Origin of the sequence: Actinomadura syzygii, from assembly GCF_008085905.1 — a bacterium.
In the GTDB taxonomy this organism is placed as follows: domain Bacteria; phylum Actinomycetota; class Actinomycetes; order Streptosporangiales; family Streptosporangiaceae; genus Spirillospora; species Spirillospora syzygii.
Genome location: NZ_VSFF01000010.1, coordinates 56,771 through 112,240, shown reverse-complemented (window position 1 = coordinate 112,240; position 55,470 = coordinate 56,771). Strand labels below are relative to the sequence as shown.

The window sequence follows — 55,470 nt, the reverse complement described above, 5'->3', positions numbered from 1 at the left end:
GGTCGTGCGCCGCGTCGGCGAGGAGTGTCTCCTGCTGCTCCAATGCCGTGACGACGGGCCGCATCGCCGGACGCGCGAGGGCGTGCCCGGCCAGCCCGGCGAGGGCGAGCAGGGCCGCGCAGCCGAGGCCGGTCAGCAGGACGGTCCGCCGGTGCGCCGCCTCCAGGTCCGCCGTGCCGGCGACGGCGATGACCGCGCCGCCCCAGGCGTCGGCGTCGTCGTCCCAGATCAGCTCCATGGAGACGCGCAGCCGGGCGCCGTCGGGCGTGCTGATCGTCCGCGGCCGCGAGTACTCGGTCTCGTGCCGCATGGCCTCGGCGGCCTCGCGGTTCAGCCGCCGCTCCAGCGCCGGGCGGTCGAGCGGGTCGCACGCGCGGCGGCTCCAGTGCGCGGGGAACGGCGCGGCGGAGCCCGGCACCACCACGAACCCCGGGCAGCGGGTGTGCAGGTCGTCGGCCTCGATCTCGTCGAACGCGATCCGGCCGCGGTCGAAGTAGGCGAGCCGGGTCTCGGACGCGCTGACGCGGCGCAGCCCGTCGTCGAGGCGCTGGCGGCGGGACGACCCGTCCGCCCAGGCGATGGTGACCGCGAGCACCGCCAGTGCCGGGACGAACATCGCCGTGAAGATCAGGGTGAGCCGCCGCCGCAGCCGCCGCAGCCGGGCGCTCGCGGTGGGCGGGGCCGCCGCGCGGCTCACGTCAGCCGGTACCCGGCGCCGCGGACCGTCGCGATCGGCGGCGGGGCGCCGAGCTTGCGCCGCAGGCCCGCGACCGCCACGTCGACGACGTTGGACATGGGCTCGGCCATCGCGTCCCAGCAGTGCTCGATGAGGACGTCGCGGCCGACGACCGCGCCCTCGTGGACCATGAGCTGTTCGAGGACGGAGTACTCCTTGCCCGTCAGCGTCAGCAGCACCCCGGCGCGCCGGGCCTCGCGGCGCGCGGTGTCGAGCTCGATGTCGGCGTGCCGCAGGACCGGCGGCCGGACGACCCGTCCGCGCCTGCACAGGTTCCGGACGCGGGCGATCAGCTCGGCGATCGCGAACGGCTTCACCAGGTAGTCGTCGCCGCCGTGCTCGAAGCCGGCGACCCGGTCGGCCGTGGAGTCGCGCGCGGTCAGGAACAGGACCGCGAGCGTCCATCCGGCGTCGCGGCGCCGCCGGACGTAGCCGAGCGCGTCACCGGCGGGCAGGATCCGGTCGAACACCGCGCAGTCGTAGTCGTTGACGGCCAGCGCCTCGTCGGCTTCGGGCAGGTCGGGGGCGGTGTCGACGGCGAACCCGGCCGAGCGGAGCGCGCCCTCCACGCCGCGGCGGAGGTCGGCGTCGTCCTCGACGACAAGCACACGCATCGCGGTAACGTAATGGCGCAGGTCAACGGGCGCAAGCCATAGTCCGGACGCGGTCGCTTCATCAAGCCCTCATGGTGGTCCTCCTAGCGTCTCCCGCATGAAGGGGAACATTCTCAAAGCGGCGGCGGGCGTGTCGCTTCTCGCAATAGGCGTCGCGACGGCGTTGACCGTCACACTGGACGCGAAGAGTCCCGAGCCTGGAGAGGCTCGCCCGGCAGGTTGTGAACGAGTCGGAAACACTTTCTACGAGGAAAACCCGGTCTATCGCGATCCCCGGCCGACGGAATGGCGTCGCGGCAGTCCGGAAGACCAAGGTCTGAACCCTCTCCGACTGAACCAGGGTGCCGCCGAGGTCTCGCGGAACGACTCCGCGCTCAGCCTCCTCGTGGTCCGCCACGGCGAACTGGTCATGGAACGCTATTTCCACGGGGTCGGACGCCAGGACTCGGCCAACATCCATTCCGCGTCGAAGAGCATCCTGCGCATCCTGCTGGGAATCGCCATCGACGCCGGTTACCGGGTGCACGGACGGCCGCTCACCCTCGACACTCGGGTGGCCGAGGTCCTGCCGGAATACTTCTCCGACGACGAGCCGGGCAAGCGGGACATCACACTTCGCCACCTGGTGGAGATGTCAGCCGGACTGGAATGGAGCGAGGACGAGACCGAAGAACAGATCCAGACCAGACCCGACTGGACGGCCGCCATCCTCGACCGCGAGTTGGAGACCGAACGGCCCGGCCAGAGGTTCCTCTACAGCACGGGGCTGACGCACGTGCTGGCGACCGTCCTCACCCGTGTCACCGGACAGAGCCTGTGGGACTTCGCCCGCGCCCGCCTCTTCGGGCCGCTGGGGATAACGCCCGAACATTGGGGACGAGACCCTCAGGGAATCTGTTCGGGCGGCTACAACCTGTATCTCACTCCGCGCGAAATGGCACGGTTCGGCCAACTGCTGCTGCGCGATGGCGTGTGGAACGGTCGGCGAATCGTTTCCGCATCGACAATCGCGGAAGCGCGACGCAAGGTCTGGCGGGATCCGGAGGAGGCCAACTGGTACGGGCAATTGTTCCGCGTCAACACCATCAAGGGCGTCGAGGTGTTCTACGCCGAGGGCCACGGCGGCCAGTTCATCTACCTCCTGCCCGACATGGACACCGTCCTCGTGCTCACGGCCGCCACTGCGGCACCATATGGAGACGACTACTACGACGCGAACCTCTACGCCAGAAGGTGGCTCATCCCCGCGATCACAGACCGAACCTGACCGCCAGTTTGTTGGGGGTTGTTAGGGCGGTGACGTTGAGGAGGAGGTTTGGAGAGCCTGGGCCCGGGTCGGGGATGGCGTTGGGCTGGGCTGCGTTAACGAGCGCGTTGCGTGCTTCTTGGGGCGTTGCCTTCGGGTGGGTCTCTAGGTAGAGCGCCAGTGCCCCGGCTGCGTGGGGTGTGGCCATCGAGGTGCCGCCCAGGACTGTTGAGCCGGTGTCGGATTGGTAGTCCGCTGAGGTGATTTCGCCGCCTGGTGCGAACAGGTCTAGGCACGGGCCGAAGTTGGAGAAGGCGGATACCCAGTCGTCTTCGTCCGTTGAGCCGAGTGTGACCGCTTCGGGGACGTCGCTGGGGGCGTCGCAGCCGTTTCGGGAATCGTTTCCGGCGGCTATTGCGAACTGGATGCCCGCGCGGATGGCGCCTCTGGTTGCCTCTCGGAAGGCTTGCGGCTCGGGGTTGGGTGGATCGGAGCCGATGCTCATGTTGCCGACGGCCGGTTTCTGGGCGTTCTTCGCCACCCATTCCAGGCCCTGGATGGCGTAGCGGTCGGGGGAGTAGCCGTCGCAGTCGAGGACGCGTACCGCGACGATTCTCACGTTCTTGGCCACGCCGTATTCCTTGCCGCCTACCGTGCCCGCGACGTGGGTTCCGTGGCCGTGGCAGTCCTGGGCGGTGGTGTCCTTGTCGACGAAGTCGTAGCCGTTGACCGCCCTGCCCTCGAACGTGTGGTGGCTGATCCGGACTCCGGTGTCCAGGACGTAGACGCTGACGCCGGTTCCGGTGCCCGGGTAGTTGTAGGCGTGGTCTTGTTTGCCGTCTACGCGGTCCGTTCCCCAGGACGGGGGATTGGGCTGCGTGCCGCCCTCCTCTGTATGGACCATGACTGATTTTTGTACGTATCGCACTGTCGGGTCTGCGGCCAGGCGCCGGGCCTGGTGTGCGGTCATGTCGGCGGCGTAGCCGCGGAGTACGGCGCTGAAGACGGCCTGGACGGAGCCGCCGTAGCGGTGAGCCAGGTCGGCTGCCTTGGCCGCCACTGGGGCGTCGGCTCCGGGGGCGAGGGACGTCCCGCCCTTCAGGGCCACGATGTACTGGCCGTCGACCGCGGCGGGCGAGTCCGCGTTGATGACGTTGCCCTCGGCGGCGGCGTGCGCTGGAGCGCCGAGGACGCCGACGCTCAGGAGTGCGGCGACCGCGAACAGGGCCGGGTGCTGACGTCTTCGGATCGTTCGCGGCATGGCTGCCTCCGTGTCCGCGGCGCGGACGGCGGGGAGCCGCGCCGCCGGGCCACCACGGTAGGGTTCCGGCGCACATCGAACAATCCGACATAACTGACTAAAAGGGATGTCGGGTCCGGCAGGTTCTTGTGCTTCCCGTGCTTGGACGGCATCGGCCCCTAGCTGACCAGCAGCACGAGCTTTCCGCGGATGCCGCCGTGCTCGCCCACGCGTTGCGCCTCCGCGACCTCGGCGAGAGGGAACGTCCGGGTGTCCGGCGGCGTGAAGCGTCCAGACTCGATCAGGGCGCCTATCTCGCTGATCGCGTGGACGGCGCGCCCCGCGTCGCCGCTGCTGAATCTCACCCCGTGCTCGCGGGCGCCGCCGAAGTCGGCGAGCGTGACGACGTGGTCGGCACCGCCCGTCAGGGCGATGAGCTCGGGCAACACTCCGCGTCCGGCGACGTCCAGCGCCAGGTCGACTCCGTCGGGCGCCAGCGCGCGCACCCGGTCGGTCAGGCCCTCGCCGTAGGCGACAGGGTCCGCGCCCAGCGAACGGAGGTAGTCGTGGTTCGACGGGCTCGCCGTGCCGATCACGCGGGCGCCGCGTGCCACGGCGAGTTGGACGGCCGCCCCGCCCACACTCCCGGACGCGCCGTTCACGAGCAGGCGGGTGTCGGGCCCCACGCTGAGCTGGTCCAGCGCGCGGGTCGCCGTCTCGACGGCCGCCGGAAGTGCGGCGGCGGTGGCGAAGTCGAGCGATGGCGGGATCGGCGCGTAGTGGGACAGCACCGCCAGCTCGGCCTGCGCCGCACCTTGTGAGGAGAGACCGAATACGCGGTCGCCGACGGCGACGTCCGCGACGCCCTCGCCCAGCTCGTCCACGATCCCGGCGGCCTCGTAGCCCAGGGTTTGCGGGAGTTCGTCGTCCATCAGCCCCTGGCGCTTCTTCCAGTCGCTCGGGTTGACCCCGGCCGCGCGCACCGCGATGCGGACCTCCCCGGGACCCGGACGCGGATCGGGCAGATCGACGATCTCCAGAACCTCCGCACCTCCGAACCGGCTGAAACCGACCGCCTTCATCCTTCGCTCCGATCCTGGCCCCGACACCCGCGCACCAGCACATCATGTCCCGCTGGAACGCGCCTGATGCGAGCGTTTGCGATGGACGTTGCGCAGTGATGTGATTTCTTCCGGTCCGGGCCCGCCGAGTGAGGGGACAGGCATGGAATCCGGAGCTCTGCTCGACGGCAGGTACCGGCTCACCGCGCGGCTCGGCGAGGGCGGCATGGGCGAGGTGTGGGCCGCCGACGACGTCCAGCTCCGGCGGCGGGTCGCGGTGAAGATCGTGCTGGCCGGACGGGGCGCGCCCGCGCTGACCGAGCGGTTACGCCGGGAGGCGGAGAACGCGGCGCGGCTCCAGCATCCGGGAATCACGGTCGTCCACGACATCGGGCAGCACGACGGCCACCCGTACTTCGTGATGGAGCTGCTCGACGGCACCGACTTCGCCGCGATCCTCGCCGCCGGTCCGGGCGGCCTGCCCGTCGAGCGGGTGCTGGAGACGGGCGCCGCGGTCGCCGAGGCGCTCGCCTACGCGCACGGCCGGGGCGTCGTGCACCGCGACGTCAAGCCCGCCAACCTGATGGCGACCGCGGGCGGCGTGAAGATCTGCGACTTCGGGATCTCCCGGTCAGCGGAGGCGGCGGGCGACCTCACCGTGCCGGGCAGCATGCTCGGCACGCCGGACTACATGGCGCCCGAGCAGTACGAGGGACGCCCCGCCGACGCCCGCACCGACCTTTACGCCTTCGGCTGCACCCTCTACGCGCTGCTGGCCGGACGTCCGCCGTTCGAAGGCCCGACGATGCCCGCGCTGATGCGGCAGCACCTCACCGTCGCTCCGCCGCCGCCGTCCGCGATCAGGCCGGGGATTCCCGTCGAGCTGGACCGGCTCGTCCTGTGGCTGATGGCGAAGAACCCGGCCGACCGTCCCGCGTCCGCCGAGGACGTTGCCGGGCGGCTCCGCACCCTCGCCTCCGGGGCCCCGGCCCCCGTCGGTTCCCCGGCTCCCGCTGGTGCCGGGTCTCCGGCTGGGCCTGCGCCCTTCCCGGCTCCCGTGCCCTTCCCGCCGCCAGTCCCCGCCGGGCCCGGGGCCGCTCCCGGCTTCTCGCCCGGGATGCATTCTCCACCGGTCGCCGCGATGCAGCCGCCCACACGTCCGCCCGCGCCGCGGAATTCGGGACGGCGCGCCTTCCTGGTCGGCGGGCTGGTCCTCGTGGGCGGCGCGGCCGTCGCGGGCGGCGTGCTGGTGGCGATGGACCCGTTCGGGTCCGAGTCCACGAAAGTGCTCGAAGGCCACACCAAGGACGTCGAGGCCGTCGCGTTCAGCCCGGACGGCAAGACGCTCGCATCAGGCGGCGAGGACCACACGGTCCGGCTGTGGGACGTGGCCGCCGAACGTCCCGTCGCCGTCCTCGACGACTACCCCGACCGGGTTGACGCGGTCGCGTTCAGTCCGGACGGACGGCTCCTCGCGGCCGGAGGCTCCGGCGGCACGGTGGTGCTCTGGGACATGGGCACGAGGCGCGCGGTCGCGACGCTCAGGAACGGTGGCGTGCAGGTCGGGGCGCTCGCCTTCGCCCCGAACGGCAAGGCCCTCGCGGTCGGCGGCGACGGCGGCGCCACCGTGAAACTGTGGAGCACGGCGACCCGGCGCCTCATCGCCGGGTACGGCAACTCGGCCTACGCGGGCGAGTCGGTGGCGTTCAGTCCGGACGGCCGGACGCTCGCGGCAGGCGGCCACGACGCCCCGACCATCCTGTGGGACGTGGCGACCCGCCGCCGCATCACCGACTTCGGCGGTGAGGACGCGACCGCGTTCGCCGTGGCGTTCAGCCGCGACGGCAAGACCCTCGCCATCGGCGGGACCGACAACAAGGTGCGGCTCCGCAGCGTCGCCACCAAGCAGGTGACCGGCACGTTCGACGACCCCGGCAACTGGGTCAAGTCGCTCGCCTACAGCCCGGACGGGAAGTACCTCGCGGCTGGTGACGCCGACGGCACGACCTGGATGTGGGACCTCGCCACCAACGAGGCGAAGACGTTCAAGGTCCGCGTGATGACGGTCGAGTCGGTGGCGTTCAGCCCGGACGGCCGGGCGCTCGCCACCGGGCACGTCGATCACAAGGTCCGCCTCTGGAAGGTGCGCTGATAGGGGGCGGCGCCTCCGCTCCAATGGTCCGCAGGGGTGGAGCGCCGCGAACCCGGACGGGTCTCCTGTTGGCACACTAGGGTGCTCCCCGCCCGATCACAGGAGTGTTCGTTGCCCGCTGCTCCCGACCCGTCCGCCGTGTCCGAACCCCCGCCGCCGCCCGCTCCCGAGGACGCGGCCACATGGGCGGAGTTCACCGGCAGGCTCCGCGCCTTGTACGACTGGTGCGGACGTCCGAAGTACCGGGCGCTCTGCTCGCGCTGCCCCGGACTGTCGCCCGCGACGGTGTCCAACCTCATCGGCAGGAACCCGCTCACCACGCCGTCCGAGACGGCGACGGCCCGCTTCGTCGAAGCCTGCCTCCGCTACCGCGACCGGCCCGACCCGGAAGCGGAGGTCGCGCGCTGGACCGCGCACCGGACGCTGATCGCCGCTGCCGCCGACACCCTGGCGCCCGGCACCGCGATGCCCGGCACCGCGCCGCCCGACGACGAGACGCCCGACGACGAGACGGCCGACACCGCGACGGCCGAGGACGCGGCGACCGAAGAAACGGGTGGGCGCGGACGCCTGTACGCGGCGGCCGCCGCCGTGCTGGCCGCCGGTGCGCTGGCGTCCGGGGTGGCGGTGTTCGTCGTCGCGGGCGGCGACGACGGGGAGGCCGCCGAGGGCTGCCGTCCTCTTCGCGGCACCATCGAGGACTCCCGGACAAACCAGACCTGGCCGGACCTCTTCCAGTGCCCGAACCGTCCGCGCGTCGACGTGTACGAGAAGGCCGCGTTCGGGACCAAGGTCGCGGTCCTGGAGACGGACCCGAGCTGGTTCATCTGCTGGACGCGCGGCGAGCGCCACTCCGGCGGAAACGACGTCTGGTACTACACGCAGGGCGACCGGGCGACGGGGAAGCCGGAGCTGAACGGATGGGGGTACGTGCCCGCGTCCACGCTCCGGACGGCCCGAGCGCCCGACCCCGCGATCACCCGTCGATGCGCCTGACCTGTGCGTTCGCTGTTCTGAACGGTTTGGAACGGATTTTGCCCGGCGAAGCGAACCCGGCTCGGCGGGCCGCCCGTCTACCGTGCCGGGGTACCCCGCACGCCGGGCCCACGGCGTTCACCCCGCGATCGTCCACGCAATGACCGCCACGGAAGGGGTGACGCGACGGGTGACGGACCGCGTGCAATTTCGGATCTTGGGCCCGCTACGCGCCGGGGTGCGGGGGCGCCCGGTCGACCTCGGCGGCGGCCGGTCCCGGCTGGTGCTGGCCGCGCTGCTCCTCGAACCCGACCGGCCGGTCCCGGTCGAACGGCTGGTGGACGCGGTGTGGCCGGACGGCCCTCCGGCGTCCGCCCGCACCCAGGTGGCCATCGCCGTGTCGGGGCTGCGGCGCGCGTTCCGTGACGCGGGCGCCGGTGCCGGGGGCTGCGCGGGGCACGTGATCGAGACGGTCCGGCCGGGGTACCGCGTCCCGGCCGAGGCGGGGACGATCGACGCGCTCGCCGCCGCCGACGAGATCGCCGCGGCGCGCCGGGACGCGGCGGCCGGACGTCTCGCGGACGCCGCCGGACGGTTCCGCGCCGCGCTCGCCCGCTGGGACGGCCCCGCCCTCGCCGGGCTCACCGGCACGCACATCGAGGCGGGCGCGGCCCGCTGGGACGAGCTGCGCCTGACCGGCACAGAAGAGGCCGCGCAGGTGGACTTGGCGCTCGGCCGGCACCACGAGCTGGTCGGCGACCTCATCGGCCCGGTGGGGGAGCACCCGTACCGGGAGCGGCTGCGCGTCCTGCTGATGCTGGCGCTCGCGCGGGCGGGACGGCAGAGCGAGGCCCTCGACGTGTACCGGGAGGGGCGCCGCAAGCTCACCGAGGAGCTGGGCCTGGAGCCCGGACGCGAGCTGCGGGACGTCCACGCCGCCATCCTGCGGGACGACCCGTCGACGCATCCGCTGCCGCCGGTCGTCCCGGCGCCGGTGTCCTGCGGGACGCCGCGCGAGCGGGCGCTGCGCTGGCGGCGGACGGCGGGCCCGTCGCGTGCCGCGCGCGGCTGCTGACAGCGGGCGCGTCGCGCGCCCGGCGGCCGCGGACGGCGGAAGGCCGCCGAGGGCGCGGCTCTCGGCGGCCTTCCGGGGTCGAACCGGGATCGATGAGTCCCTAGTTCACCCATTTGTGGGAGCGCATGAGCTGGCCCTCCCAGAAGCTGCCCCGCTGACCCGCGGAGATCGTTCCCCAGTACGCCTCATAGTTGGCGAACTCGTAGACCTTGACCTTGCTGTAGGAGCCCGTGTAGCCGTTGTTCCAGTAGGAGCTGACGAGGAACGTCGGCCTGCACTGGACGCTCCCTCCCCACCAGTCGGGGTCGTCGCCGTTCCACGCGCATCTGGTGCCGGTGCCGTCCTTGCCGCTCCAGACGCAGAAGTCGCCCTTCGCGCAGGAGCCCTGCCAGGCGGCGACGCCCGCACCGGCCTTCGCCGTACCGACATGCGCCGTACCGACATGCGCCGTACCGACATGCGCCGTACCGACACGCGCCGTACCGACACGCGCCGTACCGACACGCGCCGTGTCGGCCTGCGCGGCGGCGGGCGTCAGGAGGGCGGCTAGCCCGGCGGCGGCGGCGAGGCCCGTCACGGCGATCCGCATCGTTCGCACGCCGACCCCTACCGCGACCACTGGTGCGAGCGGATCGACAGGTTCGCCGCGTTCACCGGCTGGGAGGTGACCGGCAGCGGGTCGGAGATCTGCCCCGAGTAGTTCGCGTTCCGGTAGAACCTGACCTTGTTGTACGGGTCGCTCGTGTACCCGTTGTTCCAGACGCTGTTGACCCTGAAGCCGTACGGCTTGCACTGCACGGCGCCGCCCTGCCAGTCAGGGTCGTTGCCGTCCCAGTTGCAGCGTGTGCCGGTGGCGTTCGGACCGCTCCACACGCACACGTCGCCCTTCGGGCAGCTGCCCGCGGTGGCGGTGGTCGTGGCCGCCAGGGCGGCCGACGGCGCGGCGGCGACGACGGCCCCCGCCGCCACCGCCCCGGCCAGCAGCCCGATTCGGATCCTGCTCATCTCGTTCCCCGTTCGTCGTGGCGCGGCCCGGTGGGCGGGCGGCGCCTTCGGTGACGCGAACGACGCTACGGACGGGCGTTATCGAAGCCTTATCGGCCGCGCGGGGCCGCGCCCCGGCCGCCGTCCCGGGGCGGGGCGGGGCACCGTTTCGGGGGCGCTGGCCGGGTAGATCATCCAGCGACATGCCAGGCGGAGGGGGGCTGCGGCGGCATGCTGACGCTGGTTCTCGCCCATGCCGTCGCGGCCGTCGCCGTGCCCTGGGCCCTCGGCCGCCACCGCCGCGCGATGGGATGCGCCGCCGCCGTCCTCCCGGCGGCGACCGCCGCGTGGGCGGTGAGCCGGGCGGGCGGCGGCGACGTCACGTCCAGCCTCGAATGGGCGCCCGACCTCGGGCTCGCCGTGGACTTCCGGCTCGATGCCCTCGCCGTCGTCATGCTGGTGCTGGTCGGCGGGGTCGGGGCCGTCGTCCTCTGCTACTCGGCCTGGTACTTCGAGCGGCCCGAGCGGCTGCTCACCGGGACGCTGATCGCGTTCGCGGGCGCGATGACGGGGCTGGTGCTGGCCGACAACCTCCTCGTCCTCTACGTGTTCTGGGAGCTGACCACGGTCAGCTCCTTCATCCTGATCGGCGCGGCCCGCCCCGACCGGGCGGCGGACCGGCGGGCCGCCGTCGAGGCGCTGCTCACCACCACCGCGTTCGGCCTCGTGATGCTCGCCGGGTTCGTGCTGGTCGGGCAGTCCGCCGGGACGTACCGGATCTCCGCCCTGCTCGCCGACCCGCCCGGCGGCGGCGCGGCGCGGGCGGGCGCGGTGCTGGTGCTGCTCGGCGCGTTCGCCAAGTCCGCGCAGGTGCCGCTGCACGGCTGGCTGCCCGCCGCGATGGTCGCGCCGACGCCGGTCAGCGCCTACCTGCACGCGGCGGCGATGGTGAAGGCGGGCGTCTACCTGGTGGCGCGGCTCGCGCCCGCGTTCGCCGGCGACGGCGTGTGGCGTCCGATGACGGTCGCGGCCGGGCTCGTCAGCCTGCTCGTCGGCGGGGTCATCGCGCTGCGCCAGGACGACCTGAAACGCCTCCTCGCCTACGGGACGGTCAGCCAGCTCGGCCTGCTCATGCTCCTCCTCGGCGACGGCACCCGGACGGCCGCGCTCGCGGGCGCCGCGCTGCTGCTCGCGCACGGCCTGTTCAAGGCCCCGCTGTTCCTCGCGGTCGGCGTCGTCGAGCACGAGACGGGGACGCGCCGCGCCGACCGCCTGTCCGGGACGGGACGGCGGCTGCCCGTCCTAGCCGCCGCCGGGACGGCCGCCGTCGCGTCCATGGTCGGGCTCCCGCCGTTCCTCGGGTTCGTGGCGAAGGAGGCGGCGGTGAAGGCGTTCGCGCACGGCGGGCTGGACGCCGCTGTCCTCGCCGGGGTGGTCGCCGGGTCGGCGCTGACCGTCGCCTACGGCCTGCGGTTCCTGCACGGCGCGTTCGGCGGCGCGGCGGACGAGGCGGCTGACGGGGGCCGTGCGAGCGAGCCGTGGGGGCTGGTCGTGCCGGTCGCGGTGCTCGCGGCGGCCGGGTTCGCGCTGGGCGCCTACCCGGCGCCGGTGCAGAGCCTCGTCGGGCCGTACGCCGCCGCGCTCGGCCCGGACACCGGGTTCGATCTGACGCTGTGGCACGGCTTCGGCCTGCCGATCGCGCTCTCCCTCGTCGCGCTCGCCGCGGGCGCCGCCGTGTACGGCGCGGTCGGCCGGACGTTCCCGGCACGGGCCGTCCGGTGGCGGGTCCCGGACGCGCAGCGCGCCTACGACGGCGCGGTCGAGTCCGTCCTCGCGGGCGCGCACGCGGTGACGCGGCGCGTGCAGATCGGGTCGCTGCCGGTCTACCTCGGCGTCATCGGCGGCATGGTGCTCCTCCTCCCGGGGACGGCGCTGGTCATGGCCCTGGCCAGGGGCGACGGCACGGCCGCCTCGGCCGGGGAGCTGCGCGGCTGGGACGAGCCCGCGCAGCTCGTCCTGTCCCTCGTGGTGGCCGGGTGCGCGCTGGCCGCGCTGCGGTCGCGGCGCAGGCTGTCGTCCGCGCTGCTGCTCGCGGGCGTCGGCTACGGGACGGGCGGCCTGTTCGTCGTGCAGGGCGCCCCCGACCTCGCGCTCACGCTCCTCGTCGTGGAGACCCTCTCGCTGATCATGCTCGTGCTGGTGCTGCGGCGGCTGCCGGACCGGTTCCCGCCGCGCCGCCGCGGCGTCCCCGGCCGGATCGCGACCGCGGCGACCAGCCTCGCCCTCGGCGGGTTCGTCGCGGCGTTCCTGCTGGTCGCGGCGCTCAGCCGGACCACGAGCCCGGTCGGTCCGCGTTATGCCCGGCTCGCGGCAGAGGAGGGCGGGAAGAACGTGGTGAACGTGATCCTGGACGACCTCCGCGCGCTCGACACGCTCGGCGAGATCGCGGTGCTGGCGGTGGCGGCGATCGGCGTCGTCGGCCTGGTCATGGCCGGGCCGCCGCCTCCTCCCGACGGTGCGGCCGCGGGCTCGCCCGCGAAGGAGCGGTGGCTCGCGGCGCCGGGGCGTCCGCCGCTCGCCGGGTCGTCGGTGGTGCTGGAGGCGACGGCCCGGCTGCTCGGCCCGACGATCCTGCTGTTCTCGATATACCTGCTGGTCGCGGGGCACGGCCGACCCGGCGGCGGGTTCGTCGGGGGGCTCGTCGCCGGGATGGCGTTCGTCCTGCGGTACCTGCCGGGCGGGCGGCGGGAGCTCGCGACCGCGCTGCCGGGGCGGCCGAGCGTCCTCGTCGGCGGCGGGCTGGCGCTGGCGGTCGCGGCGGGCGCGTCCGGCTGGGCGTCCGGCGGCGCGTTCCTGCACCCGGAGACGCTGCGCGTGTCGGCGCCCTGGATCGGGGACGTCAAGGCGTCCACCAGCCTGCTCTTCGACCTCGGCGTGTACCTGCTGGTGCTCGGGCTCGTCGCGACGATCCTCACCACGCTCGGCGCTGCCCTGGAGGAACCGGACGCCGCCGGCACGGAGGAGTGGCCGTGAGCGGGCCCGCGCTCGTCCTCGTGGCGGTGGTCGCGGTGCTGTTCGCGGCCGGGTTCGAGCTGCTGATGCAGCGGTCGCTGATCCGCGTCGTCGTCGGGTTCATGCTGCTCGGCCACGGCGCGAACCTCCTGCTGCTGATCGCGGGCGGCGCGGCGGGCGCGCCGCCGCTGCTCGGCGGCCCGCACCGCGGCCGCCGGATGGCGGACCCGCTGCCGCAGGCGATGGCGCTGACCGCCATCGTGATCACGTTCGGCGTGACGGCGTTCCTGCTGGCCCTCGCCTACCGGAGCCAGCTCCTGCTCGGGGAGGACGAGGTCCAGGACGATATCGAGGACCGCCGCGTCCGCGCCGAGCGCCGCCGCAGGGACGAGCTGCGCGCCGAGGACGCCGACCCCGTGGAAGAGGGAGAAGCCGAGGGCGGTGGCGGGTGAACGTCCTCGTTCCGCTGCCGTTCGCGCTGCCGCTGCTCGGCGCGGCGCTGGCGATGGTCAGCCGCCGCCGCAGCACGTGGCTGCGCGTCCTCGCGCCGCTCGTCGCGGCGGGCGTGGTCGCGGCCGCCGCCGGGCTGGTCGCGGCCGTCGCGCGGGACGGGACGATCGCCGTCCAGCTCGGCGGCCATCCCGCGCCGCTCGGCATCACGCTCGTCGCGGACCGGCTGTCGGCGCTGCTCGTGGCGGTGTCCGCCGCCGTGCTGCTGGCGATCATGCTGCACGCGGTCGCGGAGGGCGCGGCCGGGCTGGACGGCCGGGAGCCGGGCGTGTTCTACCCCGCCTACCTCGCCCTGACCGCCGGGGTGTGCCTGCTGTTCCTGGCCGGGGACCTGTTCAACCTGTTCGTCGCGTTCGAGATCATGCTCGCGTCGAGCTACGTGCTGATGACGCTCGTCCCGACCGCCGAGCGGATGCGGGCCGGGATGACGTACACGGTGGTCAGCCTCACGTCCTCGATCCTGTTCCTCACCGCGCTCGGGCTGACCTACGCGGCGACCGGGACGGTGAACCTCGCCGACCTGTCCGGCCGCGTCGCGGACCTGCCCGCCGGGACGCGGACCGCGCTCGGCCTGCTGTTCCTCCTCGTGTTCGGGATCAAGGGCGCGATCGTCCCGATGCACCTCTGGCTGCCGGACAGCTACCCGGTCGCCGTCACCAAGGTCACCGCCGTGTTCGCCGCGCTGCTGACGAAGGCCGCCGTGTACGCGCTGATCCGCGTCCAGACGCTGCTGTTCCCGCGCGCGCACGAGTCGTGGGTCATGCTGGGGCTGGCCGCCGCGACGATGATCGTCGGGACGCTCGGCGCGCTGGCCCACGACGACATCCACCGCGTGTTCTCGTTCACGCTCGTCGGGCACATCGGGTACATGCTGTTCGGGCTCGGGCTGTTCAGCGTCGCGGGGCTCACCGGGGCGATCCTGTACCTCGTCCACCACATCGTGGTGCAGGCGACGCTGTTCCTGGTCGCCGACCTCATGCAGGGGCGCGCCGGGTCGACGTCGCTGCGGCGGCTCGGCGGGCTCGCGAAGCTGTCGTCGTTCATCGCGGTGCTGTTCCTCGTCCCGGCGCTGAGCGTCAGCGGGGTGCCGCCGTCGTCGGGGTTCGTCGCGAAGCTGGCGCTGTTCCAGGCCGGGCTCGGCGCGGGCGGAGCGCTCGCCTACGCCGTCACCGGTGTCGCGATCGTGGCGAGCCTGCTCACGCTGATGGCGATGACGCGGATCTGGACGCTCGGCTTCTGGCGCCCCCGGCCGGACGACGCCGCCGAGCCGCCCGCGCCCGAGTCGTACACGCGGGGCGGCGTGCGGGTGATGCAGTCGGTCACCGCCGTGCTGGTCGCGGCGGGGCTGCTCATCGCGGTGTTCGCCGGTCCGCTGTCGGCGTGGAGCCGAGGCGCCGCGACCGACCTGCTGGACCCGGCGGCCTACCGGCACGCCGTCCTGGACGGGGCGCGGCGGTGAACCGCCACGTCGGGTCGCGGCTGGCGATGGGCGGGTGGCTGCTCGCGGTGTGGCTGCTGCTGTGGGGCCGCGTCGACGGCGCGACGCTCGTCGGCGGGATCGCGGCCGTCCTCGTCGCGTACCGGGTGACGCGGCTTCCGGCCGTCCCGATCGTCACGCGGGTGCGGCCGGTGCGGCTCGCCGAGTCCGTGCTGGAGTTCGCCCGGGATCTGGTGGTGTCGAGCGCCGTCATCGGCTGGCACGCGCTGCGCGCCCCCGGACGGATCCGCGGCGCGATCGTCGAGGTCGCCGCGCGGTCGCGGTCGCAGATCGTGCTGATGACGGTGATGACGAGCACGTCGCTGCGCCCCGGCACGCTCCTCGTCGGCGTGGACTGGGACCGGGCGGTGCTGCTCGTCCACGGCATGCCCGTCCGGGACCGGGCGGAGGCGGACGCCGTGCGCGACGGCGTCCTGCACACCGAGCGGGGACTGATGCGCGCCCTCGTCGTCCCGGACGACCCACCGACGGAGAACCGATGAGCATTGTCTACGACGTGACGCTGGCGCTGCTGGGCGCCGCGATCCTGCTGACCGCCGCGCGGCTGGTGCGCGGCCCGACGCCGTTCGACCGGATCATGGCGCTGGACGTCCTGGCCGTGCTGCTGGTCAGCGGCATCGCGGTGCGCGCCACCGCCCGGGACGAACCGGCCGGCGCGACCATCCTCGTGGTGATCGCGCTGCTCGGCTTCGTCGGCTCGGTGTCGGCGGCCGGTCTCGCCGCCGAGCGGGAGGACCGGACATGACCGCCGCCGACGTCGTCACCGCCGTGCTGATGCCCGCCGGGGCGGCGTTCTCCGCGGTCGGCGCGCTCGGCGTGGTGCGGTTCCCCGACCTGCTGAGCCGCCTGCACGCCGCGACGAAGCCGCACACGATCGGGCTGCTGCTGATCCTCGCGGGCGCCGGGGCGCAGGTGAGCACCGGCCCGGCCGCCGCGTCGCTGCTGCTGGTCGCGATCTTCCAGTTGATCACCGCGCCGGTCGCGGCGCAGACGATCGGCGCCGCCGCCCACCGCGCCGGTGCCGTCGACCGCACCGCCCTCGTCCTCGACGAGACCCGTGACCCGGAAACCTGAGCGCGGAGCGATCCACAATCCGATTCCTTTCGGTATTCGCTTCACAACTCCCTGTAATCACCCTAAGCTCGGGAAGTGCAAGACGGACATGTGAAAAAGGCCGTCCTGCGCAATCGAAACCGAAGTCGGTTTCCAACCCCCTGGAGGCAATGGTGCCCCGTCGTCCCCGTGACCTGGAGGTCCCGAAGACGCCCGTCGAATACTTCGGTGCCGAACTCCGCGCATGCCGTGAAGGGGCGAATCTCGGACGCCCGCAGCTCGCCGCGAAGCTCGGCTACACGCCCCAATGGGTCGGCCAGATAGAGCGCGGCGAAAGCGCCCCGTCCGAGGACTTCGCGAAGGACTGCGACACGCTTTTCGAGACGAAAGGGGTGTTTGTTCGTATCTGGGAGTGGATTCAGCGCCTCGGGCACCTCCAAATCCTCCCGCCCGGCTTCCCCGAGTTCATCCGGCGCGAGGCCGAGGCGTCGGTGATTCACAGTTTCGAGGCCATGGCGGTGACCGGCCTCTTCCAGACGCCGGAGTACGCCTACGAGCAACTGAAGACCAGTCGGACCCCGGAGGAGGCCGAGAAACTCGTGGAGACGAGGCTCTCCCGCCAGGCGATCCTCAGCGGGGAAGACCCGTGCCACGTCGTCGTGGTCTTCGACGAGTACGCCGTCAGGCGGCCGGTCGGAGGACCGGAGGTCATGCGCGGCCAGGTGCAGCACCTGATCGATCTGGCCGACCCGCTGAACGTCACGATGCAGATCGTCCCGAGCGCCAAGGGCAGCTATCCAGGAGTCATGGGAGCGTTCACGATCCTGCGCTTCGACGAGGAGCCGGATGCCGCCTACGTCGAAGGCCACGTGGGCGGCCAGTTGATCGAGCGGAGAAGCACGGTTCGGGCGTATGCGCTACGTTTCGACCTGATCAGGGGCGCGGCGCTTTCCACCGACGAATCCCTGAAGCTACTTGAGGCGATCTTGGAGAGTCTATGAGCATCCGCGAGACGTCGAAGATCCAGTGGCGGAAGAGCAGCCGCAGCGGTGACACCGGCGGTCAGTGCGTGGAGGTGGCGGGGCTCGCCGCTGGCATCGGGGTGCGGGATTCCAAAGACCCGGACGGGCCCAAGCTCTTCTTCGCGTCCGCCGAGTGGCGCGCGTTCGCGCGGCGGGTGCGGAGCGGCGGGCTCGACCTGGGCTGATCCGCCGTCCTCGCGCGCCGGGCCGCCGCCCGGCGCGCGATCGGCGTCCGGTCAGGAGGCGGTCGGGCAGCGCCCCGGACGGCCGGGCGTCACTCCTCGGTGGCGGGGCTGCCGCCCGCGACGACCTCGGCGAGGAGGTCCTCCTCGGTGGCGCCGCGCCGCCAGTAGCCGGTGAACGTGACGGCGCGCCGGTCCAGCCCGCGCTCCTTCACGAGGTGGCGGCGCAGCGCCTTGACCACGGCGGACTCGCCCGCGATCCAGGCGTAGGCGCCGTCCGGGATCGCGGCGGCGCGGACCGCGTCGACCAGGCCGCCGGGGGACGTCCACGTGATGTCGGCGTCGGCGGCGGTCGGCAAATCCTGCCGGTCCGCCGGGTCGGGGACGTCCACCCAGGCCCGGACGGGCGTCCCGGCGGGCAGCGAGGCGAGGTTCCCGGCGATCGCGGGCAGCGCGGTCAGGTCGCCCGCGATCACCACCGGGACGCCGGGCGGCGGGCGGAAGTCGTAGCCGCCGTTGTCCGGCCCGGTGGGGCCGAGCACGGTGATCCGGTCGCCCTTCACGGCGGCCGCCGCCCAGGTCGCGGCCGGACCGGACGCGCCGTGGCCGTGCAGCGCGAAGTCGACGTCCAGCGCGCCGTCCCGCCGGTCGCGGACGGTGTAGGAGCGCATGATGCCGCGCTCGGCCGGGTCCAGCGCCCGCCAGTCGGCGAACCAGGTGTCGCCGCCGGTGCTGTCCGGCATGACCGGCGCGTCCTGGTGCGGGTGCGGCAGGAAGATCTTGAAACGCTGGTCGCGCCCGGCGGAGACGAAGCGGCCGCCGCCGGGGTCGGCGCCGTCCAGGGCCGTCCCGCCGAAGGTGATCCGGACCATGGACGGGCCGAGCCGCTCGGACCGGAGGACGTGCAGGTCGAAGAACGCGTACGGGTGTGCGGGGGTGGGCATCGCGTAGCCTTTCAGCCGGTCTTCTTCGCGGACGTGACGGTGGCGGCGAGGGCTTCGAGGATCGGGGCGCAGCCCTCGTAGGAGAAGCGGGGCTCGGGCTGCCAGGGGACGACCTGTCCCGCCGCCACCGCGGGCAGCTCGCGCCAGGACGGCCTGGACCCGAGGTCCTTCGGCTGGAGCGCCTGCGTCCGGGCGTCGAGCAGGATGACGTCGGCCTTGTACTTGCCGGCGTTCTCCCAGCTCAGCTCCTCGTAGTAGCCGTCCCGTCCGGGCTTGTCCGGGACGATCAGGTCGACGCCCAGCTCCTTGAAGTAGATGAGGTCGGTGTTCTTGGCCGGGCTCGACGCGTAGAACAGGTCGGGGCTCGCGGACGCGGCCAGCACCTTCAGCCCGGCGTTGGCCTTCGCCGCCGCGCGCAGCGCCTCGGCCGCCTTCTCGAACCGCGCCTTCGCGGCGGTCACCTTGGGCGCGTTCAGGTCGGCGCCGAGCGCGGCGGCGAGCGCGGCGGTCCGTTCGAGGGGCTTCGGCAGCGCGACGGCGCCGGTCGAGATCGCGACGCTCGGCGCGAGCGCGAAGATCTTCTCCTTGCTCTCCGCGGGGACGTAGAAGAGGTCGCCCGGCACGAACATGTTGTCCACGAGCAGTTCGGGACGGAGCGCGGCGTACTTCTCGATGTTGAACTCGCCGTAGGCGTTGCCGATGACCTCCAGCCGGTCGATCGGCAGGTTCCCGGCCTGCGGGTCGGGCTTGCCGTCCTTGAGCTTCGTCGGGCCGAACACGCCGACGAGCTGCTTGTCGACGCCGAAGTCGTACAGGGCGGCGGCGGTGCCGACGTAGCCGACGACGCGCTCCGGCCGCCGCTTGAGGCCGGCCTTCGTGCCCCGGTCGTCGGTGAACGACCACGCGCCGCCGGACGGGGACGCCGTGCCGTCCCCGTCGCCGCCGCCGCACGCGGCCGCGAACGCGCCGAGGGCGAGCGCGCCGCCCGCGCCGAGCAGGCCCCGCCTCGTGAGCCCGCTCGTGCGCGCGCCGCGGACGGTCTGCCGGACACCGGTATTCGACATTTCGGACGATCTCCATAAATCAACTGCGACGGCCATATATCGACCTGGACGGCGTTAGGTTAACCTAACCTAAGTTCTTGTCCAGTGGCAGGGGCCGTCCCGGTCGCCGGGACGGCGGTCCCGGCCCGTCCCCCCGGAGCCCGCCAGGTGTTGCTGACCAAGCCCCCGCCCGAGGCGCCTCCCGCACCGCGCGCCGCGGGCGGACGGCGCGCCGCCGGGCTCGCCGCCGCGACGCTGTTCCTGCTGGTCGCGGTCGTGCTGAGCCTCGCGGTCGGCGCGCGGCCGCTGTCCCTCGGCGAGGCGTGGGACGGGCTGTTCCACGCCGACTCGGCCGCGTACGCGGTCGTCCACGAGATGCGTCTCCCGCGCACCCTGCTCGGGCTCCTCGCGGGCGTCGCGCTCGGCCTCGCCGGGGCGGTGATGCAGGCGCTCACCCGCAACCCCCTCGCCGACCCCGGGCTGCTCGGCGTCAACGCGGGCGCGTCCGCCGCCGTCGTGTCCGCGATCTCGTTCCTCGGCGTCGCCTCGTTCACCGGGTTCGTGTGGTTCGCGTTCGCGGGCGCCGGGGCGGTCGCCGTGCTGCTGTACGCGGTCGGCGGCGGGCGCGGCGCCACCCCGGCGCGGCTCGCGCTCGCCGGGTCCGCGCTGAACGCCGCGCTGTTCTCCTACGTCAGCGCCGTGCAGTTGCTCGACACCGCGTCCCTGGACCGCATGCGCTTCTGGACGGTCGGCTCCCTCGCCTCCGCGCAGAACTACACGATCGTGCGCGTCGCGCCGTTCGTCGTCGCCGGGCTCGTGCTGGCGCTGCTGCTGGCCCGTCCGCTGAACGCGCTGGCGATGGGCGAGGACGCGGCCCGCGCGCTCGGCGCGAACCCCGGCCGTGCCCGGATCGCCGCGATCCTCGCCGTGACGCTGCTGTGCGGGGCGGCGACGGCGGCGTGCGGGCCGATCGTGTTCGTGGGGCTGATGGTGCCGCACCTCGTCCGCGCGCTGACCGGGCCCGACCTGCGCTGGCTGTTCCCGTACTGCGCCGTCCTCGCCCCGGCGCTGCTGCTGGCGGCGGACGTCCTCGGGCGCGTCGCGGTGCGGCCGTCCGAGCTCCAGGTCGGGGTCGTGATGGTCGTGGCGGGCGGGCCGGTGTTCCTGTACTTCGTCCGGCGGCCGCGCGGGGCGGTGGCGGCGTGACCGTCCTGCGGACGCCGGGCGGGCTGTCGTTCCGGTTCCGGGTCCGCGCGCTCGCCGTCGCGGCGGCCTGCCTCGCCGTCGCGCTCGGGACAGGCGTGCTCCTCATCGGCAGCGGCGACTTCCCGATGAGCCCGGCCGGCGTGGTCCGGACGCTGCTCGGCCGGGGCTCGGCGGCCGACGACCTCATCGTGAACCAGCTCAGGCTGCCGCGCGTCGCGACCGGGCTCGCCGCCGGGGCCGCGCTCGGGCTGGCCGGGGCGATCTTCCAGTCGCTCGTCCGGAACCCGCTCGGCAGCCCGGACGTGCTCGGCTTCAGCCAGGGCGCGGCCACCGGCGTGCTCGCCGTCATCGTGCTGACCGGCGGCGGCACCGCCGCCGTCGCGGCGGGCGCGGCGGGCGGCGGCCTCGCGACCGGGCTCGCCGTCCTCGCGGTGGCGGGACGGCGCGGCGCGCACGGGCAGCGGCTCGTCCTCGTCGGGATCGGCGTCGCCGCGATCCTCACCGGCGTGAACGGCTACCTGCTCACCCAGGCGCGGATCGTCGACGCGGCCCGCGCCGTGCTGTGGCTGACCGGCAGCCTCGACGGCCGCGACTGGGCGGACGCGGCGCCCGTGCTCGGCGCGCTCGCCGTCCTCGGACCGCTCGTCCTCGTCGGCTGCGGCCGGGCGCTGCGCATGCTGGAGATGGGCGACGACGCCGCGCACGGCCTCGGCGTGCCGATCGAGCGCGTCCGCCTCGTCATGCTGGTCGCGGCGGTGCTGCTCACCTCGCTCGCCGCGGCGGCGGCCGGTCCGGTCGCGTTCGTCGCGCTGACCGCGCCGCAGCTCGCCGGGCGGCTGACCCGCGCGCCCGGCCCGAACCTGCTGCCCGCGGCCTGCATGGGCGCGGCGCTGCTGGTCGCCGCCGACTTCGCGGCGCAGCGCGCCTTCCCCGGCCACCAGCTCCCGGTCGGCGTGGTGACCGGGCTGCTCGGCGGCGGATACCTGGTCTGGCTCCTCGTGGCGCAACGCAAGACGGGACGCATCTGATGGAACACGCCTCGGAACACGCGCGGCTCACCGGTACCGGTCTGACCCTCGCCTACGACAAGCGCGTCATCGCCGAAGACCTGGACGTCACCGTCCCGGACGGCTCGTTCACGGTGATCGTCGGCCCGAACGCGTGCGGCAAGTCGACGCTGCTGCGGGCGCTCGCGCGGATCCTGAGACCGTCCGCCGGGACGGTCGTCCTGGACGGCCGCCCCATCGCGGACTGGCCCGCGAAGAAGCTCGCCCGGACGCTCGGCCTGCTCCCGCAGTCGTCGATCGCGCCGGAGGGCATCACGGTCGCCGACCTGGTGTCACGCGGCCGGTACCCGCACCAGAGCCTGCTCCGCCAGTGGTCGCGCGAGGACGAGCGGGTCGTCGCCGAGTCGATGGCGGCGACCGGCGTCCAGGACCTCGCGGGACGGCACGTGGACGAGCTGTCCGGCGGGCAGCGCCAGCGCGTCTGGATCGCGATGGCGCTCGCCCAGCAGACGCCGCTGCTGCTCCTCGACGAGCCGACGACCTACCTCGACATCGCCCACCAGATCGAGGTGCTCGACCTGTGCGCCGGGCTGCACGAGGAGGGGCGCACGGTCGTCGCCGTCCTGCATGATCTCAACCACGCCGCCCGATACGCCACGCACATCATCGCCATGCGGGATGGCCGGATCGTCGCGGCGGGCGAGCCGTCCGAGGTCGTCACGGCGGACCTGGTCGAGCGGGTGTTCGGGCTGCCGTGCCGTGTGATCGACTGCCCGGAGACCGGAACGCCGCTGGTCGTCCCGGCGGCGCGCGGACGGGTCCCGGCGCTGCGCTGACCCCGCCGGGAATGGTTACGACCGTCCAATGGTTGTATGCCTACAACGATTGGAGGTCGCATGCCGGAGCTCAGCCAGCGGCGCAGGATGGCAGTGCTGGCCATCTGTTGTATGAGCCTGCTCATCGTCAGCCTCGACAACACCATCCTGAACGTCGCGCTCCCCACCTTGCAGGACGACTTCCACAGCTCCGTCTCCGGGCTCCAGTGGACGATCGACGCCTACCTGATCGTCCTCGCGTCGCTGCTGATCCTGTCCGGCTCGACGGGCGACCGGATCGGCCGCCGCCGGGTGTTCCAGACGGGGCTCGCGCTGTTCACCCTCGGGTCCGTGCTGTGCAGCCTCGCGCCGTCCCTCGGGCTGCTCGTCGCCGCCCGCGTCGTGCAGGCGGTCGGCGGGTCGATGCTCAACCCGGTCGCGATGGGGATCATCACGAACGTGTTCACCGAGCCGCGCGAGCGGGCCCGCGCCATCGGCGTCTGGGGCGGCGTCGTCGGGCTGAGCATGGCGATGGGGCCGCTCGTCGGCGGGGTCCTCGTCGACTCGGTCGGCTGGCGGGCGATCTTCTGGCTGAACGTCCCGATCGGGCTCGCCGCGCTGACGCTGACCGCGCTGTTCGTGCCCGAGTCGCGGGCGGAGCGGCCGCGCCGTCCCGACCCGCTCGGCCAGGCCCTGATGATCCTGACGCTCGGCTCGGTGACCTACGCGATCATCGAGGCGCCGGGCCGCGGCCTCGGCGACCCCGTCGTCTACGGCGCCGCGCTCCTCGCCGCCGCCGCGCTCGCCGGGTTCGCGCTGCACGCGCTCCGCACTCCCGAGCCGCTGATCGACCTGCGGTTCTTCCGCAGCATCCCGTTCTCCGGCGCGACCCTCGTCGCCGTCGGCGGGTTCGCCGGGCTCGGCGGGTTCCTGTTCGTCAACACGCTGTACCTGCAGAACGTCCGGGGGCTGTCGGCGCTGCACGCCGGGGCGTACCTGCTGCCGATGGCCGCGATGACCGCGATCTGCGGGCCGCTGTCCGGACGCCTCGTCGCGAGCCGCGGCCCGCGCCTGCCGCTCCAGATCGCCGGGGCGTCGATGCTCGCGAGCGGGCTGCTGTTCGCCGCGTTCGACGCCGAGACCCGCGACGCGACGATGTTCGTCTCGTACGTGCTGTTCGGCATCGGGTTCGGGATGCTCAACTCGCCCGTCACCAACACGGCCGTGTCCGGGATGCCGCGCGCGCAGGCCGGGGTCGCGGCGGCGGTCGCGTCCACCAGCCGCCAGGTGGGGCAGGCGCTCGGCGTCGCGGTGATCGGCGCGGTGCTCGCCGCGGGGACGTCCGGGACGTCCGCCGCGCCCGCCTTCGTGGCCGCTGCCCGCCCGGCATACTGGGTGCTGACCGGTTGCGCCGCCGCCGTCCTCGTCCTCGGCACGGTCACGACCGGCCGCCGGGCCGCCCGCAGCGCCGCGCGCACGGCCGCCCTGTTCGACGCCGACGACGAGCCAGCCGGGGGACGCCACGTGGCGACGGGAGCGACCACCTCATGACCGAGCACGCCGCCGCGCCGCACCCGACGCCGTCCGGCACCCGCGCGGAGATGGCCGCCCGGACGTGGCACAACCTCCGCGTCCTGCTGCACGAGCGCGGCGACCGGCGGCGCGAGGTCACCGAGGCGCTCGGCATGAGCTTCTTCCGGATCAAGGCGCTGCGCCACATCGCCGCCGCGCCCGAGCCGATGACGCTCGGCGGCCTCGCCGACGCCCTGCTCACCGACCGCCCCTACGCCACCCTCGTGGTGGACGACCTCGTGGGGCGCGGCCTGGTGGAGCGCTCCCCGAACCCGGCGGACCGCCGCTCCAAGCTCGTCACGGCGACCGCGGCGGGCCGCGCCGCCGCCGCGAAGGCCGAGCGCATCCTCGACACCCCGCCGCCGTCCCTGCACGACCTCCCGCCGGAAGACCTGGCCGTCCTGGACCGGGTAGCCGCCCGCCTGGTGGCGGACGAGTAACGCCCCCGCCCGGCTAGGTCTCGCGGAGGTGGCGTTCGATCGACTCGACCTTGGCGTCCAGGGCGCCGGTCACGCCGGGGCGCAGGTCGGCCTTGACGACGAGGCTCACCCGCGGGGCCCGCGCGGCCACCGCGTCGGCGGCGGCCTTGACCACGGCCATCACCTCGTCCCACTCGCCCTCGACGGTCGTGAACATCGCGTCCGTCCGGTTGGGGAGGCCGCTCTCGCGCACCACCCGCACGGCCTCCGCGACGAGCCCGCCGACCTCCTCGCCGGCGCCGAGCGGGGTCACCGAGAACGCGACGAGCATCGCGCACCTCCCGAGCTAGGGCTGCAGTACGTGCCGTACCACGATCTCATCCAGCCGCCGCTCGACGATCACCCCCACCGGCCAGTCGCGCACGAGGCAGCGCAGCAGGGCCGCCTCGTGCTCGGCGAACGACGGGTCGCAGCCCTGCTGCTCAAGGCTGGACCTGATCGCGAGGACGTGGTCGTCGACGGTGAACCCCGGGACGTCCCGGACCATCGCCGTCGTCGTGGCGCGGTGCGAGTTCAGCCCGGCGAACGAGCGGCCGCAGCCGCAGCCGCCGTCGGGATCGTCCCGGTCGCGGGCGCAGACCGTCCCGATATGGACGAGTTCGCCCTCGACGCACCAGTCGAAGTCGTTGTCGCGGAATCCCTGGGTGGAGTTGGTGGCGGTGAGCAGCTTCAAGGCCAGACCCCCTCGGCCGTCCGGTGACGGGCCCCACCGTACGACGAGGGTCTGACGTAACGTCGAGAGCATGAGCGAAGACGACGACGTCCTGATCGGTCGCGACGGCCCGTTCGCCACGATCACGATGAACCGGCCGCGCCGCCGCAACGCGCTGTCCCGTGCGTTCCTGCTCGCGCTGACCGGCGCGTTCCGCGAGGTCGGCGGCACGGACGCGCGCGGGATCGTGCTCGCGGCGAACGGCCCGGTCTTCTCCGCCGGGCACGACTTCGCCGACATGGCGGGGGCGTCCCACGCCGACGTCCGCGACCTGCTGAAGGTGTGCGAGGGGCTGATGCGGACGATCCAGTCCGTCCCGCAGGTGGTGGTCGCGCGGGTGCACGGCCTCGCCACGGCGGCGGGCTGCCAGCTCGTCGCGAGCTGCGACCTCGCGGTCGCCGCCGAGAGCGCCGGGTTCGCCGCGCCGGGCGGCAGGGGCGGCTGGTTCTGCCACACCCCGCTGGTCGCGATCTCGCACAACGTCGGCCGCAAGCGCGCCGCCGAGATGGCCCTGACCGGCGAGGTGTTCGACGCGGCGACGGCCGCCGACTGGGGCCTGGTCAACTACGCGGTGCCGGACGAGCAGCTCGACAAGACCGTCCACGAGCTCCTCCAGCGCGCCACGCAGGGCAGCCCGCGCAGCAAGGCGCTCGGCAAGCAGGCGATGTACGCGCAGTTCGACCGTCCCGAGCAGGACGCCTACGCGTACGCGATCGAGGTGATGGCCGCGTCGAGCCAGACCCCGGAGGCGCAGGAGGGCATGACCGCCTTCCTGGAGAAGCGCCGCCCGGACTGGCCCGCGTGAGTCAGGGCTTGCGGCCGACGGCGCAGTAGCCGTCCACCTCGGGGGCCTCGCCGAACCGTCCCGGGTCGACCCGCCACCGCGACACCATCACGAGGCCCGGCTCCACGAGTTCGAGCCCGTCGAAGAACCGGGCGAGCTGCTCCGGACTCCGCTGCTTGTAGGGCGCGGCGCCGCTCGCGTTGTACCGCTCGTGGGCCTCGACGTTGGCCGCGCTGAGGACGTTCGTCCCGTCGTTGAGGGACAGGTGGCTGCCGGGGGCGAGCGCGTCCACGAACTTCCGCACGATCCACCGGGCCTGGTCGTCGTCGACGATGTGCCCCATGATCCCGCTGAGGATCAGCCCGACCGGCCGGGCGAAGTCGATGTTCTCGGCGGCCCGCCGCAGCACGTTCTCCGGATCACGGGCGTCGGCGTGAACATAGGCCGTCCGCCCCTCAGCCGTACTGGTCAGCAGTGCCCTGGCATGAGCGAGCACGAGCGGGTCATTGTCGACGTACACGATGACCGACTCGGGCGCGACCCGCTGCGCGACCTCATGCGTGTTGTCGACGGTCGGCAGCCCCGTCCCCACGTCGAGGAACTGCCGTATCCCGGCCTCGGCGATGAACCGCACCGACCGCATGAGGAACCCCCGGGAAGCCTGCGCCGCCTGAGCCATCCCCGGAAAGACCTGCAAGAACTGATCCCCGGCCGCACGATCAACGGGAAAGTTGTCCTTCCCCCCAAGCCAGTAATTCCAAATCCGAGCAGAATGCGGCACAGACGTATCAATCTCCGGCCGCTCAGACTCCCCGCCCTCTGCCATGGCCCACCCCCGAAGCCATAACACCCCGTCCCACACCACCGAGCAAGTAACCCGGGCCGAGAAAGGAACGCACCAACCCGAGCCAACAGGGGCGTGCCCAACCTGAGTCAGCAGGGGGCGTGACCAACCCGAGCCAGCAGGGGGTGTGACCAACCCGAGCCGACAGGGGGCGTGACCAACCCGAGCCGGCAGGGGGCGTGGGGGCGGAGCCCCCACATCGGGGGTCCGGGGGTCGCCCCCCGGGAGGAATGACCACCGCGCAATGGCCCGCGCTCTCCGCGGGCATACCTCTCCCAAAGAGGTGGGGCGGGCGGGACTCGAACCCGCGACCGGGAGATTATGAGTCTCCTGCTCTGACCAACTGAGCTACCGCCCCGAGGCGTCCGTCCCCCGGTGCGACGGGGGCGTGGCCGCGTGTCATCTTAGCGGCGGCGTGTCGGCACGGGCCACCGAGAAAGGCGCGCTCATGCGTGGTTCACCCGCGCGGAGTACTACTTCCGGCTTGTCGATGTCATACCTGTTGCGGAGTGACGGCCGCGGGTACCCGTCGGTAGGGTCCGGCGTATGTCACGACGCATCCTCGCTCTCGTCCCGGTCCTGCTGGCGCTGGTGTTCGCGGGCGCGTGCAAGGGGGACGGGTCCGGTGAGCCCGCGAAGAAGGCCGATTTCGACGCGGCGGAGACGCTGCGGCAGGCCGCGCAGGCGATGGGGGGCCTGAAGAGCGTGGCGTTCACGCTGGCTTCGGAGGGCAAGACCCCGGTCATCGTGAAGGGCGGGGACATGAAGCTGGTCCGCGCCGGTGACGCGGAGGGGACGCTGACGGTCGAGCAGCAGGGCCAGAACGTGGAGATGAAGGTCGTCGCGGTGGGCGACAGCATCTACCTGGACGCGGGCACGGGCGGTTGGCGGAAGGTCCCGAAGGCGCTGGCCGCGGCGATGTACGACCCGTCGGCGGTGCTGGATCCGGAGCGCGGCATCGCGAAGCTGCTGACGTCGGCGACGGCGCCGAAGGCGCAGGCGGTCGAGAAGGTGGACGGCAAGGAGACGAACCGGGTGGGCGCGACGCTGCCGAAGGAGCAGGTGGCGGGTCTGATCCCGGGCATCAACGCCGATCTCGCCGGGCAGGTGTGGGTGAGCCGCGCGGACCACCGGCTGGTGAAGGTGCGCGGCCAGTTCCCGGACGGGAAGGGCGCGGTGGTGATCACGTTCACCGGGTTCGACGCCGCCTACAAGATCAGCGCGCCGAAGTGAGCGGACGCCGCCGGGTCGCGATCGGCGCGGGCGGCGCGGTGGTGCTGCTGGCCGCGCTGGACGCCTACGTCGTCACCACGGTCCTGCTGCCGGTCGTCAGGGACCTCGGCGTCCCGGTCAACCGGCTGGAGCGGGTGACGCCCGTGCTGACCGGGTTCCTGCTCGGGTACGTGGCGGCGATGCCGCTGCTCGGGCAGCTCTCCGACCGGTTCGGACGGCGGCCGCTGCTCCAGGCGTGCCTGCTGTTCTTCGCGGTCGGCTCGGTGGTGACGGCCCTGGCGCAGGACGTCCCGGCGCTGACGGCGGGACGGGTCGTCCAGGGCGTGGCGGGCGGCGCGCTGCTCCCGGTGACGATGGCGCTGGCCGGCGACCTGTGGGACGAGCGGCGGCGCCCGGTCGTGCTCGGCGCGGTCGGGGCGGCGCAGGAGCTCGGCAGCGTCCTCGGCCCGCTGTACGGGGCGGGGATCGCGGCGGCGCTCGACTGGCGGGCGATCTTCTGGATCAACCTGCCGCTGGTGGCCGCGGCGATGGTCGCCGTCCAGCTCGCGGTGCCGGGCGGGCGGGGGAGCGGGCCGCGCCCCGGCGTGGACGTCCCCGGCGGGCTGCTGCTCGCGCTCGGCCTCGGGCTGCTGGTGGTCGGCGTCTACAACCCGGAGCCGCAGGAGTCGGCGCTGCCGTCCTGGGGCGTGCCGGTCCTCGCCGCCGGGGCCGTCGTCCTGGCGGTGTTCGTGCTCTGGGAGGTGAGGGCGCGGACGCGGCTGCTGGACCTGTCCGGCGTCCGGCGCGGCCCGCTGTTCGCGACGCTGGGCGTGAGCCTGCTGTCGGGCGCGGCGCTGATGGTGACGCTGGTGGACGTCGTGCTCGTCGCGCAGACCGTCCTGCACAAGGACACCACCGAGGGCGCGCTGCTGCTGACCAGGTTCCTCGTGGCGCTGCCGGTCGCGGCCGTCGCCGGCGGGCTGGTGGCCCGCCGGGTGGGGGAGCGGTGGCCGATGGCGGCCGGGATGGCGATCGCCGCCTGCGGCTACCTGCTCATCGCGGCGTGGCCCGCGGACCTGGGCAACGCGTCCTACGGCCCGCTGCCGAGGATGGACGTCGACCTCGTCGTGACGGGCCTCGGGCTCGGCCTGGTGATCGCGCCGGTGTCGTCGGCGGTGCTCGGGTTCGTCCCGGCGGCGCGGCACGGCGTCGCGTCGGCCGCCGTGGTCGTGGCGCGGATGATGGGGATGCTGCTCGGGATATCGGCCCTGTCCGCGTGGGGTTTCCACCGGTTCCACGCGCTGACGTCCGACCTGAAGCCGCCGCTGCCGTTCCTGATGTCGAAGGCCGAGTTCGCGCGCCAGATGAAGGTCTACAACGCGGCCGTCCAGGACGCGCTCCGCACCGAATACCAGGAGATCTTCTGGATCACCGCCGGAATGTGCGCCCTCGGCGCGCTGCTCGCGCTGGCCGCGAGGCCCCGCCCCGGCGGCCCGGGACGCGACCGCGAGGCCGATCAGGGTCGGGACGGTGGCCGGATTCGGTCAGCGTTGCGGCATACCGGACGGGATTCGGGAAATGATTCGGCCACGGGTCGCGTGCCGATCAGCGGACTCGGGAATATCCTGGGAAACGACGGCTAAAGGGCCTCTTGCCGGGAGGGCACTCCCCGGGGAGGTGACGCAGATGCGCAGGTCCGGCATCGGCTGGAGGGGCACCCCGCTCACCAGGCTGCGCCGGCGGCTCGGGCTGGAACGCAACGAGCTCCGGCGGCGGATAGACCGCGTTCAGCGGACGATCGCGCTCGCCCTGCTCGTACTGCTGCTCGGCGCCGCGCCGCCGCTCGCGGCCTGGACGTCCTCCTGGTCGTACGAGGCGGGCGGCCGGGCCGAGCACGCCGAGCGGGCGAACCGCCACCAGGTCGTCGCGACGGTCGTCGCGACCGGCGGCATCGGGTCGTCCGGCGACCGCTACATCCACGAGACCGTCCAGGCGACCTGGCCGGGCAAGGACGGCAAGCCCCGCACCGGGACGCTGCCGAGCTGGAAGAACGCCAAGCCCGGCGCGCAGCGCGCGATCTGGGTCGACCGCTCGGGCGAGCCGTCCGTGCGGCCCCGGCCGCACAGCCGCACGGTGACCGACGCCGCGTACGCGGGCGCCGCGACCGTCCTCGGCTGCGGGCTGCCGGTGCTGCTCGGCTACCTGCTCGTCCGGCGGCGCTGCGACCGGCTCCGCGACGACATGTGGGAGGCCGACTGGGCGCGGATGGACGCCGACGCGGGCCACAACCCCCGCTCCTGAGCGTCGGGCGGAGAGCCGTCAGGCGGGAAGCAGGGCGCGGGCCGTCTGGATCAGCGCCGCGTTGTCGGCGGCGGGGGAGCCGTCCGGGAGGGCGAGGGTGTCCTCAAGGCCCATCCGGACGTCCATGTTCAGCCGGACGGCGAGCCGCAGCACGGGCCACGCCCCGTCCTCCTCGCCGTGCAGCAGGACGGGGCGGCCGTGCTGGGTGCCGAGGTCGCCCAGCAGGGCCTTCGCCGTGTCCGTCGCGGTCTCCGGGTCGGGGTCGGTGACCTCCGCGAGGATCCGCAGCACGTGGTGCGCGTGCGGCCAGCGCAGGAACCGCCGCGCGCCGTCCGTCCCGGAGAAGATCCCGGCCTCGATCGCCACGCCCCGCTCGAACAGCGCCTCGGCGACCAGTTCGGCGCCGTCCTCGTGGAAGTTCACCGAGGCGTGGTCGGGCAGGACCGTCCAGGCGCGGATCCGCGCGGCCCGTTCGAGCGGGTCGGGGATCGTCCACGCGCCCGTGGTCACCCCGACCTGGATGGACGGGGTCGACGCGCGGACCGCCGCCACCGCCGCGGCGACGTGGGCGGGTTCCACGGTGTCGGCGCCCGCCTCGTCGCGCGGGTGCAGGTGCACGTCGTCGGCGCCGACGTCGACGGCGGCCCGGACCGCGGCGGCGATCTCCGCCGGGGAGACCGGGACCCCCTCGGTCCGGCGTCCGTTCGGGCAGACCTGGAGCATTGGACGATCATCTCAGGTGGGGATCACGGAGTGATGACGCAGGGCCCTCCGCCGCAGACGTCGACGACGACGCCGGTGGTGAGGAAGACGGCCTTCTGCCGCCGGGCGTCCGCGTTGTTGCGCGGGTCGGAGTGCGGGTTGCGGCCCTCCGTCGGTGGGACGTTGCCGATCGGCGGGACGGGGGAGCCGCTGTCCCAGACGACCATGGCCGACCCGGCGTAGGACGACTCGAACGCCGGGATCCCCCAGTAGGGCGTCCGGTCCAGGCTGCGTCCCGGCAGGACGGTGGGCGCGTGGATCCGGGCGCCGATCGTCCGGGCCTCGACCTCCGCCGCGATGGGCGAGACCTGCTGGTCGCCGAACGCGACGTGCATGAGGACGCGGTGCCGCGGCGTGCCCGGCAGCGGGTCGCGCGTCAGGTGCCGGGCGTACCCGTCGGCCTCCCCGCGGTCCCAGAGCATCTGCATCAGCGCGAGGCCGAGCTGCTGGTCGATCTTGTCCGGGTAGGCCCGGTCGAGCACCTGGCCGAACCGGGGGAAGTCGGCGCTGCGGTTCAGCAGCGTGCTGTAGTTCATCGCCGGGACGCCGAGGACCGCGCGCCGGATGTCCGGGGACACGGCGGTCAGCGCGCCGCCCATGACGCCGCCCATGCTGTTGCCGTCGTAGGTCAGCGGTGCCCGCCGGTCGATCAGCGACTCGCCCGCGTCGTTCTGGAACGCCCTGTCCTCGGCGAAGCCGCGGGTCATGGCGCGGCCGAGGAAGGTGAAGTTCAGCAGGCTCTGCTGGAGGCGGTCGGCGACCGTCCGGAAGCGGGTGATGTCGCCCAGCGCGGAGACGACGTTCGGGACGTCCTCGTCCGCCATCCCGATCCACTTGGTCGCGCAGAACACGAAGCCGTGCTCGGCCGCCATCGCCTTGACGTTGGCCGCGCCGGCCTCGCGCTCGTTGCCGAGCAGCCCGTGCCCGTAGAGGGCTGGACGCGCCGGTTCGGTGAACGCCGACTTCGGGATGTCGCACTGGAACGGCACGGCCTGCTTGTTCCCGGGCAGTTGCGCCGGGTTGCCGTCCTGGTCGCGGTTCAGCGCCGACCCGGCCGGTCCGCCGTCCTTGTCGAGGTAGCTCGGCGCCCAGACGACGCCCTTCACCTCGCGGGCGATCTTGTCGTCCACGTCGTTCTTCACGTCCGTGACCTGGAACGACGGCGAGCCCTCACCGAGCTGGCCGAGCGCCTCGTCGCGCATGCGCAGCACCTGCCCGGTGGTGCTCTGGCGGCTCGCGACGGTGAAGTCCCAGGCGAGGTAGAGGCCGTCGCGGCCGACGCCGTTGCGTGCGAGGGCGGCGAGCGTCCCGTGCTCGGCCCGCTGCCGCGCGCGGAGCGGGTCGTCGGACGGCAGCGTCGGCCCGAGGAGCTTCGCGAACGACGCGTTGGGCTCGATCACGTTCCCGGACGCGTCGCGCAGGTTCCGCAGCGCGACCGCGTAGCGGTGGCCCTCCCGCAGGTTCCGCGCCGGACGGACGATCAGCGCCTTCCGGTCGTCCGGAGCGTTCCCGTCCAGTTCGGCCCAGTACGGCTGGCGCTCGCCGGTCGCGGTGTCCACGATGACGATCGGCGCGTCGCGGCGCAGCGAGGCGCCGATGTCGGTGACCGGGGCCGCCCCGCTGCGCGCCAGGTCGACGCCGGGGACGCGGCTGAGCAGCATCGATCCGGGGGAGAAGCCGTCCGAGCGGTTCCACTCGTCCGGCTTGACGGGCGCGCCGAGCGCGTTCGTCAGCGTCGTGCTCAGGTGGACGCGGCGGCCCGTCGGGGTCGACGGGTCCGCGACGGTGTACCAGTCGTTCGGGAACGGCAGCAGGCACGCGGCCGGGTCGATCGGGTCGCAGCCGTCGCCGGTGTCGGCCGCCGCTCCGGGCGCCGCGCCGGGCGGGACGGTCAGCAGAGCGGCGGACGCGGCGAGCGCCGCGAAGGCCGACAGGACGCGTTGGGATGGACGCAACGCCTACCTCCGGGGATCGGTCCAGGGCGCCCGGGCGGCGCCGCGAGGGGACCTAAATGATCTTGGACGCCGCGGAGGATTTGGTCAAATGGTCTCGGAAACCGGCTAGTTTCTTGTCCGCGGCAGTGGGCCCATAGGAGCGCAGCACAACCGGGAGGTCCAGCAGTTCCTCGATCCTCTCCGCCGGACGGCCGCCGAGCGGCTCGTACACGGGACGCGCGGTCAGCAGCCGCCGGGTGAGGGCGGCCTGGCGGTCCAGGTCGGGCGGACCGGCGTCCAGCCGCCCGACCCGCGCGCCGCCCAGCTCGTAGGCGACGCAGACGCGCAGGTCCGGACGCGCCCCCGCGACGTCCAGATGCGTGACCGCCAGGCCGTCCGCGCCGCCCGCCGCGTCCAGCGCGTAGCGGAGCGCGACGGCGTCCAGGTGCCCGACGCGGAACGCGCCCTGCCAACGCCCGGCGGCGTTGTGCCGGTCGGGCAGGGCGGCGGTGAGCGCCGGGTCCTCGGTGACGAACGGGCCGGGGCCGTGCCGGGTCGCGTACGCGCGCAGCACCCCGAGCCGCGCGGCGGACGCGCCCGCCTCGGCGAGCAGCGTCTCCGCGTTCGCGAACGTCGTCGTCGACCAGGTCGTGTACGGGTGGAAGCCGTGCCACTCGTCCAGCAGGACGCCCTGCGCGCCCTCGAACACCACGTCCCCGGCGTGGAGCAGGCCGCGCAGATGGCCCTCGCCGACGATCTCGACCCGGTCGGCGAAGGCGGTGAACGCGGCGGCGCAGGCGTCGACGTCCGGGACGTCCTCCGAAACGTCCGCGCCGCCGGGGAAGGCGTCTCGGTACCAGTCGCGCAGCGCGGACAGCCGCCGCCGCAGCCGCGCCGGGGACCGGCAGTCGGCGACGCGCGGCGCGTCGGCGTGCGCGAGCGCGTAGGACGCCGTCTCCCCGACGCCCATCCCGCACGACCCGTGCCGGGCCGCGCCGCGCGCGGACTCCCGCGCGCGGTTCGCGGCCCGGTGGTACGGGGTCGTGAGCAGGGCGTCCGCGTCGGCGGTGAGCCGGTCGAGCGCGTCCGGGACGCCGAGCCCCCGCAGGTGGTCGGCCTCGGCGGCGAGCGCCAGCGGGTCGACCATCATGAACCGGGACAGGTGCGTCCGGACGCCGGGCGTGAGCGTCCCCGACCCGAACTGGGCGAACGTGTGGTGCCGCCCGTCGCGGGCCACGACGTTGTGCGCGGCCTGCGCGCCCCCGTTGAACCGCACGACCGCGGCCACGGGATTCGCCGAGCAGAGGTGGTCGACGACCGTGCCCTTGCCCGCGTCCCCGAAGCCGAGGTCGACGACGATCACGTGTCCCATGGTCGGCGGCAGGTCAGAGGCGGGTCGTCCCGGACGGGGCGGCCCGGCCGAGTCCGGGCGGCGCGGCCGACACCGCGGCGGGCGCGCGGGACGCGTCCAGCCGGGCCAGCGCGCGGGACACCGACGCGCCCGCGTCCGATCCCGCCTCCGCGAGGTGCTCCAGGCCCTCGTCGAGGTCGATGGCGTCCTCGGCGAGCCCGACGGTCAGCGCGATCGTCTCGCACACCGCGTCGAGGTCGTCCAGGTACAGGACGTTCTGGCCGAGCAGCCCCTGCCAGAAGTCCCGCAGCTCGCGGCTCCCGGAGTGGTAGGCGCCCTCCGGGATGATGAAGTACACCTCGTACTTGCGCTGAAGCTCGCGCACGATCTCCTCGACCGGGACGTCCTCGGCCAGCTCGTCGCCGATGACCCTCGCGACCTCGCGCCGGCTGACCTTCGGGTAGGCCAGCTCGTCTCCGATCATGAACAGGTAGCCGCGCCTGCCGCGCTCGTCGAAGCAGTCGATCGAGGTGTGCCGGGCCATGAAGTACATCGCCAGCTCGTAGGACTCGCGCATCTGGCCGCCGCCCCCGCCTTCGAGCAGGATCTTGCCGAGGTCGTCGTCCATCCGGTTGTCGGCCTCGAACTGGCCTACCTGCAGCGGCGCGCGGTCGCAGGTCGCGTCCCCGACCGCGCCGAACAGGATGTGCGGGTGCTCGACGTACCCCTTGCGCAGCAGCAGCCCGAGCAGGTCGGGGAGCTTGGCCTGGAGCGTCCGCGGGACGGTCCGCATCGAGCCGGTCACGTCGAACAGGACGCCGATCGCCAGTGACTCGGGGTGGTCGTCCGAATCCCTGCTCTCCCGGACGGTCACCCCGCGCGGGTCGAGGTCGGGGTGGACGGCGGTCGCCCCGCCGTCGGAGTAGGCGAACGCGCTCGCCCCGGTGGACGCGCGGTAGCTCGCCCGCGCGGCGTAGACGTCGGTGGACCAGTGTCCGCTTCCCATGGTCGTCTCCTTCAGTGGAGGGAGGGCAGGTGGAAGGGGCGGAAGCGGCGCGGGCCGTAGAGCCGCTCCAGCAGCTCGTCGAGTTCGGCCAGCAGCCGCCAGGCGTCGGCGGGGCGCCGGTTCTGCGCGGGCAGCAGGCAGCCCCGCGCGAACGAGCGCATCGCCTTCGGGGCCTTGTCGCCCATCAGGTCGGTCATGCACCGGGTGGCCATGTAGAGGTCGGTCGCGGGGCTCGCGGGACGGCGTCCCCGCACCTCGGGCGGGTACCGGTCCGCGTACCGGTCGACCATCGCCGGGACGCGCCCGGACCCGTCGACGTGCGCGTAGCAGCCCGGCACCGAGTAGCACCAGTCGACCAGGACCAGCCCGTGCCGCCCGGGATGGATCATCACGTGCTCGGGCAGCACCGCCCCGTGCAGGACGCCCGCGCGGTGCGCGAACCCGAGGCCGACGAGCAGCCGCCGCCACATCCAGGCCGCGTCGCGCGGGTCGACGCCGCCGGGGTACGCGCGCCCCACCTCGGCCAGGGTGTGGAAGCCGTCCAGCGCGGCGACCACGTTGACGTGCCGCTGGGCGCCGGTCGAGGCGTCCTTGTGCCGGAACGACTCGACGAGCCGCGGCACGTACGGCAGGAACTTCCCGTCGCCGTCCTTCGGCAGCTGGCGGAGCGCGACGGCCTCGCGTTCGAGCAGGTCGCCGTCGCGCGGGTCGCGCGGCATCTTCAGCAGGACGGCGGTACCGGTCTCCGGACGTGCCGCGTACAGCTCCGCCAGGTCGCCGCCGACCGGGTCGCCGTCCAGCCGGTAGGAGTTCCGGCGCGTGGTGATCACGGTCGGGTCGTCGCCCCGGCCGTGGGCGTGCCAGAGGGCGTTCAGCCTGATGAAGGCGTCTCGGGTGCGTCCGCCGTTCGCGTCCGGGTGGACGAGCCTGACCAGCCGCCGGTACCGCCGCGCCGCCTCGTCCCGGTCGGAGCCGAACAGGTCGGCGGCCGTCCGCGCGCGGTCGAGCCGCGCCAGCGCGTCGTCCAGATCCATGTTCATCTGTGCTCCTCGTGGGGGGCCGACCCCCCACACCCCCCGGTTCGCTTCGCTCATCTGATCTGCTCCTCCCTGCTCGGACGGAGCAGGGCCGGATGCAGGAGGCGGGCGTCGCCGGGGCGGTAGAGGCGCGGACGCGGACCGCCGCGCCGCCCGCCCCGGTCGGACGTCTCGCCGGTGCTCTCCACGAACCCCGGCACCGACAGGACCTTCCGGTGGAAGTTGCCCGCGTGCAGCTCCTCGCCCCACACCGCCTCGTACACCGAGCGCAGTTCCGGGATCGTGAACTCGCCGCCGCAGAACGCCGTGGCGAGCGGGGTGTACTCCAGCTTCCCGCGGGCGCGCTCCAGGCCGTCCGACAGGATGCGCGCGTGGTCGAACGCCAGCCGCCGGGTCGTCCCCGGACGCTGGGCGGCCGACTCGGTCAGGCCGAGCGCGTCGACGGGGACCCAGGCCGCGTCGGCCGCGTCGCCGCCCGCCTCCGGATCGGGAAGCTCCGGCGCGAACGCCAGGTAGGCGACGGAGATGACGCGCATCCGCGGGTCGCGCCGGGGCGCGCCGTAGGTGCCGAGCTGCTCCAGGTGGATCCGTCCGATCACGCCGCCCTTCGCGCTGAGCCCGGTCTCCTCGGCCAGTTCGCGGACGGCGGCGTCCGCGAGGTCCTCGGCGTCGGCTCCCGCCGGCCCGCCCGCGTGGACGAACCCGCCCGGCAGCGCCCACATCCCCTCGTAGGGAGGGCCGCCGCGCCGCACCAGCAGGACGTGCAGCGCGCCGTCGCGGATGGTGAGGGCGACCACGTCCACGGTCACGCTGACGGGGTCGTACTCGCGCGGGTCGTACCGCGCGAGGAACTCGCTCTCGTCGCGCTCCGGCTCGGGGGTGGTCATGCCGCGTCCTCTCCGGTCGTTCTCGGCCCGAGTAAGTCTCGATAGGAGATCAACTCTAGTTGAGAATAACTTAGCCTGGAAGGGTGCCCGTGTCCACCCCGGGAGCCCGGGAACGAGTGCGGGCGCCGTCCCCGGTGGGAGCGGCGCCCGCTACTTTTGGCGAAACTTCACAAAACAGAGTTTCCGGAGCGGCACTCAGCGGCGGTGCCGGCCGCCCTGCGGCGGCGGCTCCTCGTGCTCCTCGTCCTCCCAGGTCGGACGGCGGTTCTCGCGGCGCCCGGGGGGGTAGGGCCCCGAACCGTACTGACCGGACTGGTACGGCCCCGACGAGTACGGGTTCGGCACTCCTGGGTCAACGGCGTACGGGTCCTCGGAGGGCTCGCGCGCCTGGTACGGGCCCGACGGGTGCCCGCCCGACGGATACGCGCCCGTCCCGTACGCGCCCGATCCGTACGCTCCGGACTGCTGGTTCCCGGAGCCGTACGCCCCGGACTGCTGGCTCCCGGAGCCGTACGCTCCCGAGCCGTAGCTTCCCGAGGCGCCCGACTCGTAGCCGCCTGAAGGGCCCGCCTCGTAGCTGCCCGAGGGGCCGGACTCGTAGCTGCCTGAGGGGCCGGCCTGGTGGCTTCCCGAGGGGCCCGCCTCGTAGGCGCCGGAGGCGCCCGGGGTGTAGCCGCTGGACGCGCCCGTCCCCGGGATGTAGGTGTCGAAGGAGTCGCGCGGGCCGGGCTCGGGGGCGAACCGGCCGCCGGGCTGGCGGCGTCCCGCCGAGTACCGGCCGGTCGGGTACGGGCTCTCCGGCGCGCCGGGCCGCTGCTCGGCCGCCCACGCGCCGCTGCTGTAGTTCGGCTGCCGCCCGCTCTCGTACTGCCCCTGCCCCGGGTACTCGCCCGACAGGTACGCGGACGGCTGCGACGCGCCCGGCGGGCCGGCCACCGGGGCGACGCCGGGCGGCGGCGCGGTCAGCCGGGCGGCGACCGGGCGCTCCGGCGGCGGCGCGTCCAGCAGCAGCTTCATCTGGCTCTTGCGCCGCCCGTAGGCGATGTAGAGCAGGACGCCGACCACCATCCAGACCGAGAAGTAGCCCCAGGTCTGGACCTTGAGGTTCAGCATCATCCAGCCGATCGCGATGATCGTCACCGCGGCGGTGAGCGGCGCGACCGGCACCTTGAAGGGGCGGTGCAGGTCCGGACGGGTGCGGCGGAGCGCCACCATCGCGGCCGGGACGAACAGGAACGCGAACAGCGTCCCGATCACGACCATCTGCTCCAGCGTGAGCACGTCGACCGTCTGGGACACCACCAGGGCCGCGCCGCCGGACAGCAGCGTCGCCCGCGACGGCACCTTGTACTTGCTCATGGTCGCGAGCGGCCGGGGGAGGAGGCCGTCGCGGGACATCGAGAACACGACGCGGGTCAGGCTGATCAGCAGCACCAGGATCACGGTGGTCAGGCCGAGCACCACGCCGACGTCGACGAGCTTGCCCATCGCGCCCGCGCCGACCGAGTCGAACGCCGCGGCGATGAGCACCTTGTCCGGGTCGAGCTTGGCGAAGCCGTCCATCCCGACCATGCCGACCAGGACGACCGCCACCGCCGCGTACAGCAGGACGGCGGTGATCAGCGCGGTGAGGATGCCGCGCGGCACCTTGCGCGGCGCGTCCTCGGTCTCCTCCGACGCGGTCGCGATCAGGTCGAACCCGATGTAGGCGAACGCGATGGCGGGCGCGGCGGCGAACAGCCCCCAGACGCCGAACACGTGCGGCGAGCCGCCGCCGACCGCGCTGAGCAGCGCGTCGAGCGCCGTCTGGTCGCCCTTCGGCGCGGGCTGGGCCGGGGGGATGAAGGGCGTGACGTTGTCGGCGCTGAAGAACTTGAGGCCGGTGGCGATGACCAGGCCGACGACGATGAGCTTCGCCATGACCATGAACCACAGGGTCTTCAGGCTCATCCGGCTGCCGGTCGCCAGCATCACGACGACGAGGAGCAGGATGCCGAACGCGAACAGGTCCGGGCCCTTCTGCTGGCCGATCAGGTCGCCGAGCCAGCCGGGCACCGGGACGCTGAAGTCGCTCAGCGCCTGCGTCGCGTACAGCGACCAGACCCGCGCGAGCACCGCGCACGCGAGCAGCAGCTCCATGATCAGGGCCCAGCCGACGATCCACGCCCAGACCTCGCCGAACGCGACGTAGCTGAAGGAGTAGGCGCTGCCCGCCACCGGGATGATCGAGGACAGCTCGGCCAGGGCCAGCGCGACCAGCAGGCAGACGCCGCCCGCGATCAGGAAGGAGACGAGCACGCCCGGACCGGCGGTGGAGACCGCCTGGTCGCCCGCGATCTTGAAGATGCCGGAGCCGATCATCACGCCGAGGCCGAGCACGACGAGGTCGCGCGTGCGGTAGACGACGCGGAGCCGGTGCCGGCCCCCGTAGAGGCGGCCGGTCGCCTGCTCCACGGGCAGGCGACGGAACATGTTGTTGCGCATGCGCATGTCCCAGGTCATAGGTGTCCCCCCAGGCCCTGAACCCGCGCCGCTGTTCGCGAGATGACGGCTTGTCGAAGTCCCTAAGAATTCACCAGGTATGAGGATAATCGCAACGTTTTCGGGGTGATTGGTGTCACTCCGCCGTTGGCGCATCCTGCCAAACCGGCAGGTAGCGACGTCCCGCAGCGCGCTCCTCACGCGGTGCTGATGCCGAATCGTTTTCGATGGATCGTTCCGACGTAATACACCCCATTTCCACTAGGGAAAGCGCTTTACGATCTTTCTGGGGGGCCGTCCGGGAAGCCGGGAAGCCTTGCGGCGCACGGCGTGTCGCGCGTCCGGGGTCGGCCGGTGCGGACGGTGGCATCGGACGAAGATCGGTGACACGGTAGGGACGCCGCGTTCATCAGGAGGTCCGGTGTTCCGCTCCCCGTCGTCCCCGGAAGCCCCGCGCCCGGCGCCGCCGGGCCCGTCGCGGGCCGTGCGCCGCCTCGCCGCGCTGACCGCGCTCGCCGTCGCCGCGTCGCTGGCCCCCACCGCCGCCACCGCCGCCGCTCCGGGCCTCGCGCCCGCCTCGGTGCCGGGCCGGCCGGGCACGCCGGTCAAGCAGCCCGTCGCCACCGGCTCCGGCGGCGCCGTCTCCACCGTCGACCCCGACGCCAGCCGCGCCGCCCTGGACGTGCTCCGGCGCGGCGGCAACGCGATGGACGCCGCCGTCGCCGCGGCCGCCACGCTCGGCGTCACCGAGCCGTTCGTCGCCGCGATCGGCGGCGGGGGCTACATGACCTACTACGACGCGAAGACGCGCCGCGTGCACAGCATCGACGGCCGCGAGTTCGCGCCGAAGGGGATGGGGCCGAGCTCGTTCATCGACCCCGCGACCGGCAAGGCGCTGCCGTTCGACCAGGCGGTGACCAGCGGGCTGAGCGTCGGCGTCCCCGGCACGCTCGCCCAGTGGGACCTCGCGCTCCGCCGCTTCGGCACCCGCGGCCTGGGCGACGCGCTCAGTCCCGCGATCAAGGTCGCCGAGCGGGGCTTCGTCGTCGACCAGGAGTTCCACGACCAGACCGCGGTGAACGAGGCGCGCTTCCGCGACATCGTCCCGACCCGCAAGCTGTTCCTGCCCGGCGGGAAGCCGCCGGAGGTCGGCACGGTGTTCCGCAACCCCGACCTCGCCCGCACCTACCGCGAGCTGGCGAAGCGCGGCCCCGGCTGGTTCTACCGGGGACGCCTCGGCCGCGAGGTCGCCGCGACCGTCGCCAGGCCGCCGGTGGACCCGGCGTCCGGACGGAACGTCCGGCCCGGCCTGATGGAGCCGGGCGACCTGGCCGCCTACCGGGCCGTGGAGCGCACGCCGACGCACGTCCCCTACCGGGGGATGGACGTCTACGGGATGCCGCCGTCGTCGTCCGGCGGCTCGACGGTCGGGGAGGCGCTGAACATCCTCGGCAACTTCCGGCTCGACCCGCGCGACCCCGTCACCGCGCTGCACTACTACCTGGAGGCGTCCAAGCTCGCCTACGCCGACCGGGGACGCTACGTGGGCGACGCCGACAAGGTCGGCGTCCCGCTGGAGGAGCTGCTGTCGTCCGGCTTCGCCCGCGAGCGCGCCTGCCTGATCAGGCCGGACCGGGCCGCCGCCGCGCCGGTCGCGCCCGGCTCGCCGGACGGCTCCTACGAGCCGTGCGTCCCGCCGGGGACCCAGACCCGCGCGCTGGCGTTCGAGGGCCCGCAGACCACGCACCTCAACGTCGCCGACAAGTGGGGGAACGTCGTCGCCTACACGCTGTCGATCGAGCAGTTCGGCGGCAGCGGCGTCACCGTTCCCGGACGCGGGTTCCTGCTCAACAACGAGCTGACCGACTTCACCCTCCAGCCGCCCGCGCCCGGCTCGCCGCCCGACCCGAACCTGCCGGGCCCGCGCAAGCGCCCGCGCAGCAGCATGTCGCCGACGCTCGTGCTCAAGGACGGCGGCCCGCGGCTCGCGCTCGGCACGCCCGGCGGCTCGACGATCATCACGACCGTCCTGCAGATCCTGATGAACCGGATCGACCTCGGCATGGACCTGCCCACCGCGCTCGCCGCGCCGCGCGCCACGCAGCGCAACACCCCGCAGGTCTTCGCCGAGCAGCCGTTCATCGACGCCTACGGCCGCCAGCTCGCCGCGCGCGGGCACCGCATCGAGCTGTTCCCCGGCCCGCCGCTCGGCGTGATCGGCGCGGCCACCGGGCTGGAGATCCTGCGGCCGGGGCTCGTCCAGGCGGTCGCCGAGCCGGTGCGGCGGGGCGGCGGCAGCGCGCTGGTCGTCCGGCCCGTCCGGCCCGGCGGTGCCGGATAACGCGGTGCCGGACAACGGTGCCGGACAACGGTGCCGGGTAGTGCCGCTCGCGGGGGCGTGCGCGCGTGACGACAGGGAAGGACTCGTGCCATGGCCCACACGTACGTCCAGGTGACGACCACCACCGACTCCCGCGCGGAGGCCGCCGAGCTGGCCAGGTCCGCGGTGGCCGAGCGCCTCGTGGCGTGCGCGCAGCTCGTCGGACCGATCGCCAGCACGTACTGGTGGGAGGGCGAGATCGAGTCGGCCGAGGAGTGGATGGTCCTGTTCAAGACCACCGCCGCCCGGTTCGAGGAGCTCGCCACGCTGATCACCGACGGGCACTCCTACGACACCCCCGAGATCATCGCCACCCCGGTCGTCGCGGGCAGCATGGACTACCTGTCCTGGATCACCGAGCAGACCGAGCCGGACGGGCCCGACGAGGCCGTCGCCGACGCCGCGGACTGACGCGGTCCCGCAGGTGGAGGGCTTGATCGTGTGACCCGCGCCGTGATTGGGTAAGTCTTCGGTTACTTCGGTCGGCGCCCCCGCGCCGGCCGGCGGAGACGGGAGGCGGTCGAGGTGCCCGACGTGCGCGACCTGCGCGACGAGCCGGTGGACCACGGGCTCTTCGGGCCCGGTTCGGTGACGTGGCGGATCATGGGCGAGCCCGTGCTGATCGTCGGCGGGATCAGGGCCCTGCTGCTCCAGGCACTGCACCCGCGGTCGATGTGGGGGACGGCGCAGAACTCCGAGCTGATGGACCCGTCCGCGGCGTGGGCGCGGCTCGGCCGGACGGTGGAGTTCGTCCGCGTCCGCACCTACGGGACGGAGGCCGAGGTCGAGCGGGTGGGCCGCCGCGTCCGCAAGCTGCACTCCAAGCTGACCGGCCTCGACCTGCGCACCGGCGAGACGTTCCCGGTGGACGACCCCGAGAACCTGCTGTGGGTCCACATGGGCGAGGTCGACTCCTACCTGGACGTCGCCCGCCGCGCCGGCGTCGGGCTGACCCGCGCGGACGCCGACGCCTTCGTGGACGAGCAGCGCCGCGCCGCCGCGGTCGTCGGCCTCGACCCGGCGGACGTGCCCGCGTCCGTCGCCGAGATGCGCGACTACTACGCCGGCATGCGCGGCCGGATCTGGGCGTGCGACGAGGCGAGGGACGGGCTGCGCCGGATGTTCAGCCCGGCCGTCCCGCGCAACCTGCTGCCGCTGAAGCTCGCCGCGCCCGGCATCGGGATGCTGGTCGTCGCGACGCTGCCGCGCTGGGCGCGCCGCATGTACGGGCTGCCGGGCCTGCCGACGTCCGACCTCGCCGCGACGGTGACGCTCAAGGGGCTGCACCGGACGACGCGGATCGTCCCGGAGCGGTACCGCTACTCCCCGGACGCCAGGCGGGCCAGGCGGCTCACGCGCGAGCACGAGTCCGACCCGGCCGCCTGGACCATCGCGTCCTAGGGCTCTCGCCGGGGGCGGGGGTCACTCGAAGGGGACCGCCCCGCGCTCACCGTCCCTGGCGTGCGCGCCGTGCCGGGGGAGCAGCAGCGCGGGGATGATCAGCACGGCGGTGAGGGCGAGCGCCACCCAGAACGTGTGCCCGAACGCGTCCGCCAGCTTCGGCGCGACCTGCTCGCGGGCCTGCGCGGGGATCCGCCCCAGGCCGCCCCCGCCGGCCCCGCCGCCGCTCGCCTGCGGGATCCGGTCGCTGATCTGCTGGGACAGGATCACGGCGAGCAGCGCCGTCCCGACCGAGCCGCCGAGCTGGACGATGATGTTCAGCGTGCTGCTCGCCCGCGACACCACCTCCCTGCGCAGCGTCGTGAGCGCCGCCGACATCGTCGGCATCATCGTGCAGCCGAGCCCGAGCCCCCGCACGAAGAGGGCGGAGCCGAGCAGCCAGTAGGACGTGTCCGCCTGGACGAGCGCGAACGGGACCGTCCCGAGCACCAGCAGCACGATGCCGAACGGGACGATCCGCCCCGCGCCGAGCTTGTCGGTGATCACCCCGGCCAGCGGCATCGCGGTCGCCGCGCCGAGGCCCTGCGGGGCGAGCAGCAGCCCGGCCGCGAACGCGCCCTCGCCGCGCCCGGTCTGGTAGTAGAGCGGGATCAGCAGCATCGAGCCCATCAGCGCGATGCCGACGAAGAACACGGCGGCGGACGCGGTCGCGAAGGTCCTGTCGGCGAACAGCCGCACGTCGATCAGCGCGCGCTCGCCGCGGCTCAGGCTGTGCAGCGCGAACAGGCCGACGAGGACGACGCCGGCAGCGAGCCAGCCGAGCGTCGCGGCGTCCCCGAAGCCGCCGTGGCTGGTCGCCGTGGACAGCCCGTAGATCAGCAGGACGAACCCCGGCGGCAGCAGGACCAGCCCGCGCACGTCGAACGCCGACGCGCGGTGCTCGCCGTGGTCGTGCGGCACCTTCCACCAGGCGAGCGCGAGGGCGAGCGCGCCGACCGGCAGGTTCACGAAGAAGATCCAGCGCCAGTCGACGTCCTCGACCAGCCAGCCGCCGAGCACCGGGCCGAGGACGGGACCGAGCAGCATCGGCACCCCGATGATGCTCATGATCCGGCCGAGCCGGCGCGGCCCGGCCGCCATCGTCAGGATCGCCATGCCGGTCGGCATCAGCATCCCGCCGCCGAGCCCCTGCAGCACCCGGAACACGATCAGCGACTCGATGTTCCAGGCCAGGCCGGACAGCGCCGAGCCGAGGACGAACAGCACGATCGACGTCATCCAGACGCGCCGTCCGCCGAACCGGTCGACGGCCCAGCCGGTCAGCGGGATGACCGTGCCCATGGCCAGCATGTATCCGGTGATGACCCACTGGATGGTGGACAGCCCGGTGTCGAAGTCGCGGCCGAGCGTCTCCAGCGCCACGTTGACGATCGTGGTGTCCAGGATCGCCATCACGGTCCCCGACACGATCACCAGGCCGAGCACGATCGTCTGGCGGTCGAGCCGTTCCGCGGAGCCGCTCCCCGGCGGCGCCACCCTGGTGGACGGGCTTTCGGCCATGGTCGGCCCCCCTGCCTTCGTCTCCGGTCGCCTCCGTGTCCCCGATCGTTGAACCGCGAAACACCTTGAACTTCAATACGTCTGGCAGTGGATCACGAAATATGTTGAGATTCAAGATATGTCTGACGATTCCGGGACGACCGACGCCTCGATCGACGCCGACCTGGAGACGTTGATCCAGCTCATCAGCCGCATGGTGCGCGGCATGAAGGGGGCGGACGGCCACCGGGACGCGGAGGGGCTCATGACGCGGGTGAAGGACGCGGGCCTCGGGCCCCGGCACGTCCCCGCGCTGATGGCGCTCGTGCTGCACGGGCCCGCGCCGGTCGGCGTCCTCGCCCGGCACATGGCGCTGAACCCCGCCACGGCCAGCCAGCTCCTCGGCGAGCTGGAGCGCGGCGGGTTCGTCGAGCGGCGCCCGGACGACCGGGACCGCCGCCGCATGATCGTCAGCCTGCACGAGGAGCACCGCGCCGCGATCGAGCGGTTCGCCTGGCGCCGGGTCCGCCCCCTCAGAACGGCCCTGGAGACCCTCGACCCGGTGGAGCGAGGGCACTTCCTGAAAGGATGGCGCGTCCTCGTGGACAGCATCGAGCACGCCCGCCGCCGCAAACCGGACTCCGCCCGCGACGACTGAGGCCCGCGCGCGTCACGTGCGGGTGGGGGGGGTCAGCCGCGGCGCATGAGGCGGCCCACGGCGGCCATCAGCTCGGTGGACATGGCCTCGCCCTTGCCCTCCTCCGCGCCCTCGGCCACGCAGTGCCGGACGTGGCCGTCCAGCAGGCCGAGCGCCACCTTGTCCAGCGCGGCCTGGACGGCGCTGATCTGGGTGAGGATGTCGATGCAGTAGCGGTCCTCCTCGACCATCCGGTCGATGCCGCGCACCTGGCCCTCGATCCGGGCCAGCCGGGTCTGCAGCTGGTCCTTGGTGGCGGTGTACCCGCGGGTGGGGGTCTCGCTGGTCGCCATCTCCGTCCTCGCAATCCCTTCGGGGGCACGCGCCCCGGTACCCCTGGGGGACATCCCCCAATGGGTACCTTATGCGCTGGGGACGACAATCCGACCGCCCCGCGCGGCGCCCCGCCGGCCTCCCCGCCGGGCGGTCCTCAGGCGGGGACGTTCCAGGCGGTGATCACCGGGCGTCCGTGCTCGTCGCCGAGGGCCGACACCGTCCCGGTCTCCAGGGCGAAGAGGCGGCCCTGCGCGGGCGCGAGGCCGAGCCGGCGCGCGGTGAGCACCCGCAGGACGTGGCCGTGCGCGACGAGCGCGACGTCACCGTCCGTGAGCAGCGGCAGCACCCGTGCGAGGACGGCGTCCGCCCGCGCACCGACCCGCTCGACGGTCTCGCCCGGATGGGCGGCGTCGCCGGGGACCACCCCGTCGTCCCACAGGTACCAGCCGGGACGGTCCTCCTGGATCTCGGGCGTGGTGACGCCCTCGTAACCGCCGTAGTCCCATTCCCACAGGTCGGGGTCGACGTCGTCCACCCGGAGCCCGGCCAGCTCGGCGGTGCGCAGCGCCCGCTCGGCGGGGCTCGCGACCGTCCGGACGATCCGCCGCCCGCGCAGCGCCCCGCGCAGCGCGCGCGCCTGCTCCTCGCCGCGCTCCGTCAGCGGCAGGTCCGTCCGCCCGGTGTGCCGGCGGGCGCGGCTCCATTCGGTCTCCCCGTGCCGCAGCAAGATCAGCTCACCCATGAGTGACTGTCTACCCGGGGAAGCGGGCGTCCGGAACCTCCGGCGCAGTCAGTCCAGGATGGACGCCAGCGGCGTGAACGGGAGGTTGTGCGCCTCGGCCACGTGGTCGTAGACGAGTTCGCCCGCGTGAGTGTTGAGACCGAGCGCGAGAGCGGCGTTGGCCTGCAGCGCGCGGCGCCAGCCCTTGTCGGCGATCTGGACGGCGTAGGGGAGCGTCACGTTGGTCAGCGCGTACGTGGACGTGTTCGGCACCGACCCCGGCATGTTCGCGACGCAGTAGAACGTCGACTCGTGCACCCGGTACGTGGGGTCGTCGTGCGTGGTGGGACGGGAGTCCTCGAAGCAGCCGCCCTGGTCGATCGCGATGTCCACGAGCACCGACCCGGACTTCATCCCCGCCACCAGGTCGTTGGAGATCAGCTTCGGCGCCTTGGCGCCGGGGATCAGCACGGCCCCGATGACGAGGTCGGCGGCCCGCGCCTCCCGCTCGACGGTGTAGGCGTTGGACACGAGGGTGCGCAGGCGTCCCTGGTAGATGGCGTCGATGTGGCGGAGGCGGTCGACGTTGACGTCCAGGATGGTGACGTCCGCGCCCATGCCCACGGCGATCTGCGCCGCGTTGAGGCCCGACACGCCGCCGCCGATGACGACGACCTTCGCCGGGGCCACCCCCGGCACGCCGCCCGGCAGCACGCCGCGCCCGCCGTTGGAGGCCATCAGGTTGTACGCGCCGACCTGCGGCGCGAGCCGCCCGGCGACCTCGGACATCGGCGCGAGCAGCGGCAGCGAGCGGTCCGGGAGCTGGACGGTCTCGTAGGCGATCGCGGTGACCCCGGCGGCCAGCAGCGCGTCGGTGCACTCGCGGGACGCCGCGAGGTGCAGGTAGGTGAACAGGACCTGGCCGTCGCGCATCCGGTGGTACTCGGACGCGATGGGCTCCTTGACCTTGAGGATGAGGTCGCCTTCGGCCCAGACCTCGTCGGGCCCGTCCAGGATCTTGGCGCCGGCGGCGACGTAGTCGTCGTCCGGGACCGCCGAGCCGAGGCCGGCGCCTCGCTCGACGAAGACCTCGTGGTCGTGGCGGGTCAGCTCATGGACACCGGCCGGTGTGATGGCCACCCGGTACTCATGGTTCTTGACCTCGCGCGGGACGCCGATCTTCACGGGATCCTCCGCTGCTGGTGATCGGATGTACGTCTCCAGCGTGGTGCCCGCCGCGGCACCGTGCCCATGTGCAGGGTGTAAGTGTATCGCCGGTCCTGCTGACACGGTGTAAGGCGAAAACGCGAGCGAGGAACGGTGGAAACGGAGGAGGCCCCCAGCGCACGGTCTGGGGGCCTCCGGAACCGACGACCGGCCTGCAACTTGGGAGTGAGCCCGGGATCGGTGTCGCGCCCGGGACTCACGTCCCGTCGAGCCTTCTGTGGCAGACCCCCGGTTCCCCGGGCGTGACGACTTCAAGTTACAAGGGCTAAGTCGGCTTTGCAAGTCGACGGCAAGGCCGGTGGCGGGTTTCTTCGCGGGGGCTCTTCGGTGCTTCCTGTAATTAGACGTAATGGCCGGTTTCGGGCATGACCAATGTCGGTGTAACGGATGGCCGTTCCGGGGGGCGGTGGGGTGTCCTCCCTGCTGCCGCCCTTAGTGCGGCGGCGGCGCTCCGACGACGCGCGGAGCGGCGGGGCGATGTCTCGACTTTCGCGCGGTGTCGGGGTTTCGGGGGTGTCTGTCATGCTTTGTGTGGTCTGGTCGTAATGCGCTCCGAGGGTGCGCGCCGGTGGCGCGGGAGCTCTTCCGGGACGCGATGGACGCGCCTTTCTCAAAGTGTGTTTGCGGGCTCGTGTTACGTGGGCTATAGTCGTTCACGTCCGGACCGGAGACGGCCGGATGTGACTGATGGTCACACCGTGGTGATGGGACCGGCCTGCTCCATTTCGGGGGGAACGGGGCAGGCCGGTTCGGCCGCGCAGGAGTAGCCATCAACCGGGACGGTTCATGCCCCGTCCCGGAGTCGCGCGCCGGCGGGGCCGCCGGCGCGACAGCGGGCCCGAGGTCCGCTCCCGGGGGGCTCCGGCGGCTGCTGCCGCACGCCGGAGGGGGGCGGACGGCCCGCGGATACGCACCCCCCGGCCAGGCCGGGCCGGGGGGTGCTCCGCGTTCACGGGGGGCAGATCGATGAAGGTCACCGTTCTCGGCGGCTACGGAGCCGCGTTCAGTTCCACCGGGCTGGCCGTCGCCGCGGCCGGGGACCTCGTCCGCGAGGGGACGGGCCCCGGGCCGTGGTGGACGGTCTGGCACGCGCTGGCCGCCTGCGTGGCGGCGGGCGGCGCGGTCGCCGCGCTGCGGCTGACGGTCTTCTACGTCCGGTGGCACGGGCGCGAGGACCGGGCCGGCCGGGCCGCCGCGCGCTGGCCGCGGACCAACGGCCGGGAAGTGCGTTCCTAATCGCCGGACGGGTCGTCGGCGCCGCCGCACGATATCGGCGAAAGGATTCTGAACAAACCGCGTGACGTCCCCTGGGCGAAACCGTTTCAATGCCTCGTGCGCATTGGATCGATTCACCGTCCAGGGGGTTTCGTCATGTCCTGGTTTCATGGGCTAAAGTGTGATGCTTCCGTGATGTAAATCCGCTTTAGCCCATGCAACACTAAGGCTCCTCGCCCGTTCCGCGGCGGGGAATCTCGCCGCACGTTCCCACGGCAGGAGAGGAGCCATGGAGGGCAACGCCATCATTTCCGGCTTCGAGCGGATCCACGGCGGCGCCGATTCGGCGCTTTCGGCCCTGCTCGCGGCACTGCTCATCTGCTCCCTCGCGGTCCTGCTGGAGCGCTGGGGGCACGACCGCCGCCGGTCCTGCGTCTGCGGGTGCGAGAGCCCGCTGCGGCGCTGCGAGACCCCGCTCACGGCGCCCGGACGGGCCGGCCGGGCGGGCCGGGGAGGCGCGGGGGACCGCCGCGCCGCGCCGCTCCGCCCCGGCCGGCGCGGCCGCGGGCGCCACCGAGGAGGCAGGCATGCACGACCAGGACCGCTGCCAGGGACCCCAGTCGGGGTGCGCGCAGCTGCCCACGCTGGAGATCACGCTGGGCCGACTGTCGGACCGGTCGCTGCTGGCGCCGCTGCGGGTGTGCTCCCAGTGCGGGGCGTGCCTGCTGACGGTGCACGGGGTCTGGCCGGAGGGGGCGCCGAGCCCGTTCCGCGTCGTCCTCATGAGGCTGCTCCAGCAGCCGGTGGCGGGACCGCTGCGGGGGCGCCACCCCGTGCGCCCGTCCCGTCCGGCGCACGCGCCTGAGGGCGCGGTGAGCGCCTGAGCGCGCACGCCCGAGGGCCCGAGTGAGGGCCGGAGGACGCGCGGGCCCGAGAGGGCCGGTCGGAGGGTCGGCCGGGAGGGCCGGGCATGGGAAGGGCCGGGGTGAGCGGGGGCCGCCCCGGCCCTTCCCATGCCCGGCCGCCGTCCCGTCTCCGGCTCGTCGCCATCCGGTGGCTCACCGGATGGCTCGTCGTCATCGGACGGGCACTCCGTTTCGGTGGAGCGTTCCCTATGGCCGTGTCACGTTTCGGCCATTCCATGGACGCTCGCCGGAGCGGCTTTTACGTTTCCTTTAGCGGAGAAGGCGCGCGGTCGTGCCCGGCCGTGGGAGCGGCGCGAACCGACGCTTCGCTCGGGACGGCACGGTGCGCGGCGCGCTTCAGCCGTCGTTCTCCAGCTCCAGGCTCCAGTAACGCCAGCCCGCGAGCTCTCCTTCGACGATATAGCTGGGCGGCGGGAGATCGGTGACGCCGTAGCGCTCGAAGACCTCGTCCAACCAGGCGTTATCGCGTTCGGAGATGTCATCCGGACGGTCACAGGCGATAAGCGTTCCGTGTTCCACGACGACGATCGCGCAGCCTTCGGGTGACATCAGATTCGCGTCAATCTCACCGGCGAGGGCCAATGACCGGATATCGCGCACCCTTCCTCTCCCAACCCCGCGGCGGCAGGGCCTTGTGTCGAGTACGGCCCTCGAACACAAAGGTACAAGAGTGCCGACAGTTATGACAGAGCGACATGGGATCCGGCATGCGTTTCGGGTCGGTTGTGCCGCGCCTAGTTGTGCCGGGCCGCGTAGGATTCTTTCGGCTCTGAGATGCGTTCATACTTCGGGTCGGCGAGCGCCTCTTCGGGAGTCCGGCTCGACCGGTAGAGCCCCCGGTCGGGGTCGTATCGGATGATTTGATTACCGGCGCGCATGTTGCGCACGGCGGTCACGTACATATCACGGACCGACACGGCCAGATTCTCCACGCCGAGCTGCCGGGCGCGGGCGTGGTATTCGAGGAGCCTGTACAGGCTCTGGTTGCGCTCCTGGCGTGGCAGGTTCGGCCATGCCTCGAATTCGCGGTCGGCGCGCACGTGCCGGGCCCCGACGGAGATTCCGTACTCGCTGCGGAGGCGTTCGCGGTTACGCTGCACCCAGACCCGGACGTAGCTTTCCGTCACCTCATTGTCGACGAGGACGCTCAGCCGCTGGGCGTACCCCCGCCAGGGCAGTGCCTTCCCATGCTCGCGCCACAGGAGCAGGAAGTCCTCATCGCGAATCAGGCCCATGCCGCTTCTCTCCAGTGCTCACTCCCGGTCTCCAAGTGTAGGGGGCCCGACCAGCCGATACCACTGGGATCGGACACGCCCGATCACGGACGGTGGCCACCCTCGGCCGAGGCGAAAACCCGCCCGCCGAATCGCTGACGCCCCGCTATTGCCGGTCAAACCCCGTGAATCGGTCATAATAGTGAACGGCCGTCCGGGCGAATTCAACGTTGATCATGCACAACCCGATGACGCGCCTACCGCGCGGCGGCTCAGATGTACGGCCCAGCGCCCAGCTCAGCCGCGCGGTTCAAGTTCAGGGTGCGCGGTTCAGGTGCGCGGCAGCGGGAGCCACTCGTCCGCGATCGCGACCGTCAGCTGCTCCAGCAGCGGCCCCGCCAGCCGGACGCGCCGCTCAGCGTCGGGCTCGATGTCGGCGAGCGCGTAGGCCGCCTGGATCCGCGCCTTGCGGAGCTGCTCGCCGGTGAGGCCGCGGCGGCCGGCCACCGCGACGACGGGCGCGCCCGCGCGGGCGGCGGCGCGGGCCACCCCGATCGGCGCGGTGCCGCGCAGCGAGCGCGTGTCGAGTGAGCCCTCGCCGGTGACGACGAGGTGCGCGCCGCGCGCCTTGTCGGCGAAGCCGAGCAGGTCGAGCATCAGCGAGGCGCCCGGCTCGATCGTCGCGCCGAGGAAGGTGAGCGCCGCGAACGCGACGCCGCCCGCCGTCCCGGCGCCGGGGACGTCCCGGGCCGCCCGGCGGGACGCCGCCTCGGCGAGGTCGGCCCAGCGGCGCAGCCCCGCGTCCAGCAGCCGGACCTCGTCGCGGGTGGCGCCGCGGCGCGGGCCGTCCACGGCGGCGGCGCCGCCGCGGCCGAGCAGCGGGGCCGTGGCGTCGCCCGCCACCACCACCTCGATGCCCGACATGTCGGGCAGTCCGCGCAGGTCGAGGGCGTGCAGCGAGCGCAGCGCGGCACCGCCGGGCGGGAGGTCCTTGCCGAGCGCGTCCAGCAGCCGCCCGCCGAGCCCCTGGACGAGCCCCGCGCCGCCGTCGGTGCACGCCCCGCCGCCGAGGCCGAGGACGATCCGGCGCGCGCCGAGCCGCACCGCCTGCGCGATCATCTGCCCGGTGCCGAGGCTGGACGCGACGAGCGGGCGCGGCCGGCCCTCCGGCAGCCGCCGCAGCCCGGACGCCTCCGCGAGCTCGACCACCGCGCTTCGCCCGTTCATCGCGAGGTGCGCGTTCACCTGCTGCCCGGTCGGCCCGCACACCTCCATCTCGACGCGCCGCCACCCGGCGGCGACGGCGGCCTCGACGGTGCCCTCGCCGCCGTCGGCGACGGGCAGCTCCACCAGCGGGACGCCGGGCCGGGCGCGGCGCAGCCCGGCCGCGAGGTGCCGGGCGGCCTGCGCCGCGGTCAGCGCCCCGGGGAACCTGTCGGGCGCCAGCAGGACGTGACCCGGCGGAGACGGGTGAGGGGGAGAGTCCGCGGACACCACAGCCACGCCTTTCACGCCGGGGGGTAAGGCCCTACCTTCTGCTTACGCCATGACGGCACTATTTGACACCCGCGAACGCGTGCCAGGTGCTGGAATGGGCAGACAGCCGGACGCGGAGTCACGGCGGCGGGCCGGAAACCGGCGGAAACGGGGCGCCGGGCGGCTACCGCACGTCCAGCCACTGCTCGATCGGCTCGATCGCGAAGAAGATCAGGAACAGCAGCACCACGGGCCACAGCCACACCGACACCTCGCGCCACCGGCCCCTGGCCGCCTTGATCAGCGCGTAGCTGACCATCCCGCCGCCGATCCCGATCGTGATCGAGTAGGCGAACGGCATCAGCACGATGGTGAGGAACGCGGGGATCGCGATCTCGAGGTCGTCCCAGGTGACCTTGGCGACCTGCGTCATCATCAGCGCGCCGACGACGACCAGCGCGGGCGCCGCGGCCTGCGCCGGGACGGTCGCGGCGAGCGGGGTGAGGAACAGCGTCACGGTGAACAGCGCGCCGGTGGCGATGTTGGCGAGGCCCGTCCGGGCGCCCTCCCCGACGCCCGCCGCCGACTCGACGAACACCGTGTTGGCGGACGAGCTGGTGATCCCGCCGAAGGCGGCGGACAGGCCGTCCACGGACAGGATCCGCCCGAGCCGGGGCACCTCGCCCTGCGGGCCGACGAGCCCGGCCTCGTCGCTGATCCCGAGGATCGTGCCCATCGCGTCGAAGAACCCGGACAGCACCAGCGTGAACAGCACGACCAGCGCGGTGATGACCCCGGCCCTGCCGAACCCGCCGAACAGGTCGATCTCGCCGAACAGCCCGAAGTCGGGCCGGGCGAACAGCTTCTCCGGCATGTTCGGGGTGACGACGCCCCAGCCGCCCGTCTTGATCGACGTGTTCTCCTGGATGAGGACGGCGCCGACCGTCCCGGCGATGATGCTGATCAGGATCGCGCCCGGGACCCGCCGCACATAAAGGACGATCATCAGCAGCAGTGTCAGCGCGAACACCAGCGCGGGCCACGTCGCGAGGTGCCCGCCGGTGCCGAGCGTCAGCGGCGGGCTCGTCGCGCTGGACGTGACGAACCCGGAGTCGACGAAGCCGACGAGCGCGATGAACGCGCCGATGCCGACCGCGATCGCGTGCTTGAGCGCCAGCGGGATCGAGTTCATGATCCGCTCGCGGATGCCGGTGAGCGCCAGCACGACGATCACCGCGCCCTCGATCACGACGAGGCCCATCGCCTGCGGCCAGGTCATCACCGGCGCGGCCTGGAACGCGACGACCGCGTTGATGCCGAGCCCGGCGGCGAGCGCGAGCGGAGCGTTCCCGACCAGCCCCATGATCACCGTGGCGACCGCGGCGGACAGCGCCGTCATCGTGGTGAGCTGCGGGATCGACAGCGTCGCGCCGGTGACGTCCTTCGCCCCGCCGAGGATGATCGGGTTCAGCAGGATGATGTAGGCCATCGCGAAGAACGTGGTCACGCCGCCGCGCAGTTCGCGCGCGACCGTCGTCCGCCGGCCGGTGAGGTCGAACAGCCGGTCCAGCGGCCCGCCGCCGCCCGCGGGCGGTGAATCGTCGGTCGCCGCGGCCTTGATCGTTGGCATGACGGGGTCTCCGCTCTCGGCAGCACGGTGTCGCAATCGCGGTGCACAGGCTAGCCGCCGCGGCCGCGGGGGTCCCGCACCGGTCCGGCCTGGGCGTCCGTCCGGCGTTCCGCGGATGTGACGGCGGCGTGACGGGGGCGGTCCGTCCGCTATAGCCTGCCCGGATGCAGAACACGCTTCGGTACCGATTCGCCGGATCGCGGCCGTGACCGGGCGTCATGTCGGCACCATGGGCATCGGTATGGGCATCGATGGGATCGGACCGGCTTCTGCTCACTCGCCCCGCGCCACGCGGCCGGCGAGCACCCCGAGCTGAGAACTCTGTAGGCGGTGGACACACGATGGATCGGGAGACACTGGGGCAGCGCATCCGCGCCCTGCGGATCAGGCAGGGCGTGAGCCAGGCGCAGCTCGCCTTCCCCGAGCTGTCCGACAGCTACATCTCGCTGATCGAGAGCGACAAGCGGGTGCCCGCCCCGAGCGTGGTCGAGCTGCTCGCCGCCAAGCTGAACTGCTCGGCGACCTACCTCGTCAGCGGCGTCAGCGAGGACGTCGTGGACGAGCTGCGGGTCACCCTCGACTACGCCGAGATCGCGCTGAGCAACGGCGCGGCGGCCGAGGCGCGGGCGAGGTTCGCCGAGGTGCTCGCCAGCGCCGACGCGGTCGCGCTGCCGGACATGCTGCACCAGGCCCGCTGGGGGCACGCCCTCGCGCTGGAGGCCGCGGGCGAGCTGGAGGAGGCGATCGCCCAGCTCACCAGGCTGACCGAGGAGGCGTCGGCGGAGACCGACCTCGACCACTGGGCCAAGGTGCACGTCGCGCTGAGCCGCTGCCTGCGCGAGCGCGGCGACATCAGCGCGGGCGTGCACGCCGCCGAGAACGCGCTGCGGCACCTGATCGCGACCGGCGCCGACTCGACCGACGCGGCCGTGCACCTCGGCGCGGCGCTGCTCGCCGCGTTCATCGAGCGGGGCGACCTCGTCCGGGCCCGGCAGCTCGCCGCGCAGCTCGTCGACCGGGCCGAGCGGATC

54 protein-coding genes and 1 tRNA gene (2 of these 55 only partly in view) are annotated in these 55,470 nt (G+C 73.3%); 28 read left to right on the top strand and 27 right to left on the bottom strand.

Features of this window, described 5'->3' with window-relative positions; all coding sequences use genetic code 11:
- Positions 1-697: the 5' portion of a sensor histidine kinase gene (locus FXF65_RS25905; RefSeq protein ID WP_148352639.1), read on the bottom strand. 626 nt of this gene lie to the left of the window's left edge; only the first 697 of its 1,323 coding nucleotides appear in the window; its start codon is at positions 695-697; the stop codon falls past the left edge of the window.
- A complete protein-coding gene (locus tag FXF65_RS25900) occupies positions 694-1,350 on the bottom strand; it encodes a winged helix-turn-helix domain-containing protein (protein WP_148352638.1) in 657 nt (218 codons plus the stop codon). Before FXF65_RS25900 ends, FXF65_RS25905 begins: the two co-directional genes overlap by 4 nt.
- Before the next feature lie 97 nt (positions 1,351-1,447).
- On the opposite strand from FXF65_RS25900, the gene FXF65_RS25895 reads away from it, so the two are divergent.
- Positions 1,448-2,617, top strand: coding sequence for a serine hydrolase domain-containing protein (locus FXF65_RS25895; RefSeq protein ID WP_148352637.1), 1,170 nt, complete (start codon positions 1,448-1,450; stop codon positions 2,615-2,617).
- Here the strand turns inward: FXF65_RS25895 and FXF65_RS25890 are convergent.
- Together FXF65_RS25890 and FXF65_RS25885 are read right to left on the bottom strand one after the other, a co-directional pair.
- The gene (locus tag FXF65_RS25890; RefSeq protein WP_148352636.1) at positions 2,601-3,857 is read right to left on the bottom strand and encodes a S8 family peptidase; all 1,257 of its coding nucleotides are present in this window, start codon (positions 3,855-3,857) and stop codon (positions 2,601-2,603) included. The two genes, FXF65_RS25895 and FXF65_RS25890, sit on opposite strands and share 17 nt — an antisense overlap.
- Positions 3,858-4,015: 158 nt before the next feature.
- Positions 4,016-4,918: an NADP-dependent oxidoreductase gene (locus tag FXF65_RS25885; protein ID WP_148352635.1), complete on the bottom strand. Its 903-nt coding sequence runs from the start codon at positions 4,916-4,918 to the stop codon at positions 4,016-4,018.
- 142 nt (positions 4,919-5,060) lie between these two features.
- On the opposite strand from FXF65_RS25885, the gene FXF65_RS25880 reads away from it, so the two are divergent.
- The 3 genes from FXF65_RS25880 (at position 5,061) to FXF65_RS25870 (ending at position 9,099) form a co-directional block, all read left to right on the top strand.
- Positions 5,061-7,049, top strand: a complete 1,989-nt coding sequence (locus tag FXF65_RS25880) for a WD40 repeat domain-containing serine/threonine protein kinase (protein ID WP_148352634.1) — start codon at positions 5,061-5,063, stop codon at positions 7,047-7,049.
- Positions 7,050-7,160: 111 nt separating this feature from the next.
- Entirely contained in the window at positions 7,161-8,045 is an 885-nt protein-coding gene (locus FXF65_RS25875) for a hypothetical protein (protein ID WP_148352633.1), read from the top strand.
- Between the two features lie 139 nt (positions 8,046-8,184).
- Positions 8,185-9,099, top strand: a complete 915-nt coding sequence (locus FXF65_RS25870) for an AfsR/SARP family transcriptional regulator (protein ID WP_148352632.1) — start codon at positions 8,185-8,187, stop codon at positions 9,097-9,099.
- Positions 9,100-9,199: 100 nt separating this feature from the next.
- Here the strand turns inward: FXF65_RS25870 and FXF65_RS25865 are convergent, their stop codons facing one another.
- Positions 9,200-9,688, bottom strand: coding sequence for a peptidase inhibitor family I36 protein (locus tag FXF65_RS25865; RefSeq protein WP_148352987.1), 489 nt, complete (start codon positions 9,686-9,688; stop codon positions 9,200-9,202).
- 17 nt (positions 9,689-9,705) lie between these two features.
- Complete coding sequence (locus FXF65_RS25860) at positions 9,706-10,104, bottom strand: peptidase inhibitor family I36 protein (RefSeq protein WP_148352631.1); 399 nt, start codon at positions 10,102-10,104, stop codon at positions 9,706-9,708.
- Between the two features lie 210 nt (positions 10,105-10,314).
- On the opposite strand from FXF65_RS25860, the gene mbhE reads away from it, so the two are divergent.
- From mbhE to FXF65_RS25820, 8 genes are all read left to right on the top strand, one after another.
- The gene (gene mbhE, locus FXF65_RS25855) at positions 10,315-13,116 is read left to right on the top strand and encodes a hydrogen gas-evolving membrane-bound hydrogenase subunit E (protein WP_148352630.1); all 2,802 of its coding nucleotides are present in this window, start codon (positions 10,315-10,317) and stop codon (positions 13,114-13,116) included.
- A complete protein-coding gene (locus FXF65_RS25850; RefSeq protein ID WP_148352629.1) occupies positions 13,113-13,547 on the top strand; it encodes a Na(+)/H(+) antiporter subunit C in 435 nt (144 codons plus the stop codon). Before mbhE ends, FXF65_RS25850 begins: the two co-directional genes overlap by 4 nt.
- A complete protein-coding gene (locus tag FXF65_RS25845) occupies positions 13,544-15,064 on the top strand; it encodes a Na+/H+ antiporter subunit D (RefSeq protein WP_148352628.1) in 1,521 nt (506 codons plus the stop codon). Before FXF65_RS25850 ends, FXF65_RS25845 begins: the two co-directional genes overlap by 4 nt.
- Complete coding sequence (locus FXF65_RS25840) at positions 15,061-15,585, top strand: Na+/H+ antiporter subunit E (RefSeq protein WP_148352627.1); 525 nt, start codon at positions 15,061-15,063, stop codon at positions 15,583-15,585. The genes FXF65_RS25845 and FXF65_RS25840 overlap by 4 nt, the downstream gene beginning before the upstream one ends.
- Positions 15,582-15,848, top strand: coding sequence for an MrpF/PhaF family protein (locus FXF65_RS25835; RefSeq protein WP_148352626.1), 267 nt, complete (start codon positions 15,582-15,584; stop codon positions 15,846-15,848). The genes FXF65_RS25840 and FXF65_RS25835 overlap by 4 nt, the downstream gene beginning before the upstream one ends.
- Positions 15,845-16,177 (top strand): monovalent cation/H(+) antiporter subunit G, encoded by a 333-nt coding sequence (gene mnhG / locus FXF65_RS25830; RefSeq protein ID WP_148352625.1) that lies wholly within the window; start codon positions 15,845-15,847, stop codon positions 16,175-16,177. Before FXF65_RS25835 ends, mnhG begins: the two co-directional genes overlap by 4 nt.
- 152 nt (positions 16,178-16,329) lie before the next feature.
- Positions 16,330-17,157, top strand: coding sequence for a helix-turn-helix domain-containing protein (locus tag FXF65_RS25825; protein ID WP_148352624.1), 828 nt, complete (start codon positions 16,330-16,332; stop codon positions 17,155-17,157).
- Complete coding sequence (locus FXF65_RS25820) at positions 17,154-17,363, top strand: DUF397 domain-containing protein (protein ID WP_148352623.1); 210 nt, start codon at positions 17,154-17,156, stop codon at positions 17,361-17,363. Before FXF65_RS25825 ends, FXF65_RS25820 begins: the two co-directional genes overlap by 4 nt.
- A gap of 89 nt (positions 17,364-17,452) precedes the next feature.
- Here the strand turns inward: FXF65_RS25820 and FXF65_RS25815 are convergent, their stop codons facing one another.
- Together FXF65_RS25815 and FXF65_RS25810 are read right to left on the bottom strand one after the other, a co-directional pair.
- Positions 17,453-18,304: a siderophore-interacting protein gene (locus FXF65_RS25815; protein WP_148352622.1), complete on the bottom strand. Its 852-nt coding sequence runs from the start codon at positions 18,302-18,304 to the stop codon at positions 17,453-17,455.
- An 11-nt stretch (positions 18,305-18,315) separates the two neighbouring features.
- Positions 18,316-19,368, bottom strand: a complete 1,053-nt coding sequence (locus FXF65_RS25810; protein ID WP_148352621.1) for an ABC transporter substrate-binding protein — start codon at positions 19,366-19,368, stop codon at positions 18,316-18,318.
- Between the two features lie 84 nt (positions 19,369-19,452).
- Here FXF65_RS25810 and FXF65_RS25805 point away from each other — a divergent pair, with 84 nt between their 5' ends.
- From FXF65_RS25805 to FXF65_RS25785, 5 genes are all read left to right on the top strand, one after another.
- The gene (locus tag FXF65_RS25805; protein WP_148352620.1) at positions 19,453-20,553 is read left to right on the top strand and encodes a FecCD family ABC transporter permease; all 1,101 of its coding nucleotides are present in this window, start codon (positions 19,453-19,455) and stop codon (positions 20,551-20,553) included.
- Positions 20,550-21,581: a FecCD family ABC transporter permease gene (locus FXF65_RS25800; RefSeq protein WP_148352619.1), complete on the top strand. Its 1,032-nt coding sequence runs from the start codon at positions 20,550-20,552 to the stop codon at positions 21,579-21,581. The genes FXF65_RS25805 and FXF65_RS25800 overlap by 4 nt, the downstream gene beginning before the upstream one ends.
- On the top strand, positions 21,581-22,396 hold the full coding sequence (locus FXF65_RS25795; RefSeq protein WP_148352618.1) for an ABC transporter ATP-binding protein: 816 nt from the start codon (positions 21,581-21,583) through the stop codon (positions 22,394-22,396). The genes FXF65_RS25800 and FXF65_RS25795 overlap by 1 nt, the downstream gene beginning before the upstream one ends.
- A 111-nt stretch (positions 22,397-22,507) precedes the next feature.
- Positions 22,508-23,926, top strand: coding sequence for an MFS transporter (locus FXF65_RS25790; RefSeq protein ID WP_246199101.1), 1,419 nt, complete (start codon positions 22,508-22,510; stop codon positions 23,924-23,926).
- On the top strand, positions 23,923-24,387 hold the full coding sequence (locus FXF65_RS25785; protein ID WP_148352616.1) for a MarR family winged helix-turn-helix transcriptional regulator: 465 nt from the start codon (positions 23,923-23,925) through the stop codon (positions 24,385-24,387). The genes FXF65_RS25790 and FXF65_RS25785 overlap by 4 nt, the downstream gene beginning before the upstream one ends.
- Positions 24,388-24,400: 13 nt before the next feature.
- Here FXF65_RS25785 and FXF65_RS25780 read toward each other — a convergent pair whose 3' ends face one another.
- On the bottom strand, positions 24,401-24,697 hold the full coding sequence (locus tag FXF65_RS25780; protein ID WP_148352615.1) for an MTH1187 family thiamine-binding protein: 297 nt from the start codon (positions 24,695-24,697) through the stop codon (positions 24,401-24,403).
- 15 nt (positions 24,698-24,712) lie between these two features.
- On the bottom strand, positions 24,713-25,099 hold the full coding sequence (locus tag FXF65_RS25775; protein WP_148352614.1) for a DUF7715 family protein: 387 nt from the start codon (positions 25,097-25,099) through the stop codon (positions 24,713-24,715).
- Positions 25,100-25,169: 70 nt separating this feature from the next.
- On the opposite strand from FXF65_RS25775, the gene FXF65_RS25770 reads away from it, so the two are divergent.
- Positions 25,170-25,943 (top strand): enoyl-CoA hydratase-related protein, encoded by a 774-nt coding sequence (locus tag FXF65_RS25770; protein WP_148352613.1) that lies wholly within the window; start codon positions 25,170-25,172, stop codon positions 25,941-25,943.
- Position 25,944: 1 nt separating this feature from the next.
- Here FXF65_RS25770 and FXF65_RS25765 read toward each other — a convergent pair whose 3' ends face one another.
- Both FXF65_RS25765 and FXF65_RS25760 read right to left on the bottom strand, forming a co-directional pair.
- On the bottom strand, positions 25,945-26,748 hold the full coding sequence (locus FXF65_RS25765) for an SAM-dependent methyltransferase (protein ID WP_148352612.1): 804 nt from the start codon (positions 26,746-26,748) through the stop codon (positions 25,945-25,947).
- 302 nt (positions 26,749-27,050) lie between these two features.
- Positions 27,051-27,124: transfer RNA gene (locus FXF65_RS25760), tRNA-Ile, on the bottom strand.
- A gap of 188 nt (positions 27,125-27,312) precedes the next feature.
- Between FXF65_RS25760 and FXF65_RS25755 the strand changes: the two genes are divergently transcribed.
- Genes FXF65_RS25755 through FXF65_RS25745 form a run of 3 tightly spaced genes read left to right on the top strand, consistent with a single transcriptional unit; the run spans position 27,313 to position 30,279 of the window.
- Entirely contained in the window at positions 27,313-27,999 is a 687-nt protein-coding gene (locus FXF65_RS25755; RefSeq protein ID WP_148352611.1) for an LppX_LprAFG lipoprotein, read from the top strand.
- Entirely contained in the window at positions 27,996-29,621 is a 1,626-nt protein-coding gene (locus FXF65_RS25750) for an MFS transporter (protein WP_148352610.1), read from the top strand. The genes FXF65_RS25755 and FXF65_RS25750 overlap by 4 nt, the downstream gene beginning before the upstream one ends.
- Positions 29,622-29,664: 43 nt before the next feature.
- Entirely contained in the window at positions 29,665-30,279 is a 615-nt protein-coding gene (locus FXF65_RS25745) for an Rv1733c family protein (protein ID WP_148352609.1), read from the top strand.
- An 18-nt stretch (positions 30,280-30,297) separates the two neighbouring features.
- Here the strand turns inward: FXF65_RS25745 and FXF65_RS25740 are convergent, their stop codons facing one another.
- The 7 genes from FXF65_RS25740 to FXF65_RS45435 form a co-directional block, all read right to left on the bottom strand.
- Entirely contained in the window at positions 30,298-31,002 is a 705-nt protein-coding gene (locus tag FXF65_RS25740) for a 3-keto-5-aminohexanoate cleavage protein (RefSeq protein ID WP_148352608.1), read from the bottom strand.
- Positions 31,003-31,025: 23 nt separating this feature from the next.
- Positions 31,026-32,996: a hypothetical protein gene (locus FXF65_RS25735; RefSeq protein ID WP_246199100.1), complete on the bottom strand. Its 1,971-nt coding sequence runs from the start codon at positions 32,994-32,996 to the stop codon at positions 31,026-31,028.
- Between the two features lie 52 nt (positions 32,997-33,048).
- A complete protein-coding gene (locus tag FXF65_RS25730; RefSeq protein ID WP_148352607.1) occupies positions 33,049-34,347 on the bottom strand; it encodes an adenylosuccinate synthetase in 1,299 nt (432 codons plus the stop codon).
- A 13-nt stretch (positions 34,348-34,360) separates the two neighbouring features.
- Positions 34,361-35,332 carry a hypothetical protein gene (locus FXF65_RS25725; RefSeq protein WP_148352606.1) on the bottom strand — a complete coding sequence of 324 codons (972 nt, stop codon included), beginning with the start codon at positions 35,330-35,332 and terminating at the stop codon, positions 34,361-34,363.
- An 11-nt stretch (positions 35,333-35,343) separates the two neighbouring features.
- Positions 35,344-36,372, bottom strand: coding sequence for a serine/threonine-protein kinase (locus tag FXF65_RS25720; RefSeq protein WP_246199099.1), 1,029 nt, complete (start codon positions 36,370-36,372; stop codon positions 35,344-35,346).
- Positions 36,373-36,422: 50 nt separating this feature from the next.
- Positions 36,423-37,256: an NUDIX hydrolase gene (locus FXF65_RS25715; RefSeq protein ID WP_148352605.1), complete on the bottom strand. Its 834-nt coding sequence runs from the start codon at positions 37,254-37,256 to the stop codon at positions 36,423-36,425.
- A 195-nt stretch (positions 37,257-37,451) separates the two neighbouring features.
- On the bottom strand, positions 37,452-39,746 hold the full coding sequence (locus tag FXF65_RS45435; RefSeq protein WP_246199098.1) for an APC family permease: 2,295 nt from the start codon (positions 39,744-39,746) through the stop codon (positions 37,452-37,454).
- 412 nt (positions 39,747-40,158) lie between these two features.
- Between FXF65_RS45435 and ggt the strand changes: the two genes are divergently transcribed.
- The 3 genes from ggt to FXF65_RS25695 all read left to right on the top strand — a co-directional run bounded on the left by ggt (position 40,159) and on the right by FXF65_RS25695 (position 43,518).
- The gene (gene ggt, locus FXF65_RS25705; RefSeq protein ID WP_246199097.1) at positions 40,159-42,078 is read left to right on the top strand and encodes a gamma-glutamyltransferase; all 1,920 of its coding nucleotides are present in this window, start codon (positions 40,159-40,161) and stop codon (positions 42,076-42,078) included.
- Positions 42,079-42,168: 90 nt separating this feature from the next.
- Positions 42,169-42,528, top strand: a complete 360-nt coding sequence (cutA, locus tag FXF65_RS25700; RefSeq protein WP_148352604.1) for a divalent-cation tolerance protein CutA — start codon at positions 42,169-42,171, stop codon at positions 42,526-42,528.
- Between the two features lie 114 nt (positions 42,529-42,642).
- The gene (locus tag FXF65_RS25695) at positions 42,643-43,518 is read left to right on the top strand and encodes an oxygenase MpaB family protein (RefSeq protein WP_246199096.1); all 876 of its coding nucleotides are present in this window, start codon (positions 42,643-42,645) and stop codon (positions 43,516-43,518) included.
- 21 nt (positions 43,519-43,539) lie between these two features.
- Here the strand turns inward: FXF65_RS25695 and FXF65_RS25690 are convergent, their stop codons facing one another.
- A complete protein-coding gene (locus FXF65_RS25690) occupies positions 43,540-45,078 on the bottom strand; it encodes a DHA2 family efflux MFS transporter permease subunit (RefSeq protein WP_148352603.1) in 1,539 nt (512 codons plus the stop codon).
- Positions 45,079-45,196: 118 nt separating this feature from the next.
- Between FXF65_RS25690 and FXF65_RS25685 the strand changes: the two genes are divergently transcribed.
- Positions 45,197-45,715 carry a MarR family winged helix-turn-helix transcriptional regulator gene (locus FXF65_RS25685; RefSeq protein WP_148352602.1) on the top strand — a complete coding sequence of 173 codons (519 nt, stop codon included), beginning with the start codon at positions 45,197-45,199 and terminating at the stop codon, positions 45,713-45,715.
- A 32-nt stretch (positions 45,716-45,747) separates the two neighbouring features.
- On the opposite strand, the gene FXF65_RS25680 is transcribed toward FXF65_RS25685, so the two are convergent.
- From FXF65_RS25680 to ald, 3 genes are all read right to left on the bottom strand, one after another.
- On the bottom strand, positions 45,748-46,047 hold the full coding sequence (locus tag FXF65_RS25680; protein ID WP_089312530.1) for a metal-sensitive transcriptional regulator: 300 nt from the start codon (positions 46,045-46,047) through the stop codon (positions 45,748-45,750).
- 137 nt (positions 46,048-46,184) lie between these two features.
- The gene (locus FXF65_RS25675; protein ID WP_148352601.1) at positions 46,185-46,772 is read right to left on the bottom strand and encodes a histidine phosphatase family protein; all 588 of its coding nucleotides are present in this window, start codon (positions 46,770-46,772) and stop codon (positions 46,185-46,187) included.
- A 48-nt stretch (positions 46,773-46,820) separates the two neighbouring features.
- Positions 46,821-47,936, bottom strand: a complete 1,116-nt coding sequence (gene ald / locus FXF65_RS25670; RefSeq protein ID WP_148352600.1) for an alanine dehydrogenase — start codon at positions 47,934-47,936, stop codon at positions 46,821-46,823.
- 1,008 nt (positions 47,937-48,944) lie between these two features.
- Here ald and FXF65_RS25665 point away from each other — a divergent pair.
- Positions 48,945-49,214, top strand: coding sequence for a hypothetical protein (locus tag FXF65_RS25665; RefSeq protein WP_148352599.1), 270 nt, complete (start codon positions 48,945-48,947; stop codon positions 49,212-49,214).
- 566 nt (positions 49,215-49,780) lie between these two features.
- Positions 49,781-50,077 carry a hypothetical protein gene (locus FXF65_RS25660; RefSeq protein ID WP_148352598.1) on the top strand — a complete coding sequence of 99 codons (297 nt, stop codon included), beginning with the start codon at positions 49,781-49,783 and terminating at the stop codon, positions 50,075-50,077.
- Between the two features lie 378 nt (positions 50,078-50,455).
- On the opposite strand, the gene FXF65_RS25655 is transcribed toward FXF65_RS25660, so the two are convergent.
- The 4 genes from FXF65_RS25655 to FXF65_RS25640 form a co-directional block, all read right to left on the bottom strand.
- Positions 50,456-50,719, bottom strand: a complete 264-nt coding sequence (locus FXF65_RS25655; protein WP_148352597.1) for a hypothetical protein — start codon at positions 50,717-50,719, stop codon at positions 50,456-50,458.
- Between the two features lie 134 nt (positions 50,720-50,853).
- Positions 50,854-51,354, bottom strand: a complete 501-nt coding sequence (locus tag FXF65_RS25650; RefSeq protein ID WP_148352596.1) for a hypothetical protein — start codon at positions 51,352-51,354, stop codon at positions 50,854-50,856.
- 309 nt (positions 51,355-51,663) lie between these two features.
- The gene (locus FXF65_RS25645) at positions 51,664-52,827 is read right to left on the bottom strand and encodes a glycerate kinase (RefSeq protein WP_246199095.1); all 1,164 of its coding nucleotides are present in this window, start codon (positions 52,825-52,827) and stop codon (positions 51,664-51,666) included.
- Between the two features lie 166 nt (positions 52,828-52,993).
- Positions 52,994-54,439: an NCS2 family permease gene (locus FXF65_RS25640; protein ID WP_148352595.1), complete on the bottom strand. Its 1,446-nt coding sequence runs from the start codon at positions 54,437-54,439 to the stop codon at positions 52,994-52,996.
- A gap of 341 nt (positions 54,440-54,780) precedes the next feature.
- Here FXF65_RS25640 and FXF65_RS25635 point away from each other — a divergent pair, with 341 nt between their 5' ends.
- On the top strand, positions 54,781-55,470 hold the 5' portion of the coding sequence (locus FXF65_RS25635) for a helix-turn-helix domain-containing protein (protein ID WP_148352594.1). It continues 609 nt past the right edge of the window; the window shows 690 of its 1,299 coding nt (coding positions 1-690); the start codon lies at positions 54,781-54,783; the stop codon falls past the right edge of the window.

What these genes read in the sequence shown, in the direction of transcription:
- FXF65_RS25660 (WP_148352598.1), top strand. Translation starts at nt 49,781, where the DNA reads ATGCACGACCAGGACCGCTGCCAGGGACCCCAGTCGGGGTGCGCGCAG.
- FXF65_RS25880 (WP_148352634.1), top strand. Translation starts at nt 5,061, where the DNA reads ATGGAATCCGGAGCTCTGCTCGACGGCAGGTACCGGCTCACCGCGCGG.
- cutA (WP_148352604.1), top strand. Translation starts at nt 42,169, where the DNA reads ATGGCCCACACGTACGTCCAGGTGACGACCACCACCGACTCCCGCGCG.
- FXF65_RS25685 (WP_148352602.1), top strand. Translation starts at nt 45,197, where the DNA reads ATGTCTGACGATTCCGGGACGACCGACGCCTCGATCGACGCCGACCTG.
- FXF65_RS25790 (WP_246199101.1), top strand. Translation starts at nt 22,508, where the DNA reads ATGAGCCTGCTCATCGTCAGCCTCGACAACACCATCCTGAACGTCGCG.
- FXF65_RS25640 (WP_148352595.1), bottom strand. Translation starts at nt 54,439, where the DNA reads ATGCCAACGATCAAGGCCGCGGCGACCGACGATTCACCGCCCGCGGGC.
- FXF65_RS25890 (WP_148352636.1), bottom strand. Translation starts at nt 3,857, where the DNA reads ATGCCGCGAACGATCCGAAGACGTCAGCACCCGGCCCTGTTCGCGGTC.
- mbhE (WP_148352630.1), top strand. Translation starts at nt 10,315, where the DNA reads ATGCTGACGCTGGTTCTCGCCCATGCCGTCGCGGCCGTCGCCGTGCCC.
- FXF65_RS25755 (WP_148352611.1), top strand. Translation starts at nt 27,313, where the DNA reads ATGTCACGACGCATCCTCGCTCTCGTCCCGGTCCTGCTGGCGCTGGTG.
- FXF65_RS25835 (WP_148352626.1), top strand. Translation starts at nt 15,582, where the DNA reads ATGAGCATTGTCTACGACGTGACGCTGGCGCTGCTGGGCGCCGCGATC.
- FXF65_RS25785 (WP_148352616.1), top strand. Translation starts at nt 23,923, where the DNA reads ATGACCGAGCACGCCGCCGCGCCGCACCCGACGCCGTCCGGCACCCGC.
- FXF65_RS25860 (WP_148352631.1), bottom strand. Translation starts at nt 10,104, where the DNA reads ATGAGCAGGATCCGAATCGGGCTGCTGGCCGGGGCGGTGGCGGCGGGG.
- FXF65_RS25895 (WP_148352637.1), top strand. Translation starts at nt 1,448, where the DNA reads ATGAAGGGGAACATTCTCAAAGCGGCGGCGGGCGTGTCGCTTCTCGCA.
- FXF65_RS25715 (WP_148352605.1), bottom strand. Translation starts at nt 37,256, where the DNA reads ATGACCACCCCCGAGCCGGAGCGCGACGAGAGCGAGTTCCTCGCGCGG.
- FXF65_RS25730 (WP_148352607.1), bottom strand. Translation starts at nt 34,347, where the DNA reads ATGGGACACGTGATCGTCGTCGACCTCGGCTTCGGGGACGCGGGCAAG.
- FXF65_RS25770 (WP_148352613.1), top strand. Translation starts at nt 25,170, where the DNA reads ATGAGCGAAGACGACGACGTCCTGATCGGTCGCGACGGCCCGTTCGCC.
- FXF65_RS25870 (WP_148352632.1), top strand. Translation starts at nt 8,185, where the DNA reads ATGACCGCCACGGAAGGGGTGACGCGACGGGTGACGGACCGCGTGCAA.
- FXF65_RS25745 (WP_148352609.1), top strand. Translation starts at nt 29,665, where the DNA reads ATGCGCAGGTCCGGCATCGGCTGGAGGGGCACCCCGCTCACCAGGCTG.
- FXF65_RS25650 (WP_148352596.1), bottom strand. Translation starts at nt 51,354, where the DNA reads ATGGGCCTGATTCGCGATGAGGACTTCCTGCTCCTGTGGCGCGAGCAT.
- FXF65_RS25795 (WP_148352618.1), top strand. Translation starts at nt 21,581, where the DNA reads ATGGAACACGCCTCGGAACACGCGCGGCTCACCGGTACCGGTCTGACC.
- mnhG (WP_148352625.1), top strand. Translation starts at nt 15,845, where the DNA reads ATGACCGCCGCCGACGTCGTCACCGCCGTGCTGATGCCCGCCGGGGCG.
- FXF65_RS25885 (WP_148352635.1), bottom strand. Translation starts at nt 4,918, where the DNA reads ATGAAGGCGGTCGGTTTCAGCCGGTTCGGAGGTGCGGAGGTTCTGGAG.
- FXF65_RS25780 (WP_148352615.1), bottom strand. Translation starts at nt 24,697, where the DNA reads ATGCTCGTCGCGTTCTCGGTGACCCCGCTCGGCGCCGGCGAGGAGGTC.
- FXF65_RS25720 (WP_246199099.1), bottom strand. Translation starts at nt 36,372, where the DNA reads ATGAACATGGATCTGGACGACGCGCTGGCGCGGCTCGACCGCGCGCGG.
- FXF65_RS25675 (WP_148352601.1), bottom strand. Translation starts at nt 46,772, where the DNA reads ATGGGTGAGCTGATCTTGCTGCGGCACGGGGAGACCGAATGGAGCCGC.
- FXF65_RS25900 (WP_148352638.1), bottom strand. Translation starts at nt 1,350, where the DNA reads ATGCGTGTGCTTGTCGTCGAGGACGACGCCGACCTCCGCCGCGGCGTG.
- FXF65_RS25815 (WP_148352622.1), bottom strand. Translation starts at nt 18,304, where the DNA reads ATGCCCACCCCCGCACACCCGTACGCGTTCTTCGACCTGCACGTCCTC.
- FXF65_RS25665 (WP_148352599.1), top strand. Translation starts at nt 48,945, where the DNA reads ATGAAGGTCACCGTTCTCGGCGGCTACGGAGCCGCGTTCAGTTCCACC.
- FXF65_RS25865 (WP_148352987.1), bottom strand. Translation starts at nt 9,688, where the DNA reads ATGCGGATCGCCGTGACGGGCCTCGCCGCCGCCGCCGGGCTAGCCGCC.
- FXF65_RS45435 (WP_246199098.1), bottom strand. Translation starts at nt 39,746, where the DNA reads ATGCGCATGCGCAACAACATGTTCCGTCGCCTGCCCGTGGAGCAGGCG.
- FXF65_RS25820 (WP_148352623.1), top strand. Translation starts at nt 17,154, where the DNA reads ATGAGCATCCGCGAGACGTCGAAGATCCAGTGGCGGAAGAGCAGCCGC.
- FXF65_RS25680 (WP_089312530.1), bottom strand. Translation starts at nt 46,047, where the DNA reads ATGGCGACCAGCGAGACCCCCACCCGCGGGTACACCGCCACCAAGGAC.
- FXF65_RS25740 (WP_148352608.1), bottom strand. Translation starts at nt 31,002, where the DNA reads ATGCTCCAGGTCTGCCCGAACGGACGCCGGACCGAGGGGGTCCCGGTC.
- FXF65_RS25810 (WP_148352621.1), bottom strand. Translation starts at nt 19,368, where the DNA reads ATGTCGAATACCGGTGTCCGGCAGACCGTCCGCGGCGCGCGCACGAGC.
- FXF65_RS25725 (WP_148352606.1), bottom strand. Translation starts at nt 35,332, where the DNA reads ATGGGAAGCGGACACTGGTCCACCGACGTCTACGCCGCGCGGGCGAGC.
- FXF65_RS25690 (WP_148352603.1), bottom strand. Translation starts at nt 45,078, where the DNA reads ATGGCCGAAAGCCCGTCCACCAGGGTGGCGCCGCCGGGGAGCGGCTCC.
- FXF65_RS25765 (WP_148352612.1), bottom strand. Translation starts at nt 26,748, where the DNA reads ATGGCAGAGGGCGGGGAGTCTGAGCGGCCGGAGATTGATACGTCTGTG.